General features: G+C 47.9%; 53 protein-coding genes, 1 tRNA gene and 3 CRISPR repeat arrays (1 of these 57 cut by a window edge). Of the genes, 33 read left to right on the forward strand and 21 right to left on the reverse strand.

The window, feature by feature from the left end; all coding sequences use genetic code 11:
• Positions 1–238: 238 nt before the first annotated feature.
• From cas2 (WJM45_RS13960) to WJM45_RS14070, 23 genes are all read left to right on the forward strand, one after another.
• On the forward strand, positions 239–520 hold the full coding sequence (cas2, locus tag WJM45_RS13960; RefSeq protein WP_341325698.1) for a CRISPR-associated endonuclease Cas2: 282 nt from the start codon (positions 239–241) through the stop codon (positions 518–520).
• Complete coding sequence (cas2, locus tag WJM45_RS13965; protein WP_341325699.1) at positions 520–864, forward strand: CRISPR-associated endonuclease Cas2; 345 nt, start codon at positions 520–522, stop codon at positions 862–864. The genes cas2 (WJM45_RS13960) and cas2 (WJM45_RS13965) overlap by 1 nt, the downstream gene beginning before the upstream one ends.
• Positions 861–1,853: a CRISPR-associated endonuclease Cas1 gene (gene cas1 / locus WJM45_RS13970; RefSeq protein ID WP_341325700.1), complete on the forward strand. Its 993-nt coding sequence runs from the start codon at positions 861–863 to the stop codon at positions 1,851–1,853. Before cas2 (WJM45_RS13965) ends, cas1 begins: the two co-directional genes overlap by 4 nt.
• On the forward strand, positions 1,846–2,685 hold the full coding sequence (locus tag WJM45_RS13975) for a reverse transcriptase domain-containing protein (RefSeq protein ID WP_341325701.1): 840 nt from the start codon (positions 1,846–1,848) through the stop codon (positions 2,683–2,685). The genes cas1 and WJM45_RS13975 overlap by 8 nt, the downstream gene beginning before the upstream one ends.
• 120 nt (positions 2,686–2,805) lie before the next feature.
• A CRISPR array of direct repeats spans positions 2,806–3,261; the repeat unit is 36 nt; unit sequence GTTCGACCGGTTCCCTGTTTACGAAGGGATTAAGAC.
• Between the two features lie 346 nt (positions 3,262–3,607).
• Positions 3,608–4,541: direct repeats of the CRISPR family, unit length 36 nt; unit sequence GTTCGACCGGTTCCCTGTTTACGAAGGGATTAAGAC.
• A gap of 66 nt (positions 4,542–4,607) precedes the next feature.
• Positions 4,608–4,868 carry a hypothetical protein gene (locus WJM45_RS13980; RefSeq protein ID WP_341325702.1) on the forward strand — a complete coding sequence of 87 codons (261 nt, stop codon included), beginning with the start codon at positions 4,608–4,610 and terminating at the stop codon, positions 4,866–4,868.
• A gap of 624 nt (positions 4,869–5,492) precedes the next feature.
• Positions 5,493–5,813, forward strand: coding sequence for a DUF1874 domain-containing protein (locus WJM45_RS13985; RefSeq protein WP_341325703.1), 321 nt, complete (start codon positions 5,493–5,495; stop codon positions 5,811–5,813).
• Between the two features lie 21 nt (positions 5,814–5,834).
• On the forward strand, positions 5,835–7,277 hold the full coding sequence (locus WJM45_RS13990) for a hypothetical protein (RefSeq protein ID WP_341325704.1): 1,443 nt from the start codon (positions 5,835–5,837) through the stop codon (positions 7,275–7,277).
• Positions 7,278–7,291: 14 nt separating this feature from the next.
• Entirely contained in the window at positions 7,292–7,903 is a 612-nt protein-coding gene (locus WJM45_RS13995; RefSeq protein ID WP_341325705.1) for a 4Fe-4S single cluster domain-containing protein, read from the forward strand.
• A complete protein-coding gene (locus tag WJM45_RS14000; protein ID WP_341325706.1) occupies positions 7,900–10,539 on the forward strand; it encodes an AAA family ATPase in 2,640 nt (879 codons plus the stop codon). The genes WJM45_RS13995 and WJM45_RS14000 overlap by 4 nt, the downstream gene beginning before the upstream one ends.
• Positions 10,540–11,196, forward strand: coding sequence for a hypothetical protein (locus WJM45_RS14005; protein WP_341325707.1), 657 nt, complete (start codon positions 10,540–10,542; stop codon positions 11,194–11,196).
• Positions 11,193–12,989 (forward strand): protein phosphatase 2C domain-containing protein, encoded by a 1,797-nt coding sequence (locus WJM45_RS14010; RefSeq protein WP_341325708.1) that lies wholly within the window; start codon positions 11,193–11,195, stop codon positions 12,987–12,989. Before WJM45_RS14005 ends, WJM45_RS14010 begins: the two co-directional genes overlap by 4 nt.
• On the forward strand, positions 12,982–14,307 hold the full coding sequence (locus tag WJM45_RS14015) for a VWA domain-containing protein (RefSeq protein WP_341325709.1): 1,326 nt from the start codon (positions 12,982–12,984) through the stop codon (positions 14,305–14,307). Before WJM45_RS14010 ends, WJM45_RS14015 begins: the two co-directional genes overlap by 8 nt.
• Positions 14,308–14,536: 229 nt before the next feature.
• On the forward strand, positions 14,537–15,607 hold the full coding sequence (locus tag WJM45_RS14020; protein ID WP_341325710.1) for a hypothetical protein: 1,071 nt from the start codon (positions 14,537–14,539) through the stop codon (positions 15,605–15,607).
• A gap of 4 nt (positions 15,608–15,611) precedes the next feature.
• Positions 15,612–17,111 (forward strand): hypothetical protein, encoded by a 1,500-nt coding sequence (locus WJM45_RS14025; RefSeq protein ID WP_341325711.1) that lies wholly within the window; start codon positions 15,612–15,614, stop codon positions 17,109–17,111.
• Position 17,112: 1 nt separating this feature from the next.
• On the forward strand, positions 17,113–18,507 hold the full coding sequence (locus tag WJM45_RS14030; RefSeq protein WP_341325712.1) for an ATP-binding protein: 1,395 nt from the start codon (positions 17,113–17,115) through the stop codon (positions 18,505–18,507).
• A 9-nt stretch (positions 18,508–18,516) separates the two neighbouring features.
• Complete coding sequence (locus tag WJM45_RS14035) at positions 18,517–19,533, forward strand: response regulator (RefSeq protein WP_341325713.1); 1,017 nt, start codon at positions 18,517–18,519, stop codon at positions 19,531–19,533.
• Positions 19,530–20,240: a hypothetical protein gene (locus tag WJM45_RS14040; protein ID WP_341325714.1), complete on the forward strand. Its 711-nt coding sequence runs from the start codon at positions 19,530–19,532 to the stop codon at positions 20,238–20,240. Before WJM45_RS14035 ends, WJM45_RS14040 begins: the two co-directional genes overlap by 4 nt.
• A gap of 317 nt (positions 20,241–20,557) precedes the next feature.
• Positions 20,558–21,288: a CRISPR direct-repeat array (repeat unit 36 nt; unit sequence GTTCGACCGGTTCCCTGTTTACGAAGGGATTAAGAC).
• 63 nt (positions 21,289–21,351) lie between these two features.
• Complete coding sequence (locus tag WJM45_RS14045) at positions 21,352–22,332, forward strand: hypothetical protein (protein WP_341325715.1); 981 nt, start codon at positions 21,352–21,354, stop codon at positions 22,330–22,332.
• A gap of 166 nt (positions 22,333–22,498) precedes the next feature.
• Entirely contained in the window at positions 22,499–23,614 is a 1,116-nt protein-coding gene (gene csm6, locus WJM45_RS14050; protein ID WP_341325716.1) for a CRISPR-associated ring nuclease Csm6, read from the forward strand.
• Positions 23,615–23,859: 245 nt separating this feature from the next.
• On the forward strand, positions 23,860–25,962 hold the full coding sequence (locus tag WJM45_RS14055) for a GTPase (protein WP_341325717.1): 2,103 nt from the start codon (positions 23,860–23,862) through the stop codon (positions 25,960–25,962).
• A 17-nt stretch (positions 25,963–25,979) separates the two neighbouring features.
• Complete coding sequence (locus WJM45_RS14060; protein ID WP_341325718.1) at positions 25,980–27,722, forward strand: GTPase; 1,743 nt, start codon at positions 25,980–25,982, stop codon at positions 27,720–27,722.
• Positions 27,723–27,788: 66 nt separating this feature from the next.
• On the forward strand, positions 27,789–27,989 hold the full coding sequence (locus WJM45_RS14065; RefSeq protein ID WP_341325719.1) for a hypothetical protein: 201 nt from the start codon (positions 27,789–27,791) through the stop codon (positions 27,987–27,989).
• Between the two features lie 579 nt (positions 27,990–28,568).
• Positions 28,569–29,525, forward strand: coding sequence for a TIR domain-containing protein (locus WJM45_RS14070; protein WP_341325720.1), 957 nt, complete (start codon positions 28,569–28,571; stop codon positions 29,523–29,525).
• A gap of 15 nt (positions 29,526–29,540) precedes the next feature.
• On the opposite strand, the gene WJM45_RS14075 is transcribed toward WJM45_RS14070, so the two are convergent.
• Positions 29,541–30,200, reverse strand: coding sequence for a transposase (locus WJM45_RS14075; protein ID WP_341328947.1), 660 nt, complete (start codon positions 30,198–30,200; stop codon positions 29,541–29,543).
• Positions 30,201–30,812: 612 nt separating this feature from the next.
• Between WJM45_RS14075 and WJM45_RS14080 the strand changes: the two genes are divergently transcribed.
• Positions 30,813–31,514, forward strand: coding sequence for a reverse transcriptase domain-containing protein (locus WJM45_RS14080; RefSeq protein WP_341325721.1), 702 nt, complete (start codon positions 30,813–30,815; stop codon positions 31,512–31,514).
• Here the strand turns inward: WJM45_RS14080 and istB are convergent.
• Complete coding sequence (gene istB / locus WJM45_RS14085) at positions 31,502–32,248, reverse strand: IS21-like element helper ATPase IstB (protein WP_341325722.1); 747 nt, start codon at positions 32,246–32,248, stop codon at positions 31,502–31,504. The genes WJM45_RS14080 and istB overlap by 13 nt on opposite strands.
• Positions 32,235–33,794, reverse strand: coding sequence for an IS21 family transposase (gene istA, locus WJM45_RS14090; protein WP_341328948.1), 1,560 nt, complete (start codon positions 33,792–33,794; stop codon positions 32,235–32,237). The genes istB and istA overlap by 14 nt, the downstream gene beginning before the upstream one ends.
• Positions 33,795–33,925: 131 nt before the next feature.
• Between istA and WJM45_RS14095 the strand changes: the two genes are divergently transcribed.
• Positions 33,926–34,480: a reverse transcriptase domain-containing protein gene (locus WJM45_RS14095; RefSeq protein WP_341325723.1), complete on the forward strand. Its 555-nt coding sequence runs from the start codon at positions 33,926–33,928 to the stop codon at positions 34,478–34,480.
• Between the two features lie 208 nt (positions 34,481–34,688).
• On the opposite strand, the gene WJM45_RS14100 is transcribed toward WJM45_RS14095, so the two are convergent.
• The 4 genes from WJM45_RS14100 to WJM45_RS14115 form a co-directional block, all read right to left on the reverse strand.
• A complete protein-coding gene (locus WJM45_RS14100) occupies positions 34,689–35,543 on the reverse strand; it encodes a hypothetical protein (protein ID WP_341325724.1) in 855 nt (284 codons plus the stop codon).
• Between the two features lie 310 nt (positions 35,544–35,853).
• Positions 35,854–36,321, reverse strand: a complete 468-nt coding sequence (locus tag WJM45_RS14105) for a hypothetical protein (protein WP_341325725.1) — start codon at positions 36,319–36,321, stop codon at positions 35,854–35,856.
• A gap of 20 nt (positions 36,322–36,341) precedes the next feature.
• Entirely contained in the window at positions 36,342–36,665 is a 324-nt protein-coding gene (locus WJM45_RS14110; protein WP_341325726.1) for an addiction module antidote protein, read from the reverse strand.
• On the reverse strand, positions 36,652–36,993 hold the full coding sequence (locus WJM45_RS14115; protein WP_341325727.1) for a type II toxin-antitoxin system RelE/ParE family toxin: 342 nt from the start codon (positions 36,991–36,993) through the stop codon (positions 36,652–36,654). The genes WJM45_RS14110 and WJM45_RS14115 overlap by 14 nt, the downstream gene beginning before the upstream one ends.
• Positions 36,994–37,220: 227 nt before the next feature.
• Between WJM45_RS14115 and WJM45_RS14120 the strand changes: the two genes are divergently transcribed.
• The 6 genes from WJM45_RS14120 to WJM45_RS14145 all read left to right on the forward strand — a co-directional run bounded on the left by WJM45_RS14120 (position 37,221) and on the right by WJM45_RS14145 (position 42,651).
• Positions 37,221–37,781, forward strand: coding sequence for a recombinase family protein (locus WJM45_RS14120; protein WP_341325728.1), 561 nt, complete (start codon positions 37,221–37,223; stop codon positions 37,779–37,781).
• 12 nt (positions 37,782–37,793) lie between these two features.
• The gene (locus WJM45_RS14125; protein ID WP_341325729.1) at positions 37,794–40,046 is read left to right on the forward strand and encodes a Tn3 family transposase; all 2,253 of its coding nucleotides are present in this window, start codon (positions 37,794–37,796) and stop codon (positions 40,044–40,046) included.
• Complete coding sequence (locus WJM45_RS14130; RefSeq protein WP_341325730.1) at positions 40,009–40,716, forward strand: Tn3 family transposase; 708 nt, start codon at positions 40,009–40,011, stop codon at positions 40,714–40,716. Before WJM45_RS14125 ends, WJM45_RS14130 begins: the two co-directional genes overlap by 38 nt.
• Positions 40,717–40,758: 42 nt before the next feature.
• The gene (locus tag WJM45_RS14135) at positions 40,759–40,929 is read left to right on the forward strand and encodes a hypothetical protein (RefSeq protein ID WP_341325731.1); all 171 of its coding nucleotides are present in this window, start codon (positions 40,759–40,761) and stop codon (positions 40,927–40,929) included.
• A 91-nt stretch (positions 40,930–41,020) separates the two neighbouring features.
• Complete coding sequence (locus WJM45_RS14140) at positions 41,021–41,215, forward strand: hypothetical protein (protein WP_341325732.1); 195 nt, start codon at positions 41,021–41,023, stop codon at positions 41,213–41,215.
• Between the two features lie 848 nt (positions 41,216–42,063).
• Positions 42,064–42,651 (forward strand): hypothetical protein, encoded by a 588-nt coding sequence (locus tag WJM45_RS14145; protein ID WP_341325733.1) that lies wholly within the window; start codon positions 42,064–42,066, stop codon positions 42,649–42,651.
• Positions 42,652–42,891: 240 nt separating this feature from the next.
• On the opposite strand, the gene WJM45_RS14150 is transcribed toward WJM45_RS14145, so the two are convergent.
• The 6 genes from WJM45_RS14150 to WJM45_RS14175 form a co-directional block, all read right to left on the reverse strand.
• Entirely contained in the window at positions 42,892–43,236 is a 345-nt protein-coding gene (locus WJM45_RS14150; protein WP_341325734.1) for a hypothetical protein, read from the reverse strand.
• Positions 43,237–43,569: 333 nt separating this feature from the next.
• Positions 43,570–43,905 carry a hypothetical protein gene (locus WJM45_RS14155; RefSeq protein WP_341325735.1) on the reverse strand — a complete coding sequence of 112 codons (336 nt, stop codon included), beginning with the start codon at positions 43,903–43,905 and terminating at the stop codon, positions 43,570–43,572.
• Positions 43,906–44,545: 640 nt separating this feature from the next.
• Positions 44,546–45,796, reverse strand: a complete 1,251-nt coding sequence (gene ltrA, locus WJM45_RS14160; RefSeq protein ID WP_014148637.1) for a group II intron reverse transcriptase/maturase — start codon at positions 45,794–45,796, stop codon at positions 44,546–44,548.
• A gap of 601 nt (positions 45,797–46,397) precedes the next feature.
• Positions 46,398–46,742: a hypothetical protein gene (locus tag WJM45_RS14165; protein ID WP_341325736.1), complete on the reverse strand. Its 345-nt coding sequence runs from the start codon at positions 46,740–46,742 to the stop codon at positions 46,398–46,400.
• The gene (locus tag WJM45_RS14170) at positions 46,732–47,367 is read right to left on the reverse strand and encodes a hypothetical protein (protein ID WP_341325737.1); all 636 of its coding nucleotides are present in this window, start codon (positions 47,365–47,367) and stop codon (positions 46,732–46,734) included. The genes WJM45_RS14165 and WJM45_RS14170 overlap by 11 nt, the downstream gene beginning before the upstream one ends.
• Positions 47,368–47,421: 54 nt before the next feature.
• Positions 47,422–49,104 (reverse strand): AAA family ATPase, encoded by a 1,683-nt coding sequence (locus WJM45_RS14175; RefSeq protein ID WP_341325738.1) that lies wholly within the window; start codon positions 49,102–49,104, stop codon positions 47,422–47,424.
• Between the two features lie 195 nt (positions 49,105–49,299).
• Here WJM45_RS14175 and WJM45_RS14180 point away from each other — a divergent pair, with 195 nt between their 5' ends.
• Complete coding sequence (locus tag WJM45_RS14180; RefSeq protein ID WP_341325739.1) at positions 49,300–50,100, forward strand: hypothetical protein; 801 nt, start codon at positions 49,300–49,302, stop codon at positions 50,098–50,100.
• 48 nt (positions 50,101–50,148) lie between these two features.
• Complete coding sequence (locus WJM45_RS14185) at positions 50,149–50,589, forward strand: cold shock domain-containing protein (RefSeq protein WP_341328949.1); 441 nt, start codon at positions 50,149–50,151, stop codon at positions 50,587–50,589.
• A 191-nt stretch (positions 50,590–50,780) separates the two neighbouring features.
• Here WJM45_RS14185 and WJM45_RS14190 read toward each other — a convergent pair whose 3' ends face one another.
• The 8 genes from WJM45_RS14190 to ybgF form a co-directional block, all read right to left on the reverse strand.
• Positions 50,781–51,518: an ISAs1 family transposase gene (locus WJM45_RS14190; protein WP_138767055.1), complete on the reverse strand. Its 738-nt coding sequence runs from the start codon at positions 51,516–51,518 to the stop codon at positions 50,781–50,783.
• Positions 51,509–52,594, reverse strand: a complete 1,086-nt coding sequence (locus WJM45_RS14195; protein WP_341325521.1) for a Druantia anti-phage system protein DruA — start codon at positions 52,592–52,594, stop codon at positions 51,509–51,511. The genes WJM45_RS14190 and WJM45_RS14195 overlap by 10 nt, the downstream gene beginning before the upstream one ends.
• 1,061 nt (positions 52,595–53,655) lie before the next feature.
• A complete protein-coding gene (locus WJM45_RS14200; RefSeq protein ID WP_341325740.1) occupies positions 53,656–54,606 on the reverse strand; it encodes a hypothetical protein in 951 nt (316 codons plus the stop codon).
• Positions 54,607–54,789: 183 nt separating this feature from the next.
• Positions 54,790–55,836, reverse strand: a complete 1,047-nt coding sequence (locus WJM45_RS14205; RefSeq protein ID WP_341325741.1) for a site-specific integrase — start codon at positions 55,834–55,836, stop codon at positions 54,790–54,792.
• A 121-nt stretch (positions 55,837–55,957) separates the two neighbouring features.
• Positions 55,958–56,033: transfer RNA gene (locus WJM45_RS14210), tRNA-Lys, on the reverse strand.
• A 49-nt stretch (positions 56,034–56,082) separates the two neighbouring features.
• A complete protein-coding gene (gene queC, locus WJM45_RS14215) occupies positions 56,083–56,760 on the reverse strand; it encodes a 7-cyano-7-deazaguanine synthase QueC (RefSeq protein WP_341325742.1) in 678 nt (225 codons plus the stop codon).
• Between the two features lie 5 nt (positions 56,761–56,765).
• Complete coding sequence (queE, locus tag WJM45_RS14220) at positions 56,766–57,407, reverse strand: 7-carboxy-7-deazaguanine synthase QueE (protein WP_341325743.1); 642 nt, start codon at positions 57,405–57,407, stop codon at positions 56,766–56,768.
• Between the two features lie 2 nt (positions 57,408–57,409).
• Positions 57,410–57,671, reverse strand: partial view of a tol-pal system protein YbgF gene (gene ybgF, locus WJM45_RS14225; protein WP_341325744.1) — the 3' end only. It continues 557 nt past the right edge of the window; only the last 262 of its 819 coding nucleotides appear in the window; its start codon lies beyond the right edge, outside the window — the gene reads right to left on this strand; it ends in the stop codon at positions 57,410–57,412.

The following is a 57,671-nucleotide window of genomic DNA, read 5'->3' on the forward strand; positions in this document are numbered from 1 at the left end:
ATACTGAGTTTTATCGGTATGGGTCTTGGGCTTATGAAAAGTCTCCATGTGTTTTTTAACCAAGTTATTAGTAATTTGTCGGCGTTTCATAAGGCGTCTTTTTCAGTAAGTGATTCATGTTAGGGGCTATTAAACCCCAAATGCCGACAAGTGAATAGTTCAACAAATTTGTTAAGCAAGCTTTATCGATTCGGATTTTGTTTAATACCAATCGACCCCGCCAAAAATGGAAAACACGATGCAGAACCAAGCCGTCCTCGCCTACGACATCGTCGACAACAAAACCCGCCGCAAAGCCTTTAAGCGCCTACAAGCTTGGCAAATCGGCAGTCAATATTCGGTCTTCGAATGCCGACTAAACAAGCGGCAATCGGAAGAACTACTCTTACAACTTTGCAACATCATCGACGAACAACAAGACAAATTATTGTTCGTCTGGCTTGACAGCCGGCGACCGGCCAAGGCGCTGACCAAACGGGCTCAAATACAGTTTCAGACACCGGCATGGTATATCGGCTAATGAAAAAGCAATGGTATCTGCTCTGCTACGACATCAGAGAAGAAAAACGATTAAAAAAATTTCACTATCGCTTGAGCAAGCAAGCGATGGCAATGCAAAAATCAGTATTTCTAGTAGAAGCCGGCGACAAAGAGATCCAAAAAATCATTCAACTTGTCGACGCCTACACCCACACACACGAAGACGATGTTCGTCTATACCCTATCGAACACCCTAAAGCGATCTGGAGCGCCGGCATTCAAAACCAATCGTTTCGGGGTATCGCAACCGGACAAGACGACGTGGCGCACAACACATCGCTATTGGCCCGTCTGCTCCGGCGATTATCGGGAGAACACGCATGATACTCATCATTGACCAACGCACCGTCAGCGTTAGCTACGAAAGCCAAACCCTTTGCATCCGGCGCGACCACGAACCGATGCAACGCATACCGCTCAACCTTCTGGAACAAATGATAGTCTACGGCAAACCCAACATCGATATTTCCGTATGGCGAGCCTTGTCGGCTGCCGCCATTCCAGCCTGCCTACTATCCTTACGCGGCGGGCAAGAACCGGTCGTATTGGCATCGGGATTGGCGAAGCGATTACCGTTACGACGACTGCAATACCGCTGCGCCGAAAACAAAAACCATGCGCACGCAATTGCCCGCTGGTTTCTGGCCCAAAAATTTGTCAGTTACGACCTATCGCTTAACGTTTTGAGCGAAGCACAACAAAACGCCTTTAAACAACAGCGCCATACCCTAACCGAAAACCTAAACCAAAGCCAAAACATTCAAGCGATGATGGGACTTGAAGGCGCTTTAGCCCATGCCTGGTTCGCGTCTTTAGCCGAAACATTGCCGGCCCAATGGCGATTTTCCGGACGAAACCGAAGACCGCCTCAAGACCCATTCAATGCCTTACTGTCGCTAGGATACACCTTACTCACCGGAGAAATACGGCAAATCCTAGTCAGCGAAGGACTGGATCCGGCCTTCGGTTTTTTGCATCAACCGGCGCCCGGACGAGAAGCTTTGGCTTTGGACTTTACCGAATTATTCCGAAGCGCTGTGGATTTCGCTTTGTATGCATTTATCGAAGAACTGACACCCCAAGACTTCTACTACAGTCAAGCCCACGGCTGCCGTCTGACCAAAAGCGCCCGCCCTCTATTCTACCGATTTTGGGCGGAATTTCGTGAACAGTGTCCACGTTACGCCGGCAACAGCCAAGCAGAGGAGAACGGCAAGATCGTTAGCGCGCCGCTGCCGGAACAAATACGCGGCCGAGTAGCGGTTTTACGCGAATGCATGAAATCACTGGAAGCGGAGCCGAGCGATGACTGAAAGCCCATTGGAACAAGCCATGTCCCCGGACATCATAGATCAAAGCTGGCATCGCTTAAAAACCGAACACACCCCGTGGTCGCCTCAAGTGACTCGGGAAGCGTTGCAAAGTAATTTATTGCATCACATATTAACGCTAAGAGAAGACGTTCTTAGAGGGACTTACCGCCCGAAACCTTTGCGGCAATTTCCGATGCAAAAAGCCGACGGCAAACAGCGCATCATAACGGCCCAATATTTGGCGGATAAACTCATACAGAGAGCACTATTGATCGTACTGGAACCCAAGGCCGAACGGCTATTTCACGATAATAGCTACGCCTATCGTCCCAAGCGAAGCGTCAACGACGCCATTGCCAAAGTCCGCGAACACGTTCGCTGCGGCCGCGCTTGGCTGGTAGATGCCGACATTGAAAAGTTTTTCGACAACATCCCGCACAACCGGCTCCTAAAGAGGCTCAAAGGCTTTGTCGACGATGATAAAACCTTCAAGCTTCTTGCCGTATGGCTGGAACAAGGCGCCCACCATAAAAGCTTACTCGGCAAACGTTTAGGCATTCCGCAAGGGGCAATTTTATCGCCTTTGATGTGTAATTTGTACATGCATGATTTCGACATGAGCCTCACAGAGGCTAATATCCCGTTCGTGCGTTTTGCCGATGATTTTTTATTATTTACCGACAGCGAAAAAAATGCGCGAGCGGCAATGGAATACGCCAGGTACCAATTGGATAAATTGGGTCTTAAACTACATCCGCAAAAAACCCGTGTTGTGCAAAGCGGCCCCCGCGTTGTGTTTTTAGGTCAAAAACTCCCTTGCGCAAAACGCTAATCGATGTTAAAAAAGCAGCTACCGGTCGAACGTTTCACGGCTAACTTGAAAAGTCAAAATCGGTCTCCTGAAAACCGCTTACAAGATAATGATAATAAACTATTTTTTAGGTGGGTAAGGGTTCGACCGGTTCCCTGTTTACGAAGGGATTAAGACTGTCATAAACTTCTCTGTGTACTCGGGAATCAAGGTTCGACCGGTTCCCTGTTTACGAAGGGATTAAGACATGTTGGTGCTGGATTTGCACCACCTATTATGGATTGTTCGACCGGTTCCCTGTTTACGAAGGGATTAAGACTTAATTTTAAAAAACCACTCTTCCTTGAGTTTTGGTTCGACCGGTTCCCTGTTTACGAAGGGATTAAGACCAATGACTGACCTTGACACTCGGCCAATTGGGCGTTCGACCGGTTCCCTGTTTACGAAGGGATTAAGACTTAGGGGGAGAAGCATAACTCCTAAAGATCTACGGTTCGACCGGTTCCCTGTTTACGAAGGGATTAAGACCTCCTCGACGCGACGAATCACTTCGTTACGGTAGTTCGACCGGCTCCCTGTTTACGAAGGGATTAAGACACAATCACCCCGAACCCCTTTTCTGTTACCCAAGCTCCAGCTTGGGTAACCTGTTCAGGAAGCTCTAGCTTCCCGATAATCAAGGAAGATTGAACGAGAAAGCCGGGGTTGATTGTGAATCTGCGGAGGTTATGTCGCTCACAGGAAGCTGGCGCTTGGGAAAGAGCGTGAAAACGCCCCTCGCGTTGTGTTTTTAGGTCAAAAACTCCCTTGCGCAAAACGCTAATCGATGTTAAAAAAGCAGCTACCGGTCGAACGTTTCACGGCTAACTTGAAAAGTCAAAATCGGTCTCCTGAAAACCGCTTACAAGATAATGATAATAAACTATTTTTTAGGTGGGTAAGGGTTCGACCGGTTCCCTGTTTACGAAGGGATTAAGACGTGGCCTGTGTCATGCTATGAAGATCCATAGAGGTTCGACCGGTTCCCTGTTTACGAAGGGATTAAGACTTTCCGACATACTTACTGCAGCTATCCTTGCCGTTCGACCGGTTCCCTGTTTACGAAGGGATTAAGACTTCATTTTCTTATCTCCAAAGTTAAGGGTTTTGGTTCGACCGGTTCCCTGTTTACGAAGGGATTAAGACGTTCATGTTGGTACGATAAGCTAACAGATCGTAGTTCGACCGGTTCCCTGTTTACGAAGGGATTAAGACTTTCGATTCTGGTTCGAAGATCCCTTTCAAGCCGTTCGACCGGTTCCCTGTTTACGAAGGGATTAAGACGTATAGGGACCTCCGGTCCGTACCATGCGAGAGTTCGACCGGTTCCCTGTTTACGAAGGGATTAAGACAGTGGTTCTAACCCTTTTGGGAATGCTCCGGGCGTTCGACCGGTTCCCTGTTTACGAAGGGATTAAGACTCTTTCTTTTCGGTCGTTCACGAACCACTCTCTTGTTCGACCGGTTCCCTGTTTACGAAGGGATTAAGACCAGCTAGTGACAGCATGACATTCTCCAGTTGAAAAGTTCGACCGGTTCCCTGTTTACGAAGGGATTAAGACTACGTAGAAATAACCATTTTACTTGAATCCCCGGTTCGACCGGTTCCCTGTTTACGAAGGGATTAAGACCCTCATCCATGAGTTTATTCTCTTTATACCTTTGTTCGACCGGTTCCCTGTTTACGAAGGGATTAAGACGTTGAGCAGGGGTCTCCACAGGTTGAGCTGCGATGTTCGACCGGTTCCCTGTTTACGAAGGGATTAAGACTGCCAGCGGTTTCTGCCTCACGAACGTGAGACGTTCGACCGGTTCCCTGTCTACGAAGGTATTAAAGAACAAGCCCCGGATAAGCAAAACGGATAGACTTAGTATTAATAAGCCAAGTTGTCGCGAGTCAAATCATGAAAACGTTAGTTTTGCTCATTGCACTGTCCATTTCCGGAGTCGCTTTTTCAAAACAGCCGGATCAAAGGCTTCGCGCTTACGACGGACAAGGACGGAGAGATCCGGGCCGAGACTTGGTGATAAGACACGGCAATATCTATCAATCGGATCGTCAAGGCAGAGTTTTGTATGAGAAAGGCTATATCCGGCTAAAAGACGGACAGGAGTTCGACAAGAAGGGGCGCCGGACAGGGAGACGATTAGACTTGAGCAAATAATTACACCCGCATCCAGGTAGATATCGAAACTTCTAATACGAAGGCTTTAACCTAACGTTCATGAAGGCCTAGCCATCGCCCCGGCAAATGAAAGTTCTCTGGTGGGGAGGGTACGGTCACTCGCCCGACAGGACGCCGTGAATACATCCATGTAGGCTCGACGGCGGCTGTCCCTGCCGCCGACGCCTGTCGATCGAGCAACCGCACCCTCTCCGGAACAGGCATTGCCAGAACGGAGTTTTGCATATCGAAAAATTAGATAATGAATCCAAATTTACGATCTTTCACAGTAAAAAGAGCAGTTGAGAGCCTCAAACTACCGTTCGCCCTGAGCCCTTCGGCTGCGCTCAGGAGAGCCCCGTCGAAGGGTGAACGGTAGTTTGAGGCTTCACCAAGACGGTGAAAGTGTTGTAGACCCTTCATGCTTCGACTTAGCTCGGCACGAACGGTCTACAACACATGTCAACTGCTCTTTTTAGGTTTAACAATATTGTTAAGATGCTTCCTACCGGCTATTTCTGCTAAGCTTACCTCACTTAATCTTAACCACAGCTTCGGCATGCTCGCTTGATTCCGTCAAGCGAATCAATGTCATTTGCCGAATGTTCGACTAACGTGAGACTTATGACGACTTACTTGATCAACAGCCCCATTCTAACTCAGTATGGCGACTGGCGTTTTGAAGGCCCTTTAACGCTCGAGCAAACCCTCGCAATATTGGCAGACGATTTCATTTCCGCTGTCGGACACCGCGCTACGGCACAATTTTTGACCCAATTACTGGGCATTGACGTTCCTGAAAATCGTGTTCGCATTACCATGCACTCAGGCGACCGTGCTATCGTTTTAAGACTCAATACCCGATTTGAGGAAGGCCGTATTTTATCGGCTTCGGAATTGGCAGAAACCGATTATGAATTGGGTTTATTAACACGCATCAACTAATAACTTTACGGACAAAATATTATGAGTGGAGCCAAATGCACGACAGTTTCGATGCCTTCGGAAGAGGCGCAGCGCTTACGCGAACAAGCCCGCCGCGCCGACAGCGCTGAAGCACAACGGCGAGTTTTAGAAAAACAAAATCGCCAACGCGCCCAGCGCGAAAAAGACTTGCAAGCCAAAATCGCACGCAATGAAACGCGGTACGAGCAGCATGTGCGGCGTTTGGGTAAAGACATGCAAAACTTGGAGCGAGAGTCGCGTGCCGCCCTTGATCGGCAGAAAAAAGACTTTCAACAGAAAATCAAAGAAACCGTCATACAACAGCAAAACTATACCGACCGGCGCATTTCGCAGCTCGATCAAAAGATCCAACACGATTTGGCCGAACAACGTCAGGAATACCGAACGCTTGTCCAACAACAAAAGCAACACTTCGATCAAGCCTTACAAGAACAAGGTCAATTGCTGCAAAACAATATTTTGCAATTAAAAAACAGCATCGATAGCCGGCTGCAAAGAGAAGAAGATATTGCCCAAACCTGGGCGGAAACCCTAGCCGAAGAAATTCGCTATATCGATGAAAGCTATCGTCATCGACAATTTGCCCCGGGTGAATGGAATACTTTGCAGGAGCGTGCTCAGCTGATTGAAAGCAACCGCCAGCAGCATTTGTTTCAAGCCGCGATCGCCACTGCTCAAGAAGCCTATCTACAAGCCCGTCAACTGCGCGATAGGCTGGAATTAATCGAAATGCAGTGGGATAGCGCCTGGCAACTGGCGCAAGAAAGCACGACTGCCGCCTTACTCTTGATCGACGAACATCAACTGATCGATTATTTACTCGAAAACAACGAGACCTTCCAATTAGAGGTAAATTTCTGGTCGCAAAATGCCTGGCAAGCATTAAAAGAGCGGGTTAAGTCCCTCAGCAACCAATTAAACAATGACCAGGCGAGTCTTAGCCAAACCGAACTGGAACATATTCAAGCGATGGCCGACAGCGCGCAAGAGGAGTTGCGAACATTGGTGGAAAACGCAAAAGAAGCGTTGTTATCGTCCATACATCGTCGAGACATGCAAGAAATGATTGCCGAAAAGCTTGCCGAGCTAGGCTATCGACCGATTGACAGCACCTATGAGCAAGACGATTTCAGACAAGCCTATCATTTAAAAATGGAAAACGGCAATCAAGAGCAGATCGTAACCATCGTGACCCCCGACAAACGGAATTTTGCCAATCAATTGTCGATCAATTTCTATGACAGAAGTCCCAATGAAGCGGTTCGTGGCGAACGTCTGGAAACCATACGGCAAGAGTTACAAGAACAAGGCTTGTCGGTAGGCCCCATGCAGTGTGAAAAAGGCTATGAAATCGGTAATGCGCCCGAGCAAAGAAAAGATTTCAATCAACTCAGGCAAAAGGCTACGCAACAAAGCCAACAGACCCCACAAAACAAGCCATAAGGTGGAGAGCGCTAATGACAGGAATCAATGTGGCCGCCTTATTGCCCGTTACCGCATCGCTCGGACCGGGGCGGCGCTTTGCATTGTGGGTACAAGGTTGTTGTTTCGACTGCCCGGGATGCATAGCGCCTTCATGGATTCCGAATATTCCTAATCAGATGCTCGACATTGATGAGATAGCAGGGCGTATTTTGGAGACACCGGGTCTTGAAGGCTTGACAGTCTCAGGTGGAGAACCCTTTTTACAGGCTGGAGAAATCAGCACATTGATCGATACGCTCAAATCCGTACGCCCGAATTTCACAGTCATTGTCTATACCGGGTTTCGTCTAGACTATCTAAAAGAAGAAGCCGATAGCCAGCGCCTCGCGTTGTTACAGCGGGTAGACGTATTGATTGACGGCGTCTATCGTCAAGAGCTGAATGATGGATTGGGGCTTCGCGGTTCCAGCAACCAACGCGTCCATTTTTTGACTGATGTCTATGCGGAACTATCCGATGCTTTTATCCGAGCCCCACGGCAGTTGGAGCTGCATATTGGCGACCAAAACGAAATCTTCATGGCCGGCATTCCCGCAAAAGAATTACCCGACCAATTAAGCTTCCTAAGGGAAACGGTCGCATGAAAATGACTACTTCGCCTTTCGATCAATTTCAAAAACGTTTATTTCTTTGCTTTGGTAAAACCCGGGACAATTTTGTTTTGGGTAACGGCTTGCCGATTCATTTTGACGAGTTTTTATTTCTCCACCTCAAAGCGCGCGGTTATGGCCCCATTTTGTTCTATTCGCATCACGGTTTATATTTCTACGATCAAAGCTCACGGGACTGGGTTATACCGCCTGTCGGCGGCACGCCTGCCTCTTCGCAGCCGGCACCAAAACCGCGATCACCCTTGCCGCTTGCCGCAGGTCCGGGCGGCTTGAGTTTACGCAAATCCGCCTCAGCCGCCGCATCTAAAACGGCAACACCGTCTCAATCCTCAGCTGACGACCGTTTGTGTTATCCGAATATGGCGAGATTTACCGAAATATTAGGTATTCTTCGGCGCTTGTGTCATGAATGCAAACGAGGGGCTGTAATTTTCGATGGCGACCATTTACCCGATTTTGCTCAACAGGGTGCATGCGTTGAGCAGTTTCGTGGCTTTCTGGAAAAAGATCTACGCGAATTAGGCATTGATAACCGCCTGCTAGTCATATTTGTACATGGTCTCGAAGGCCCCCGCTTACAAGAACATTTCGAGCGTAACAAACCCGTCTTGGACATTCTCTACCGTCTGGACAATCAGGGCCGGCAACTCGGCTTGGCACAGCTATTAGCACTATCGAGTCCTGAACGCGACGAAGTCGCCGCCTTGATCGATTACTATCGATTATGCCGAGGATTGCAAGTCGATTGGCAGCATTTAGCCAGACACATCACCGCCTTGACCGGCTATCTGAAAACACAAAACCAAGGCATCAAAGATCTAGAGGTTCAACTTGACCGGCTTTGCAATCAATCGCTTAAACTCGATAATAATGAAGTACAAAATATGACACAAGCGTCCCTTTCATCATTATCTGCCGCCCAGCGTTTGAAGCAAATGGTCGGCATGGACGACTTGAAAAAAACACTGGCTAAAGTCATCAAACGCTTTGAAAACACAAAACATCCCGTATCCGCACAAAATTCCGACCGCACCGATTTATCTCGCTTGTCCCAACCCCACCGCCCCGGTGCGGGCCGTAATTTACATATCGCTCTGACGGGCAATCCGGGTACCGGTAAAACGACTGTCGCCAAATTAATCGGTGAAATTTACCGTGATGCGGGCATCTTGGAAACGGGGCATACCGTTATTGTCAAACGCCAAGATCTGGTCGCGGGTTATGTTGGCCAAACCGCCCTTAAAACTGAGGAAGTGATTGCTCAAGCCCGAGGCGGCGTCCTTTTTATCGATGAGGCTTACAGCTTGACTCAGGGCGGCGAAAATGATTTCGGCCGCGAAGCCTTAACGGTACTCCTGGAAGCGATGACCGCCCTGCAAAACGAATTGGTTGTCATCATCGCCGGTTACCCGAATGAAATAAAAGAGCTTATTGACAGCAACCCCGGCTTCGACTCCCGCTTAAACACCAAAATCCACTTACCCGACATGACGCCGGAGCAATTACATGGCGTCTTTCTACAGCAATGTCGCCAGCATCAACCTGCGATTGATTTGACGCAGGCATTGTCGTATGCCCTGCCCGATTTTTTTCAAGAGCTTTACGATAGCCGCGAGTCAAACTTCGGCAATGCACGTACCGTCATTGAAGATGTTTTTCAGCCGACATTGGATAATTACTTGGGTGAAACGACAACCGCTGAACCTTTAGATATTCGGCATTTTCCTGAACGTTATCAAGCATTCTTTACAATTGGACAGCAACAAAAACAACCGGCACCTTTGGAGGAGTTGAACCAACTCATCGGTCTCGCAAGTGTCAAGCGGCAAATTCAAGATTTGATCGACCGACTCGAAAACGACAAAGCGCGTCAGGAAAGCGGCATTGCGACCGACCCGATTGCCCCGGGCCACTATTTGTTTGCCGGCAACCCGGGCACGGGAAAAACCACGGTTGCCCGACTGATGGCGCAGCAATTCAAACGCATGGGATTATTAACCACAACTAAATGTATCGAACGTAGCGCCACGGATTTAATCGGCTCCTATCTCGGCACTACCGAAAACGCTGTTCGCGAACTTCTGGACCAAGGCTTGAACGGTGTCGTTTTTATCGACGAAGCCCATCAATTGGCTAGCGAACACGGCTACGGCCAAAATGCATTAATGCCTTTTACCGCCTTCATGGAAAAGCACAAACATGAAATTTGTATCATTTTCGCCGGTTACAGCGCACCGTTAGAACGTCTGCTTTCGCTAGATCCCGGTTTTAGGCGTCGCTTTTCCCGTATCGAGTTTGAAGATTTCAACGCCGAAGAACTCACTGAAGTATTCATGATGGCCGCAGATAAAAAAGGCTACCAAGTTTCTCCGGATTTGCGGCCTTCTTTATTGACGTTGTTTGACTGGATGGTTGCCAACAAAGGCGAACAATTCGGCAATGCCGGGACAGCCGGACAATTGCTGGAACTTGCGATTGGCCGTCTGGCGCGTCGAATGCAACAGTTAAGAGCACAAGGCAGTCAACCGACCTTGGCACAGCGGAATACTTTGTTACTTAGCGATATTCCACCCCGCAACGAATGCGATTATCTTTTAGGAGGAGACTAAATGCCGCTTACCGCAACACAATTAGCGGAAGACTTGCAAAACGGCCTGCATTCGCAAGGCGTAGTGCGAGAAATTGTTTTACTTAGAGTGTTGAATAGCGTATTGGACCAATACGCCACAACCGACGACGATTGGCGAACAGTCAGTCCGACCGAATATCGGCACTGGCGAGAGCAAGTTCTTAGACTCCTAAACTATTTAGAATTCATCATCGCCAGCGCCGACAGTTACGCATCCGAGCCCACTGAATTAAATGCCACTTGTCAACAACTTCAAGCCGAACACGAACGCACGCAACAAGAACTAAACGTTTTACGCCAAAAAAAACGCGATTTGGAAGCCGATTGCGCTCATTTGGCAACAGACAAGCAGAGCTTGCTACAAGAAGTCGAACTTTTAACAACTCTACGCGAAGTTTTGCCCTGGCGCGAACAAGTCGTAGCCGAATTAAGCGAAAATCGTCTCCGCGCTTTACGAGACACCGACCTGGCAAAGCACATACAAACCCGACAACACCGGATCAATGAACTGGCTGAAACCATACGCAATCACCTGCAAGAACAAGAACGCTTGCTGGCCGATGGGTTGGAGTTGGAAGAACGAGAATGGCAAGGGTTGCGGCGAAGGGTCGATGGACTGAATAGGGAAACCTCATGAACAAACAGACTCAATCGAAAACACAAAATAACGTAACAGGTCTTATCGAAAAACATTTACAAGGTTTGCTCGAATTACAACAATACCCCGGCATCCATGTTGCGAATCCGGAGCGGATATTGGTTGAACTCAAGCAATTGTCTAACCTTTATTTTCCCAGGCCGGACTGGTCATCCCCACTGGATGAAATTTTGGTGGATCGCTTCGAACTGTTCATGAACGACCGCAGGCAATTTGAAACCCTGCAAACCGAAAGGCAAAAACTTGACTTTAATGGTCTTTATTGGGCTTCCGAATTGGATCAAGCCAAGACCGAAAGCTGGCTGTCCGTTGGCAGCGAATTTCTTCGGGATACCGGCCTAGTCGCCCAGGTTTTGACTATCCTGTCACAACAAGGTCTGTTTATCGTCCGCTTTAAGCCTGACTATTTCGCATTTTACCGAGAACGCATTGATCCTGACTGGGAATACTTAAACAAAGACGCCCTGAGCGCACAAAACATCAAGATTTCCAAAATGGAAGTCGGCTGGATGCATGGTTCCTTACGCCAATTGAGCCTTCCGGACAGCATGCAACCGAATGTCCCGGTAACCCATGCCTTCGCTTACGCATTGTTGTATTCCCTTACGCGTTTGCCGCGCGCGCAACATCAAGGCGCACTGCAAGAACAAGTCGATCGATTTAGACTCTATAACCCTTGTTTACCGGCGTATTTACGGGATTTTTGGCGGCACTATCTGCAATTACCGAGTACAAGCGAAGAAACGCCCATCAGTTGTTGGCAAAGCTTTCAACAGGAACTGCAAAGAAACACTCAAAATGTGCCGTTGTTAACCCATATTGACTACGACATCGGCGGCGATAGCGTTTATGGCCGACGTAAAAACGGCAACGACAATGAAGACGCTTTATTTTATTTGCGTGAAGGCGATGCGGTCATGTTAGGCGTTGCCGACGGCGTGTCGAGCGCTCAATTGGGCCGAGGACGAATTGCCAGCCAAACGGTCAAACGCCAAGTAGATGACCAAGAATTCCGCTATCGGCGACGCTTGCAAAATATTGCGCAGATTGCCGATACAGGGCAACGTTTGAATGAAATGGAATCGTTTTTACAAACAGTATTTTCAGACTGCCAACAAGCGGTCGTTGCGGAAATCAATCGCTGTTATGAGCAACACAAGGCGCAAAACAACGAAAACAGCCCGACGCCTATTCACGACATGCAAACCATGTCCACGACGCTGGTGCTCGCAGTCGTGATTGGACAAGACGTCAAGATAGGCCATTGGGGCGATTCCAGAGCCTATTTGATCGATTCTGAAAAGACGGTCCGTTTGACCGAAGATCATAATCTTCGTAACGAAAATCTACAAAGGTCGGACCGAAATCTATTCGAACCCCTACCCCCTCAAGCGGGCAGCGAATTAACTCGGGTTGTCGGTCAATGCCGTTATGATTCGGAACGGCAGCTTTTTATCGAAGAAAAGCCCCGTTTATCGATAGATACCTGCAATATGGCGGAAAGTAGTTTTTTACTTTTATGTTCGGACGGCTTATTGGAGATCAGCGATATGAGTCGTGAAAAAACGGCAGAAATTTGGTTGCAACAACAAATGAGCCGCCTTCGCGGCGAAAACTGCCGAGAAATTGCTCGTCAATTGGTTCGCACCGCAGACGATGAGCATGGCACCGATAACATCACAGCCTTATTATTAAGCCGGTTGCCGACAAAACAGCCGCAGACGGCAAAAGAAAATGTAGCCGATTCATCGAAAGGAGAAAGCCATGGCTGAAGAAATTCTTATCAATTATTCGCTCAATAAAGATATGTTGGCTAAACACAATGATCAGTGCGTGTTGATCCGGCTCGACATAGAACCCGGCCCCGATTTACAATCCCAAGCAGATATGGCCTGCGACATTTGCCTGGTGCTCGATGCCAGTAGCTCGATGGATGAGCCCTTTTCTGATCGAATCCCCAACATGACCAAACGCCAAGGCGTAATGCAAGCAGCCAAAGCGATCTTGCCGCAGCTAAGCCCTCAAGACAAAGTATCGATTATCTTTTACGATAGCCGCGCTCATCATATTGCCACAGGCCTGTCTGCCGACCAGCGAAATCGTATCGAACAACATATCGATGCGCTTAGCCTACACAGAGGCGGGACCAACTTCGAATCAGCGTTGAGAATGGTAAAACAGATATTACCCAACTGGCTTAACAATAATAAGCGTGTTTTATTTCTGACCGATGGCAATGCAAATGCTGGGAACCCGGCAAACGTCGCAACCTTGATTGATGAGCTGACTGGGCAAGGTGTCGTATTAGACTGCCTGGGTGTCGGTAAAGACTTTAACTTTACCTATATGAGGCGATTATCCGGGCCATCCAACGGTTTTACCGAGTTGCTCGAAACCCCCGAAAAGGCTCAAAATTTGTTTCAGAATTTGCTGCTCAACACCCAACGCACGATCGCTCAACGCGTTTTTCTCAATTTGATTTTTCCACCGGAAATTCGGGATATCGAGGTATATCAGCAATTTCCGGAAATGCGTTATTTCGAACCTAAGCCCGGACATGATCAATACAGCCGCCTTGAATTGAATATCGGGACGCTCCGCCGCGACAGACGAAACATATATTTGCTAAAAACAAACCTGGATGCCCCAAGTCAAGGCAATAACCGTCAAATAGTCGACGCACGCCTCGATTATGATATTCCTGCCTTGAATTTAGCGGCACAACGCACCGCTAGCACCGTGTTTGTAAACTTCACCGATCAAGCTCAGCCCCCGGAGCGGGATACGTCAATCGATGATTTGTATTATGAAGCGGAACTAACAAAGCTTTTCGGCCGTTTTGTCGACGTCAAGGATACTGATTGGCGCCAAGGCGCCGCCTTGTTACAAGAAATGATTCAACGCGCCAATGCCTTGGGTGATACCGAGCGCCTAACTCTATATCAACAAGCCTTGGCGAAATTGCAACAAGATAAACAATTAAGCAACGACGATTTAAACCGAATCGGTCAAAGCAGTTCTCATTCAACTCAACAGCTGAATGCCGACCTAACACCCCCTTCTTCGCAACGCGTTGTTCAGGATTACTAAGGGACCGGCATAATATAACTTCGACAAATATGGAAAGAGGGGTTCGGTTCGTGTACTTTCATTGCGACTATCACAGTAACGTTCATGAAGGCTTGGCAATCACTCCTCCGGATGATGAAAGTTCTCGGGGAGGTGAGGGTGCCGGCACTATGTTGAATATCGAAAAATTAGACAAAGAGCCTAAACCTACGAACTTTCACGGAAATCGTGGTTATGATGGAAATGTTATATGACAAACTCACTGCAAACGGAATACGACAGCGCATTACAGCGCGATATTGTCAAGTTTCATAACAATGGCGAGGATTATCGTTGCGTGGCGCAATTAAATGATCGTTATCATTTGACCGGCGTTTTGGCGGCCGGCGGCTTTGGCGTAATTTATCAAGCCGAAGACCGGCGCTTGTTCAATAAAAAGGTATTGATTAAAGCCAACCGCTACAATCGCCGATATTTACGAATTCCCAATAATAAAGCCGTGGATAAGGAAGTGGAAAAACAACGCGAACGCCTGGAGCACGAGCGGCGAATGTTGTTGCAAGCCGGTCAACGCGATATTGCCCAAGCGCCGTTGCTATTGGACGAGATTCATGACCTGGGTTTGGATTTATACGGCCCGCATCAAGCCGACGACGGTCAAACGCATTACTACGCCAAGAACGACCTTTGGCGAAAGGAACCTTTTTTGGTATTGAACTACATTAACGGCTTACCGATGGATGCCGTGCTGAATACACAAGACCGAAGCGACGACTCCTTGAAGGCGGCTTTTTTCAGAAATCAACTCTTTTTCGTAAAATCGTTCATTATTCAAACAGGGCTTATTTTGGAACGGTTTCATCAAGAACGCAAAACCCCTGCCGGCGATCGGCTGGCTTTTATTTATCAAGACTTAAAGCCCGCGAATGTCATATTCACAAGGGAAAAAAACTTTATGCTCATCGATTTCGGTAGCTTCGCGCTCCGCATCAATGGTCAGACCGATCCCGGTTTTGCCCGTACCGGAACCTTAGGCTATCAACCGCCTGAATTTTCGCCGAATTTTCCGGCAGACAAAATCGATGCCCGAGCCGATGTATTCACGCTCGGAGCAACCGTTTATCACATGTTGACCCGGCAGGCGCCGCGAGCCGATGCCCAAGATCAAAGCGTATTCGATACCGATTTGTTGAACAAACTGCCTAACGACTGGCGAAATTGGTTTTTAAAAGCAACCCATATCGATTTATCTCAGCGCTTTGTCTCGATGCAAGAGGCTGTTGGATTAGCCTATCACTTACCCGTCTCAAAGGGATCTTAATAATATGAAATTCAAAGAAGGTGATGTGCTTAACGATAACCGCCGGGAATGCCGCTGGCGGATCAAAAAGATATTGTTTGAACAGGCATACTTTAATCTATGGTGGGTGGAAGACACGGCCCCCATCATGAAAAACCGCCTATTTCACCTGTTGACGTTAAATTATGAAAAATTGCCCGATCAAGACCGTGCAATGGCTGTCGGCACATTGCGGGAATCGTTGTATAACGCAGCCCAATTGTTATGTGCGAATTACACGTTCTTACCGGAACCGATCGACATCATTAAGTTCCGTAACGATCAAGATGCGATGGAACCGTCACAGCGCGACCAGGAAGTCGCACTCATTTTTCACATCAGCCCCGGCTCAACACCCAAACTTTTCAACAATGACAATAAACAATTAAATATTTTAAAAAACCGTTTGATGATTCCTATCATCAAAACCTTAAATCAACTGCATAATCATAAAACCGTTATCCAGGCCATTCCGCTCGGCTCGGTCAACATTAACCCGGTCACAAAAACGCCATTCATGAGCGGTTTTACCACGCTGATGAAAATGGACCGGTTTGTGGGCTACAACCCCAATACGCTTATTTTGCGGCCTTCGCCGGTCTTTGCCGCCCCGGAATCTTTCGCCCCCGATGGCCGTTTGACGCCCGCGACCGATGTTTACGCGCTGGGCAAGTTTCTCTTACAGGTGATTCTGCAAACAGAATACAACCGATGGTTTACAACGGCCGACCCGTTTCCAGCCGATTTACAAAACCGGATAAACGCACTAAAACTTCCGGAACCCTGGCCTCGATTTTTGTCTCTGTGCTTACAAGTCGATCCTAAAGAGCGATTCCAAAATGCCACTGAAATGGAAATTTTTTTGAAGCCGCAAGCAGAACAAGAAAGGATTAAAAAATCGCGGCAAGAACAAGCCACCAACAGGCATGCATCGCAACAACAGAATCGAAACAAATCCAAACCCGAATCAGTTAAATCCAAAAATTATACGCAAGGCAAAACCAAGCCGGCCTATCACCAACCGCGGCGTTATCGGGAAAATCCGCAGCTGCCCAATGCTGCATTGATTATTTGGGATGAGCTTTTGACGGACAAAGATCAAAAATTAATGTTTCAAGATCTTTATCGTAAATTCTTCTATCAGTACAACTTGACGCCGCGCTTGTTTTTTCAAAAAAAGCAAAAAAATACCGATTCGGATAACCCTTTTTTCAAATTACTCCGGGATACCTTCGGTTTAAAAATTATTCTCTTTGAGCCGGCCCAAGCATTACAAAAGCTGCATCACGAACTCGATCCATATCTTAAAGAATTAAAAAACCTGATTTTGGTCGGCCATAGCGATGTCTACCCCGTGCAAACCCTGCTACAACATCCAGATATCGCTAACTGGCAAATTCAATGGCTGCGCAAAGGACAATGGAATCCGCCTAAATTGCAGTACCGACAACACGACTTAACCCAATTTATCCGCAATAAAAAATAAAATGACAGCAGACAAACGACCCTTAGCGACAAAAGATCCGCATTGGCGAACTGAAGTATTGGATTACTTTACTAAACGCAATTATCAGGAATCCTTACCCAGAGCGCTTAATTATTTGCAACAATTACCGCAGACTCAGCCGGATATTTGCCGAGAACGAGCCCCAGGAGATTTTGCGACCGTCCATTACACCATTGCGGCAAGTGCCTATGGCGTGCTAACCGACACACAGTGCTATGACGAGTCTACCTGGTCTTGTTTTTTTGAACACTTGCAAAATTATATCGACGTCATTAAGAGTAATGATAAAACAGGCCTCTATCCAAAAAATGTAGAAACCCTACTGGAAAATGCACTGGACTTATTGATTTGTTTTCGACCGGAACAATTGGCCGACCAATCGCGATGTTGGGTTAAAGGCATAATTGACGCTTGGAGCAGCGAAGAACTGGCGTTAACGGTTTTATTAAAAAAAGTTTTTGATGAAAGAATGGATTTCAAACATCGGGACGGCATGAAATATACCCAAATCCTGGCCAATTTATATTTGCAACTCAGCAAACCTTTTGGTGATAGCTACCATGCGGAGCAAGCCGCCGTCATGAACATCCTGTCCGACTTATGTTATTTCGAGGGCGGCGAAAACAGCGAGGAACAAGCCCTACAATGGATTGAGCAGTCCTTGATGCTCAATCCTAACGATGAATTCGCCAAACGGCGTAAAAAAAATATTCACAACAGCCTTGCGATTGCCGACCAAATTCGCCGCTTCAATCACGACGCTAATAATGAAATTGGCGGCCTTAAAAGCAATTTGCAAAAAATGAAATCGCTACTCAGCACCTTGCCGGGAAACGAAGCGAGTCTGCACTGTCTGCAAAAAATCAATAATGCGGTATTGCGGATAGCGGGCGTTCATCGGTTTGTGCAAAAACAAATGCCCGACTTTAAGTCGGTCGACCTGATCGGCGGCATTATCCAACCGCTACTAGCCTCTTACAACGACCGCCTGAACATCACACTCCAACCGCAAACGCCGGTTGAATGGGAAGTCGATGCCGATTATTTACGGTTGGCCTTGGATAATCTCATCAAGAATAGCCAGGAAGCCTTCGAGCGCCGGCAAATCGATCCTGCACAACGACAATTGAGTATTACGGTTCAACCCTCTCCCGACATTTTGGAAATTCAAATCCAGGACAATGCCGGCGGGATCGACCCGAAATATTACGACACCTTATTTGAGCCTTATGTCAGCAGCAAAGGCGTTCAAAAACAAACCGGCTTGGGGCTCTACAATGCCAAAACCGCAATCGAAAGCATGGAAGGCAGTTTGGAATTGGCATCCCAACAACCCGAAAACGGCACTCTTTTTATCATACGCTTACCGCAATGAGGCACCATCATGAACAATAAGCCAACCGTCCTGTTCATGGACGACGAACCCGCGAACGAAATCATCGTCAATGCACGCGAACGAATGCAAGAACATGGGTTTGAAGTCGATTTTGTCTGCACCATGAGCTCGGCTATCGAAGCTTATTATCAAAAATATTACGACGTATTCATATTGGATATCGACATGAGCCATTTGCCGGATGACCAAGAAGGCGATGGCGTCAAAGTTCTGAAGCGCTTCATCTCGTTGCACAATCAGACCAAAGTCATTATGTTTAGCGGCGCCGGCACCGTTCAGCACTGGTTTGCCGCCGCCAACGCCCATTGCTTTGCCTATATCGCCAAAGACCAGCAAGAAGGCGAAAAAGACGCCATCGACTTGCTCATCGACGCCATTCAGGCGGCTGCCGATGAAACCGGCAAACCGCCCGTAAGATCAGTGGCACAAAGTACACCGCAATGCGCTTTACTGATAGGACAAGACCCAGCATTACTGGCGCAAGCCCAAAACGTCTTGTCCGATACACTAGGAGCCTCTTGGTCAACGCAAACGACCGCCCCGGAAGCTTTAACGGAAACCTTGTCGGATGAATCGAAATTCGGGCTCATCGCCTGGATTCAGCATGAATTTTCAACCAAGGCAAAAGTCAAGGATCAACTAAAATACATGCTCGATAAAGCGCCTACGCCGCAAACGATAATCGCCTGCGATGGCAACGACAAGTACCGGCCGATTATTTTATACATGGCAAACCGGCATCCATTTCGCATGTTGGACTTACAACACCCGCAATGGCAACGAGAATTTGCCGAAGCCCTGAAAAAAGCCGCCGACTGGTATGGCAATACGGAAATAGTTAACATCGACCCCGATGCGTTGAGCCGGATTCATATCACATTACCCGAAGATATTGCTGACGTCTGGAGCGAACCGTTATCCGAAGAAGAACTGGACGATCTGTATAGCGATTATGAGGCCGATATGCACGATGACGAAGCCAATGACCCACGGAGCGAATCATGAAAATAGCCTATTTGGTCGATACCAACGTCTTGCATGATTGGCTTTTTTCGTATATTCCGCAAGTCAAACAACACGACGCTTATTTCAACCCCAAAAAAGCCGCGCGTATCAGGGATTTCATGGAAAACAATGAAAACCCGGTCTATATTCCCGACTTGGTCTGGTCGGAATTCTTAGGCGTTACCTTACACAAAGAAATGGACGTATCGGCAAGTCTAAATGAGCTAAAACTGCACTTTCGCTTACTATTGGGCGTAATTCAACAGATGGAACTGAAAATTCATGAAAATGAACATTTGACTTTGTTTACCACGCAATCCGAGAAGCTTGGCAATGCGCCGTTTACGGATGGCGCCGAGCTCGTCATGGACCCGGGATTGATCGACGAAAATTTATTCGCATGGATGAAGCGCTCGGGACAAAAAAAAGGCGGTAAAGAAAAATTGTTGGACGGCATGGACGCCGCGATTGTTTTTTATCTGGACGGCCTGGCTGCATGCCATCCTGAATACCGCATGATGCTATTTACCGGCGATTTTAGAATAGTACGCGCATTCGGCAGAATCCGTAGTCACTGGAAAAGATTCGGCTTCTCGCAAAACACGGGCGCCGTGTTTTCTTTCTCGGAGCAAGTGAGAACGCGAACAGGCAATCACCCGATAACTCTAATGCGGACAGCGCGGGTCAACAAGGTAGGATTATTTTAAGTACCGGGCATAAAATAGCTTGAACTTTCGCCCTTGCCTTTGAGGGCGAAGCGAGATTTTAAAATAGATTTGATGAAGAACAAGGCCCCTAACCCGGTAATTAACTATTTTTTCCTTACGACTATGATTGCGGCACTGGATATTAATCAGTTTTTGCGTATAATCTGACCTTAGTTTGTTTGACATAGATAGCATGACTAGCAAACTAAATGAGTCACCGGTCGAACATTTCACGGCTAACTTGAAAAGTCAAAATCGGTCTCCTGAAAACCGCTTACAAGATAATGATAATAAACTATTTTTTAGGTGGGCAAGGGGTTCGACCGGTTCCCTGTTTACGAAGGGATTAAGACTGCGTCTTGATGATCACTCTTTCAACCCCCGCAGGGTTCGACCGGTTCCCTGTTTACGAAGGGATTAAGACCGCTCAATGTTAGATGGTATGGGAATTTCTGGTCGTTCGACCGGTTCCCTGTTTACGAAGGGATTAAGACTTGATGATCACTCGCTCAATCCCAGACGGTACAGTTCGACCGGTTCCCTGTTTACGAAGGGATTAAGACTCACTGAACCATATCAATTCCCAAAATGGTCCTGGTTCGACCGGTTCCCTGTTTACGAAGGGATTAAGACGCTTTGGTATAGCACTTCTGACCCAATAAGGGGTTCGACCGGTTCCCTGTTTACGAAGGGATTAAGACCATTATCTCTTTTGTATAACTATTCATCTCTGTTCGACCGGTTCCCTGTTTACGAAGGGATTAAGACATCATAAAACTCACGACCCATCAATAACTGCTCCGTTCGACCGGTTCCCTGTTTACGAAGGGATTAAGACTGTACTTAATCCATTTAAAGTACGCCGGTAAAGAAGTTCGACCGGTTCCCTGTTTACGAAGGGATTAAGACATTATCGATTCCTCCATGATCTAAAGTCACTCTGTTCGACCGGTTCCCTGTTTACGAAGGGATTAAGACTTTGAATATACTTCCAGTATATCCGATTGCTCGCGTTCGACCGGTTCCCTGTTTACGAAGGGATTAAGACCTGATGGACGGCTTCTCCTAACGAGACTAAAATAAAGCCATTACCCCACCACTTGAGAAAGCGATGAAGTGTCGGCAATGCAACTTTGAAATGGAAAACCTGCAGGTTTGCCCTCAATGCGGGGCAACTTCAGAACAACCACCCACCCAAGCCTGGCACTGGCAAAATAATAAACCGCCTGGCCCCATAACGATTGCTGCCGGTAAAGTTTTGCAGTTTCGTTTGCCGTTAAACGGCAATACTGCCCCGCCCCGCTGTCAATGGACAGGGCTTCCGGGCAAAGCTCCCAATGATCCGGTATTTTCCGACGACTTGACCTTGGAAATCGTCATTCCGGAAGATGCGACAGGCATTCACAAAATCAACTATGCCTTGGCCGGATACGAGTCGTTGAACGGTTCTCTTCGCCTAAAGGTCATTCCCAAACAACAACTCGCCGCCAATCCGGAAACCGGTGTGTCTAAAAAACCGGATTCGGCAGAAACATCCACCCCACAGCCTTCCGAAATTCCTGAAAAAAAGCCAGATCTCGTTACGAAAAACTCAACATCGCCGACTCCCCCGGAAACTGAAGCACAGAAACCCGCGCAGACCGTGCCTTCAGATAATGTCAAGCCGGCGGAAACGTCCAAACCTGAAACGAACACTCCAAACCCCGCGCTGCCCGCCATCGATCCCCATTCCGGTCTCGTTTATGTACAGGTTTATCGCGGCAATATGCCGATTTCCCAACTGAAAACAAAACTGGATTATCATCAAAGCCTGCTTGTAGGAAAACGCTCGGAATCGAAAAACATCTTTCCGCAGATAGACCTTAAATCCCATTTTCCGGACAGCCGAAGCGCAAGTTTTTGCTCTCGCCAGCAAGCTAAAATCTATTGGAGTCAAGGCCATGTCTTTATTCGAAACCTGGGCGCCTCACCCTTGCGCGTAAACAACAATAGAGTGATCGATAAGGACGAAGATTATAACTGGCCGTTAAACGAAACCGTCGAACTGCCGGGCGGCTTGGTGCTAAGACTTACCTTTGAGGCCGCCGGGTAAGCCAAAAAAACACAAGCATTCGCCCTCCTAACGCTTCGAGTACATAATCATTTATTTAACGACTAAAATGACAGGCAAAAACACTGCTCGTAAAAGCAAGCTCTAGCACTACAAAAATTCCGGAGAAACCGGTTGATGCAGTGATATATTGATGGGCTAATTGATCATGAAAAAACCTTTTGAATTCGACAGACGGATCCTACTTGCAGTTAGCGGAATGTCTCCTCAAATTCTGACCGAAACGTTGTATGCTTTGACTGTCGCTAATGGCAGTTCGCCTTTTGTTCCGAATGAGATACATTTGATTTCGACCCGAGAAGGAAAACGTAGAGCTGTTTTGGAACTATTACATCCGAAAACGGGAATGTTTCATCTGTTTTGTCGCGACTATGGATTGGACGGTATTACGTTTAACGAAAACAATATACATGTGATAGCCGATGCTTCCGGCTCTTTGCTGGATGATATTGTTACTCCCGAGCAAAATGAAGCGGCCGCCGATTTCATAACGGATATCGTTAATCGTATGACGCGGGACGAAAACTCGGCCATTCATGTCTCCATTGCAGGCGGAAGAAAAACTATGGGATATTATTTGGGCTACGCTTTGAGCCTTTACGGACGGCAACAAGACCGAATGTCTCATGTTTTGGTTACCGAGCGCTATGAAGGTTTGCATGATTTTTTTTATCCTACGACCGAAAGTCATGTGATTTACGACCGAAATAAAGAACCCTTGGATACTCGAAACGCGCAAGTCATGCTGGCGGAAATTCCGTTTGTGCTAATGCGCGCCGGAATTCCTGAGCATTTATTGGACGGTAAAGCGGGGTTTAGTGAAAGCATCAAGTTCACTCGTCTTTTTGAGTCAGAACCCAAGCTTGAAATTAGTGTTAAAAAACTCAGTATTCACGCTAACGGCATCAATATTCCTTTCACGCTCATTAATTTCGTCTTTTATTTATGGATGATTGACCAAACAGTAAAACAAGAGAATCTAATCCATCGTCCTTTAGAACCCAATCGAGGCTATGCCGAGTCTTTTATTAGCATCTATCAATCCCTTCGCCCTGCCCTTTCCGATGACGATAAAACTTTGAAAGCCTTGACACAGGGAATGGAAGCGCAATGGCTTTCTGAACGCATCAATGCCGTTAAAAAATCGTTTGAAAAAACGTTGGGTATTCACGCGGCAAGTCGATATATCATTCAGAGCCAAGGGGTAAATAACAACAAAACATATGCGTTGCCTTTGCTGAACCGCCAGATATTTTTTCGTTAGGAAATATGCACAAAATAACTTCTACAAGTAGTCGGCTTTGCGACATAATTACCCCCTCCCTATCGTTCCCACGCTCCGGCGTGGGAACGATAATTGCCGGGGGACTCAATAGTTACCTTGAGGCTTAATATTATCGTAAATCAAGCGTCGGTTCTTTTCTCCGCGTTAGCGGCTTCATTTAACATCTGGGGTCGGTGCCACAAACCAGGAAGAGTACCGTTGTAAGGGATACAATCACAAATCATATGACTGAACAGAAACGCCCGCAGCCAGAATTTGATCTTGAATCTGCTCTAAAGCAATGCCGTAAAGCAGCCCGCGATGGATACGCCATAGCCAAAAAAAACCTTCAGGAAACGGCCAAAGCCATTCAGAATGTTTCTGATTCGCTATCCAAATGTCTGATTTCACTTGAAAATGGATCGGTGCGTACTCCTGGAATTGTTAGTCAGCTCAGAGCACAACTATCTGGTGTAGTTACAGAACTTGAGGGCTTGCAAAAAACGTCTGATTTGGAGCTGAAAGAACGCCGCAAACATCTTGATAGCTTTTCTATTACACTTTTCGGTCGCACTATGGCTGGTAAGTCAACATTGATGGAGATTCTCACGCTTGGTGACGGTAAATCCATCGGTACTGGCTCACAAAGAACAACGCGGGATGTCCGAGGCTATTTGTGGAATGGGCTTAAAGTAACAGATGTACCGGGTGTCGCTGCGTTTGAGGGTGCAGAAGATGAGGAGCTTGCATTTAAAGCTGCCGCCCAAGCCGACCTGGTTCTTTTTCTGATTACAGATGACGCCCCTCAGCCGGTTGAAGCGGAATGCTTGGCGCAAGTACGCCGCTTGGGAAAACCCGTCCTGGGAATATGCAACGTCAAGGCCGCCGTAGACGATGAAGATGACCTACTACTATTCCTAAGAGCCCCTCACCGCCCCTTTGATCGAACGCGCATAGATCAACTGCTTCAACAATTTCATCTCCTTGCCGACCAGCACATACCAGGAAAGCGGATACCTTTCGTGGTGACTCATCTCCGCTCACGTTTTCTCGCATATCAGCCTGGACTTGAAAAGCATCGAGGTAAATTACTCAAGGCAAGTCGTTTCGATGGCGTTGAATCCCGTATTGTTAACGAAGTCGTCGGTCGAGGTACTTTTTTAAGAGTGAAAAGTTTCGTCGATGGATCTGTTACCCCCATGATGGATCTCACCGACCTGCTATTAGAGTTTAGTTCTCTAAACTCCAGCAGCGGACGAGTTCTAATAGATAAAAGACGACAGTTCAGAGATTGGGCACAAGACTTTAGGTCTTCTGGTCAAGAGCGTATCAATACTATGATTTCAAAAGCTATGGATTCACTCCGTGATGAAATTCCCTCTTTCGCGGAAGACCATTATGAAGACAGGTCTGCTGGAGAAAGCTGGAAACGGCTTGTTGAATCAAACGGCGTGATCCGTAAGGTTGAAAAACTTCAAAAAGAACTTCTCGATGAATGCAAAAAAGCCCTTAGTGAAGTCGCTCGGGAATTGAAATCTGAGCTTTCGCTTGTTGCAAGCCTTTCCAGTGACCGCCACATCAAGATGGATAATATCTTCAATGTGAAGCGTGTATGGAATTGGGGAACCAATATCCTCGCTGGCGGCCTTGGAATTGCCGCTCTTGTCCTAGGTAGTGGACCGCTAGGTTGGGCGGCGGGAGTGGTTGGTGTTGTGGGATGGCTTGTCTCTTTGTTTTTCGATGATCGAGAGGAAAAAGCCCGGAGAGCAAGAGAAAAATTAAGCAGGCGGCTTGTCGATAATATCAACAAAATGGAACGCGACCTTAGAAGGAACTTAGGTGACTGGTTCCATCAAGAGCTCTTGGGGAAGCAGATATATGTTCTCTTGGACGATTTAGGGGCGGTTACATCAGGATTGTTTGAGCTTGCCGATGCTCAACGCACACTGGCTTGGACGTTAAATGACAGACAAAAAAATCTTGGCCGTACTCTTGTAAAGGAAGCATTGAGCCAACTGGATGCAGTAGGTCTGCTTGACTCGATATCGGATGTGGCCAGGGTTCCGGGTCTTGCCACAATGTTTTTGATCAAGCCCAACGTAACATTTCCTGGACAAATTCGCAGCGAACTTGAAAAGCTACTGGGTGAGCAAATCTGGTTCGTTATCGATACGAAAAACACCTTTTCGATTCTTTCACAGGCCATTGGGCGAAATTGTGAAAAAAACAAAATCAGCATCGAAGAAAAAATACGTGTTGCGCATGTCCCTCTTGATGACCTTGATGCGGTAACTAAATCGCGAGTAAGGCTTGCCCAGCAACTTACAGGCCTCCATGTAATGAGATAAACGACGAAGGAGATTGTATGGCCACCGAAAAATTCGAATTATATCAATGGACAACCATCGGCAATGATCTGCTTTTTCGCTCAAGGCAGTGTTTAACGACCGCACCCAGTGAAAAAATGCAGATGCTTGCCGGGTGGGTTCCTGCGGAAATTTTGTCGTCTGACAAGAGCGTGAATCTTGTTTTTGCAGGTCAATACAGCGCAGGAAAGTCCAGCATTATGAGTGTATTGACGGGGCGTGAGGACATTGCAATTGGCGCAGGGATTACGACCGAAAAAACACATACCTACGATTGGGGCGGAATCACTGTTGTTGACACGCCTGGCGTCCATACGCAATTAAGGCCAGATCATGATGAAATTACATACAGGGCAATTGCAGATGCCGACCTCCTTGTCTTTGTTGTGACAAATGAGCTGTTTGACTCTCACCTCGCAAAACATTTTCGCAACCTTGCCATAGAACGTGACAAAGCACATGAAATGATGCTTGTAGTCAACAAAATGAGAAGGTGCGCCAAAGGAAACAGCCAGGATGCGCAGAATGTTATTCGTGAGGATCTTCGCAAGGTCCTCGCCCCTTTCACCCCTGAAGACCTTTGCACTACATTTATCGATGCTGAGGCCGCGCTCGAGAGCAAAACAGAGGCAGATGGCGAAATAGCAAAAATTTTATTTAAGAAAAGCGGCGTCGATGGATTTACACAAGAGCTGAACAGGTTTGTCAGAGAAAAAGGATTGTCTTCTCGATACACAACCGCGCTTTATAGTCTTGAGCAGATTCTACAAGAGGCGCTTGCCAGTGAAACCACTGGTGATAAGGACATAGATGCACTCGAAGAACTTTTGTTGCAGCGTCGTCGAGCACTCTTGGATACACAGGATCGCATACCGCGAGCTGTGGAAGGAGAAATTCAAAACGCGAGTTCCCAAATCCGTCAGGAAGGTCGAAAAGTCGCTGACATGATCAATGGTTCTGCTGACCAGAAGGCTGTTGATCGGGAGCTTCAAGCCGCCCAAGATCGGGTTCAAAACCTTGCTGAGCAGCTTGAAAAATCTGTTCAAGTTGTCATTGGCAAGCACATGAAAGCATTAGATGATCGCGTTGGCGATATTGCCAACAGTGAGCTTGCTAAAGAATTACTTCCGCGCCTCGTTCATCGAATTGAGCAGGCATCTATTTCGCCTGAAGCAATGAAAAACCTCAAAAAGACATCGGATATCTCTTCCAAGCTGGGTGAATTTTTGGTCAGGAATTCCTTTACACCAAAAACGGGAACCCTCGGAGGCCTTTTCAAACTCAACCAATATTCAGGTACGGCAACACACGGTGCCGTGAAAGCTGTTGGTAAGTTTTTCGGGAAATCCTTCAAGCCATGGGAGGCGGTCAAATGGACACGTACTGTGGCAAACGTTGGGCGGGTTTTCGCGGTGGCTGGAACGGTTCTTACATTTGTATTACAAATCAAAGAAGACGCAGATGCCGCTCAGCTTGAAATTGATCTTAGAGAAAGTCGTTCAGCGGTGAGGTCCGGATTTAACGATGCCGCGCATGTAATTGAAATGCACTTTGATAAGGCAACACAATCATTTGTCTCAAGTGCCGTCTCTTCCGAGATAGAGAATGTTGATTCACAGTTGGATGAGCTCCGAAATTTGCAGCAAACCCGGAGCGACTTGTTTCAAAATCTTCTCGGCCTACTTGAAGAGACCAGAGATCTTATCAAGAATGTTCATTCAACAAAGGAAGAAGCCATTTAACAACCGGAACACATTAAGAGCCTTAAACTTTTCCACTTTATTCTCTTTATTGGAGAACTAAACATCATGCCGATCAAGCCAAAACCGTTCGTTTATGTTTGCCCGTCCTGCGGGTGGAGAAAATCTGTTTTTCCGCGTAGCGATGTTTTACTGCCTGGGGAATATTATGATTGCTGCCCGAAATGCGGAGCATCCAATTTAATTAAAGAAAAACTCAGTGGGCTCAATGAATGGGCAAGCAAAGTATTTGGCAAATTCTATTATTAACTGATCACTAAGATTGCCCCTTATAAAACACAATACTGCCGGTAAATTCACAGATCATCTATTTGAAACCGCGGCATAACATTCAGACGCCCTTAATCGGGCGAGGCAGCGGTTATCTGCACAACCTAGATCTTGATTAGTCCACAAAGCACACTTTACCTCTTAAAGATATACCCATCGTAGATCAAAATTCGGCACCGGGGTGTCCGTCAAAGGACGCCGTGAATACGTCCATGTAGGCTCTCTATGCCAGCTCCATGCTGGCAAAGCCTTTGTCGGATGCCTCCTCGGGCACTGCCGAAATTTGAAGTGCGAAAGGTATATGCGTCCAGATTTCATCCACGAAATTTTGAATAAAGTTTTGGCCGTAGATTCCAGAGGGTAATGGAATAAACGTAGGCTTGGGCGTTAACATAAGATTATCGTCTTTTGTTTCAGTAAACTTTGTTTCCCTTCGCAGCTAAACTTGGACATTGTGAATGACAGCTTTCCTACTAAGCCGACCATCCAGTTGTGGCCCAGGTTTCGTGGTAGATATATTGTTAACAGGTTAACAACTTGTAGGCTCTGAAAAAAACTATGCCCCACGTTTTCATTTGCTACCTTCGGCAGAACTCTGATAAGGTCAATCGCCTTGTGCAGGATCTTGAGTGCAACTCCGTGAGCGTCTGGCTCGATCGCAAAAAGATTCACCCAGGTACCCGTTTGAAGGACGCGATTCGTACGGCCATACAGAACGGCGCTCTCTTTCTTCCATGTTTCTCACGCGAATATGAGGCGCGAAAGCGCAGCTATATGAACGAGGAGTTGACGCTGGCAATTGACGAATTGCGTCTTCGTCCAACAGATCGGTCGTGGTTCATTCCAGTCGTTTTGGATGGAGGTACAATTCCAAACCGCGACATTGGCGGTGGTGAGACTCTCCACAATCTTCAATGGGTCGATCTTTCGCTCGACTGGACCGACGGGGTGCGCCGCATTGTTGATACATTTCGGCAGGATTTCTTTCATGCAGTTGATGCTGTCCTCGCAGGATTGGTCAAAGTTGATAACAACACTCTTGCCGTTCGAAGCGCCTATTGGGACACATGGAACCAACGGGTAGCGGGCCTTTCAGATCAGCAGCGTCTGGATATCCTAAAGAAAAATACGCGATACTACCTCGATTCTTGGTCGCTGACGGTAACACAGCTGAAACAACAACTTCATGAACTTGGATGTTACGATGGTCCGATTGACGGTGATCTTTCGGATACGCTTGTCGAAGCAATTGAACGATTCCAGAGAAACTACAACTTGCGACACGTCGATGGTGTGTTTGGCGAACTAACTTATTTGGAGATGGAACGGGTTGCTGCCGTACGCAATCGGGTCCAACCTTATTCGTTAGGCATAAAAATGAGGTTTGCGAGTACAACACGGGGTTTGACGTCCAGTGGTACGGAAACGTACGTTAGAGACTATGTTAAGGCGCAATTAACAGCCGGTGGTTTTTTATTTTCAACTCATTCGAGTGGATGCTTTGTATTTAGATAAACCTACCGTAACTTCTCAATAACTCATGGAAGCACGCGCCGCCGCATGTTGACGGATCAGTTCCGATAGCGGCGGAATCGTATTCGTTCCCTTAGTCCGGTCCAATAGATATTGCCAAAACGAAATGCCCAGTTTTCGGCAGGTCTTTTTGAGGCTCAAGAACGTGTCCCGACACTGTCGGCCCAAATCGCTTCGGGTGCCGCCACTGATTTTCTTCCGAATGACTTTTTCACGAATATCCCGTTCGCTGCCGTTGGTATGGAGCGGCGTCTGCGGATAATCGAGCACTTGCAGCAGTTCGGCTTTGTTTCGATAGAGACGCTTGAGTAGGCTATTTAACGTGGCAAAGTCCGTTTTCTGCGTAAAAATCGCGTCAAACCGGGCGTCCAATGTGCTTTTTTGCGCCGCGTCCGGCGCCATGGCATACTGTTTGAGGTCGCGGTAGAGTTCCCACAGTTGGCCGCGCACCAAGGTTTGGGCTTGGCGGTGCGGCTCGTTAAGCAGAATTAATTTGTGGATCAAGCGCTCGCTATGCACCCAGCATAAGGCATGCAGGAGTCCGGGCACATGTGTGAGTCGCAGGTACCAACGGCTCAGTCTTAAACGGTGCGACCTATCGTGACAGGAACGTTGCGATGTGTCTAATCCTACCTGTGCGAATCCGTATTTGTACAGAAATGCTTGCTCGAACTCGTCTTAGACGGGGTACGCAGTTAGGGTCACTCAGGTAACTGGTGGCGTTGAAGGAGCCAGGCAAGCATAGTCAGGGAGGTGGCAGGTTTCAGCCTCGAATCAGGTGTCAGGGTCTATGTCCGCCTGAAACACTGGGGAGTTTTTTTTTTCTTCTCTCACTGGGATTTATACGGTTATTCTCAGTGGCTATTCGGGGTGCTTGCTGTTGTCGCCCAGACATAATGGTTATTGGTACTGACCGATGAAAGTCCTACGGCGTCTCTTGATTTTAACCCCTTCAAGAGTAATGCCCGCCTATTGTTTATGGCGAAATGGCGGGTTTATGCGCTGGTGTGTGAGGTTCCCCAAACTGAGCACTTTAAGGATGGCAGCGTCTTCGGTGTAGCCACGCAATTGCGCGGTGATAGAAGACTCCGTTGTTAGAAATACGTTGTCATGGTTGTTCCATGAAGAAAGTTAGTCCGTCGGCTACGACCCCAAAATGGTCTGTCCTTCCTCTTTTGGAAAACCCGACGGTCGCTAAGAAACGCCTTCCACGGCACGACCGTTGGCAAGGTATTGGTTAGTGTATGAGGGGTAAATCAGGTTGTCTTTATGTTAGTGAAACCGCTTAAGATTAAACATCATTCCTTAACAGGCAGAATGACCCTTGACCTGGTGCGCAAGGCATTTCTTAATGTCAAACGTAACCGGGGCGCTGCCGGCGTTGATAAGCAAAGCATTGTGATGTTCGAGGCGAATCTTGAACAGAATTTGCAAGCATTGTTGAGCGATTTAAAAACGCGGGGGACATTTTCTCCGCATCCGCTCAAACGTGTGCGTATCGACAAAGGCAATGGGAAATTTCGCCCGTTGGGCATTCCCGTGGTCCGTGACAGGATTGCGCAGGATGTCTTGCGGCAACTGCTGGAACCGTTGTTCGAGCCTTTGTTCCATCCAAACTCGTGTGGGTTTCGGCCAAATAGGAACTGTCATCAGGCCATTGAACGGGTGCTGGACATCTGGCGCGAGGGCAATCGCTATGTGCTGGATGCGGATATATCGGGATTTTTCGATAACATCCCGCACCATGTCATCATGACGGGGCTATCCAATGTGGTCGCTGATGGGAATATTCTGGGTATTATTGAACGGTTTCTTAGGTCTGGCGTCATGGAAGACGGCGTTTTTAAACCAACGACGATCGGCACGCCGCAAGGCGGTGTCATTTCGCCTTTGTTGGTGTCAATGGCCAACAGAATTGAGCCAGTTTTGGCCATTAAAATTGAGCCACTTTTCCAGGGTTACGATGCTTGATTTAGCTTTGATTTGAGTCGATAACTTTCCCCTCCCAGCATAAAAATGTGTGAATGATGGATGATGCGGTCGACGATGGGTACGGCGACGTTGTCATCGATAAAAAACTCGCCCCAGTTGTTGAATTCCTTGTTGGTGGTCAGGATCACCGAGCGGTATTCGTACAGCGCATTGATGAGCTGAAACAGGTTGTGCATGCCTTGTTTGTTCATCGGCAGGTATCCTAGTTCGTCGATGATGAGCACATCGAATTTGAGCAGTTGGTTGATTTTCTTTTTCAACTCGCCTTTGAGTTCGGCCAGTTCCAAGGTCTCCATCAAGCCTAGTGCGGTGTTGAAGCTGACCTTATAACCGGCATCGATGGCTTTCAGGCCGATGCCGATGGCCAGGTGTGTCTTGCCGACCCCGGGCGGTCCGATGAAGACCACGTTGTCCCGATTGTCGATAAAGCCGAAGTCGAGCAGACTGTTGACTTCCCGTTTACGGATGGTGGTCTGAAAGCGATAATCGAACTCTTCCAGGCTTTTGAGCAAAGGAAAGCCGGCGCGTTTGCGGTTTTGCTCAATGCGCTTGGCGTTGCGCTGACGCTGTTCATGTTCAACCAAGCTTTCGGCAAACTGCAGGTAGGAACTTTCATGGGTCTCGGCTTGGCTAAGCAAGGTCGGCAAGTGCTCGGCAATGGCCGTCAGGCACAAGCTGCGGTATTGTCGTGCAATCTGATCAATGGATGGCATGGCGCTCTCCTTGGCCAGCCGAGTGGCCATTCAGGGCACGATAACGGGCCAGCGGACAGGCTTGCTTGATGGCGGCAGTGGGCTGCGCTGATGGCTGACTCGACAGGGCATCGCTGTCGTTCGAACGTCCCGCAGACTGCCGCCAAGCCTCCAGTCGTTCTTTCAGGCCGCTGGCCGTTAACCGAGGCGTGTCGATCAGTCGCGTCAGCACCGCTTCGGGAATCGCACCCTGCCGGTTGATCTGATCGGTCAGCACTTGCTTGGCGCCAACCAGTTGGTCTTTGTAGATTTTCGGCGAGGTGGTTTTCAACAGGGCGCACAGCTGAGTCACGACCGCCGGAGACGGCAGCAGTTCATGCAAGTCCTTTTCCAGCGTTTCGATGCGTAGCGACATATCCCGGTAATGATGCCGGTTCTTGATGATTTGCCCCTTTTCTAGACACACAGGATGTTCGGCGATCACTTTGTGAGTGCCGAGATCGCTGATCTGGATGACGCCGTTAGCTTCATGCACGGCGACACGGGCGCATTGATACGCCATCGGTACCGAGTATTTATTGGATTGCCAGGCGATCAAGCCGGTTTTATCCGCCTTGCGGGTCATGCGGGCCTGGCTGGCGGTCGCGTCAACACAAGACGGCGTCAGGTAAGGCCGCATATGGCCTTGTTCGTTGGCCGCGTAATGTGTCGCCGGCTGTTGGCCGGTGGTGCCGTGTCGCCGTTGATTGGCTATTCCGTCGAGCCAGTCGGTCATATGGGCCTGTAAAGCATCCCAGTCGGTAAAAGTCTCGCCATACAAGGCATTTTGTTTGACGTATTTGACCCCGGCCTCGACCTTACCTTTGCTTTCCGGATCATAGCCTTCACAAGCCCGAATCGTGAAGCCCGCTGCCGTGGCGTACTGGTGGAAGCGCTGGTTCAAGCGCAACTCGCGAAACACTTCGTTGATGACCACCAGCTTGGTTTGATCGTACACGCATTCGGCCGGCATGCCGCCGAAATTGCGAAATGCCGCATCATGCTGACGAATCAGCGTCTCGGTATCAATCGGCTTGGCGCAGACCGAAACATGCATCAGGCGCGAATACGACAGCACAAACACCATGAAATATACCGTCGTCGCCACGCCGCCAATCATTACATCGCGCAGTTCGCCGCCATCGACCTGGCATTGCTCGCCCGGCACCATGTCCAATACCGGCTCATAATAACGCGCCTGCTTAAAGCTAATCTCTTGCTTGAGAGCCTGTATATAACGCCGTACCGAACGGTCGGAAACGGCCAAATCGTCCACTTTGGCCTTCAGTTTGCGCAGCACTTTGACCGCTGACAAGCCCGGATAGGTTTGCAGCAACTGAATAATGTAGTCGCGGTAATCGTCCAGCTTCTTACCACGGGCTATCTCTTCCTGCAGGGCACTAATGTCCGCAGCCGACAGCTTCAGGTATTTGCTCACGGTGTTACGGGAAATACCCAATTGACTGGCAATCTGACGCTCGGATAAGCCGTTGCCATCGTTGTATAACGCTTTAATCTGATGGATCACAATCCACTCCTTCATGACGCTCCCTGGAAAAAATTCAGGGACTCTGTCAGATTTATTGGTATAAATAAAGTCTGAAAAAGTGGCTCAAAATTGTTGGCCATTTCTGGCTCAGTTTAATTGACCATTAACAGTTGGCAAATATTGCGCTGAACTATCTGGATTGGCATCTGCATGAGCATGGCTTGAACTTTGTGCGTTATGCGGATGACTTTGTCGTTCTATGCCCATCCGAGGAACAGGCAAAAGAGGCATTGGTTCTTGTCGGGGCGTTTTTAAACACGCATCTTGAGTTGAAACTCTGCCCTGAGAAATCGCAGGTCACCACATTTAGTGAGGGTTTTGCATTCTTGGGGTTTGATATTAGCTCAAGGGCGGTCACGATGCGCCCAAAGTCCATAGAGAAATTCAAAGATAAAATCCGGGAGTTGACCTGTCGCTCCTATAACTTGGATAGTTACCGCATCATGCGGGTTAATCAGGTGATACGAGGGACGGCAAATTATTTTGCAACGCCGTTCTCTCATAATCGTTATCTGTTTACGGAATTGGACAAGTGGATTCGAGTTCGCTTACGGTGCATGAAGTTTAACAGGAAATGGAAGACCGATAACAGGCGTCTACGTCTGAAGCACTTTAAGAATAAAGGGTTGTTGAGTCTCAGGGCGTTCTATCATGAACCTGCATAGCAAATACAATGACTCCCTTTCGAGGGCAATCTAGGCGGAGCCGCCCATTGTCTGAAAGAGACACGATGGTAAATAGAGGGAATTAACCTTCTTGCGGCAACGGGGGGCTGGTGGTTATCCTCCAGCCTACCCACTGGGTCTTCCTCTCCATGCTTGAAATCATGGATGCTTACTCTCAAGAAGAATTGGATAGTTTGAAAGCAACCGCTCAGCAATTTTTAGGAAAAGATGTGTAGATACTTATGGTTGTAGGCTGAAAGGATACCTGAGAAGAATCAATCGTACCGTTAAGGAGGAATCTTTCGCTATCAGAAAATGGAGAAAGAACGGTGCCATTATCGTCAGTTACCTGGATGTCGCCAAAAAGTGCAAACTTACCACTATCAAACATTGTCTCCAACAAACTACCATCACCAGGGAAGTCTCCGTCTAGACCCGCAGCCGTATTATCTACCAAATGAAAGCGAAACAAGTCCTGAAAAAATGAGAGCCTCCCCGGCGTATTCGCTCCTTCTCTTGAAGCTATTTCTATATTTTGATTAGTGACGGTTGCTTTGTAGTCAGTATCGAATATATATAGCTCATCAACAATACTGCTGCCATTATCGTCATTATTTTTGAACGGGGAAACCGCAAATGAAGAAATTCCGTATGTGTTGTTACCTAGAATTGAGCCGCGAATAGATAAGTTACCGAGATTCATTGAGTACCAATAATCATGCCCTCTCGCCAGAATACTACTACCTAAAAACTCTTCAGATCTCTTCACAGTTAAAGACAGGCTAACTGGTACAGGTGAGTCAGGAGTCAGATTCAGGGCGCCATAGAATTCTTCAAGGCTAAATGGCAACGTCTGTGATGATGCGACTGTGAGGTCGCTTAGATAGCCATTATAAGAATAATTCCGAGTTTCAGTATTAACACCACATGGAACTGCACAGAGTGTTATTGCACCTGCATTGCTTGTAGCCATGAGGAGCCAAGCAGTTATAGCTGCGACTTTAAATTGCTTCCGGTTTATGCATAAATTTATTTCAATGCACTCTGTTTTCCATAATTTCATTATATTTTACCTTTGCCAAGTAGATTCATTTATCCATACCAGTACAAAATCTACCAGATAACTATGACAAGCCTGTTAAACAGACAAATGGAGAATAACGCCGGAAGTCGTTAACTTTATCCCAGGTATCATATCAAAGGGGGTATCAAGGTTATTGGCCGAACGTCTGCTAAGGGTCGATACCTGAACCGGCCTATTCGAAATCAATTTCCAGCGGCCACTTTAGAGAAGTTTTGCATAGCCGGATTTTGTTGAAACCGAAGTTTCTGTTCAAATGCCCCTTCGCCAGTTCACCAAGGCCTGACAATGGTTATTTCGGATCATCAAGTTCTTTCTGGAATTTACTCCACCACTGTTCGGCATTAAATACAAAATTATGGCGTTTCAATAGCTCTTCATCGGAAAGCTCCGATTTCTTAATCGACGATTGCATCTTTTTCTCGACAAAAGGGGCCACGTCTTCATAAGCTGCGCGGGCTTTTTGCGCTACGCCGGAAATCAATCTTTCTTTCTGAAAAACGCTTGTCTGAAGCCCAGCTAACGTGCGTTGCACATAAACAAAATTATGCGCAACTTCGTTATACCCAACACTGGAAGCCCTTTCAAACTCCCGTTCGTCCAAATGGGCTTCCAATAGATCCAAAGCTTCCCGTAATTTGTCCAGAGCCATTGCAACAGCAACATGCTCCATCATGATGTCGTTGTCCACCTCTTCGATGAGGGCGGATTGCTCTTCGACAATGGCAATGATCTCCTGTTCGTTTGGTTTTTCATCCATGATATTGGCCTCTATAGAAATTAGGAAACCCGTGGAGCATCATGAATTTTCTGAGGCGTAAGGCGATAGCCCATCGCATGTAAAATGGCATTCACGCTACCAAATTGAGGATTGCCGTTTTCAGAAAGGGCCTTTTGTAAGCCCTTCCGGCTAAGTCCCGATGTTTCAGCAATTCGGCTGACTCCTTTTACGCGACTGACCACACGCAAGGACGATAAAAGCGCGGCAGTGTCGCCGGTTTCGGCATATTCATCAAACAGAATACTGATGTAATCATCCACTTCTTCCGGATGATCGCGCAGGTATTGCTCCTCGACTTCACCGATTGTTCTATAGCTGCTCATGGCTTAGATACTCCTTCCAATAATCTTTGGCTTGTTCAATATCTTTGCTTTGACTGCCTTTATCGCCTCCGCAAAGCAGGACAACGATATGATTATCTCGTTCTCCAAAATAAACCCTATAGCCAGAACCGAAAAACATCCTCAGCTCACTAACGCCTTCTCCAACCGGCTCGCAATCCCCATAATTGCCTTGTTGTAACCGAGAGACCCGGGCCAGAATACGTTTTCTATCCATGACATCCCGCAGCCCATAGAGCCACTCGGTAAAAGGCTCTTTCCCGTTTTCTCTGGCATATACGATGACCTGTTTTTCTATAGCACCGGTCACAATTTCATTCCTTGTATTAATATCTTATGACATGCGTACTATAGTACGCAATAAATTTAGATACAAGTCCTTTTTACATTCCAAAAAACGAACGTTTTTGGCACAGTTTTGACCACTATCGATTTTTCTGTGAAATCGACAATTTTTGTGTTCCAATACTCATCTCAAAAACAAAGTGTCAATATTATCCTATCAGAATGGATTATGGCACATTTCAGGAGCGATTCGTGTTAGTTGGCTATGCCCGCGTTTCAACCCCATCTCAAAGCCTGGACTTGCAAATCAAGGCACTCAAAAAATCTGGTTGCGACAAAATTTTCACGGATATCGCCAGTGGTGTCAAAGCAGCACGGCCAGGTCTCAAAGACGCGGAAATGGTTCTGCGTGAAGGGGATGCCTTGGTCGTTTGGAAGCTGGATCGCCTGGGTCGCTCCATCCAGCACCTGATTGAGTCCATTAACGCACTCAAGGAAAAAGGCATTGGCTTTCGCAGCCTTCAGGAAGCCATCGACACGCAAACCAGCGGCGGGAAACTGGTGTTTCATATTTTCAGTGCTTTGGCTGAATTTGAGCGTGATTTGATCCGGGAACGAACGAATGCCGGGTTGGAAGCGGCACGCGCCCGTGGCAAGAAAGGTGGCCGCCCTAAGTCATTGGATCAACCAAAAAACGTTAAGCTACTAAAGCAGATGCACGCCGATCCAAACTACTCAATAAACGATATTTGCAAGACGCTGAACATTTCCCGCTCCACCTTTTATCGCTATTTAAAGTCCAATAATAATTGAGAGTGATAACCAATGAAGCGAATTTGGGATGTCGATGAATTGGCGGAGCATTGGAATTTAAAGTTCGAAGAAATCCAGTTGCTCAAAACCAAACCGGCAAGGAATCACCTGGCGTTTGTTGCACAACTTAAGTACTACCAGAACACAGGGCGTTTTCCTCTCGCAACCAACGACATTCCCGAAACGCCACTTCATTACTTAGCTGACCAGTTGGAAATCACCGTGGCTCATATTCATGAGTACGACTGGCTGGGACGTTCCGGTACACGGCACCGGAGAGAAATTCTTGAATTTCTGGGTATTCGGCGGGTGTCTGCTGCTGACAAGAGCAACTTTTCAGACTGGTTGATTGACAGTTTGTATCCGCATGGAGCGGATATAACGGATGCCATCGAATCCGCGTTCGAGTGGTTTCAAAAACACCTGGTGGAATGCCCGGCAGGCAAAGAGCTTGATCGCCTGGTGCGCTCGGCCTACCAGCAGTTTGAACTTAACCTGTATGAGCACTTCGCCAGTTGTCTACCCCCAGCAAGCAAGGTGTTAATGGTTCAATCTCTTGATGGCATTGAAGGCGTGGTGAGCTTCAGTGATATCAAAGCCGATCCGGGGCGCATAGGATTGGACAGCGTGTTGAAGGAAGTCGAAAAGCTTGCCTTCATTCGCTCGCTGAACCTGCCCATTGAAACATTCACTTCTTTCAACGCGAAAGTGCTACAACGGTACAGACAGCGCGTCAACAGCGAGAGTGCCTGGGAAGTGAAGCAGCACCCCGAGACCATCCGCTACGGACTCTACACAATCTTCCTGTATTGGCGTCAGCGGGAAATCATTGACGGCTTGATTGAGCTGTTTATTCAAATCGTCCACCGGCTATCTGTTCGCGCCGAGCGCAAACTGGTAAAAACTCTGCTCAGTGATTTTCAAAAGGTACACGGTAAAACGGCGCTGTTATTTCGTATAGCGGAAGCGGCACTGGACAATCCCAATGGCCTGGTGAAAGATGTGGTGTATCCCGTTGCCGGGGAAGATACGCTGAAAAGCTTGCTCAAAGAATATAAATCATCTGGCCCTGCCTACCAGCAGCAAGTGCATAAGATCCTCCGCGCATCTTACAGCAACCATTATCGGCGCATGTTACCCAAGATCCTGGAGGCGCTGACCTTTTGTTCCAACAATACTCAGCATCGCCCGGTACTAAATGCCCTGGATTGGCTGAAACACAATCAAACCAACAACCAGCGATATATCAAGCTCGATGACACAATTCCGGTGGACGGAGTGATCCAGCCCAAATGGCGAGATATTGTCATCGAGGACGATCAGGGTGAAAAGCGTATCAACCGCATCAACTACGAAATCTGTGTCTTACAAGCGTTGAGGAAACGCTTGCGCTGCAAGGAAATCTGGGTGGTGGATGCCGACCGTTACCGTAACCCTGACGACGATCTGCCGCTGGACTTCGACGCCAACCGCGAAAACTATTATCAGGACCTCGGCCAGACTACCAACGCAACATCTTTTGTTGAACAACTGCGTAACGAAATGAGTTCAGCACTGGAATTACTCAATCGGGAGATGCCGAAAAATCGCAAGGTTCGGATCTTGTCCCAGGGTAAAAACCGGATTTCCATTACACCACTCACCCCGCAACAGGAGCCGATGAACCTGGCCTACCTAAAACGCGAGATCACCGGTCGATGGCCCATGACCAGCCTGCTCGATGTACTGAAGGAAACCGACTTGCGAATCGGGTTCAGCAACCATTTTAAGACCGTTGCCGACCGGGAAAACCTCGACCGTCAAAGCTTACAGCAACGGTTATTGCTGTGCCTTTACGGTATGGGTACCAATACGGGATTAAAACGGGTCAGCGGAAGCCGCCATGGGATCAGCCACAAAGAATTGCTCAATGTGCGTCGCCGTTTTATTCACAAAACCGCTTTGCGCAATGCCATTGGGCAAGTTGCCAATTCGATTTTTACCGCTCGCAACCCATCAATATGGGGCGAAGGCACAACATCCTGTGCATCGGATTCCAAGAAATTTGGTTCCTGGGATCAAAACCTGATGACCGAATGGCACATTCGTTACGGTGGTCGTGGCGTCATGATTTACTGGCATGTGGAAAAGAAATCGACCTGCATATATTCACAACTCAAACGCTGTTCCTCATCGGAAGTCGCCGCGATGATTGAAGGTGTTTTACGTCACTGCACGGACATGGAGATTGACCGGCAATATGTCGATAGTCCACGGCCAAAGTGAGGTTGCTTTTGCCTTCTCTCACTTGCTTGGATTCGATTTGTTGCCACGACTCAAGGCCATTGCCAGCCAAAAATTCTATTGGCCCGGTAACGACAAACACAGCGATTACCCAAATTTGGAGCCTATACTGACACGTCCCATCAACTGGGAGCTGATCATCCAACAGTACGACGAGATGATCAAATATGCTACTGCACTCAAGCAGGGCACCGCCGACCCAGAGGCTATATTGCGTCGATTCACGCGAAACAATGTCCAACACCCCACATACAAAGCACTCGCCGAGTTGGGCAAAGTGGTCAAAACTATTTTTCTGTGCCGATATATTGGATCTGAAGATCTTCGTCAGGAGATCCACGAAGGACTGAATGTTGTCGAGAACTGGAACAGTGCAAATTCATTCATCTTTTACGGCAAAGGCGGTGAAGTCGCGACCAACCAGTTGGAGGATCAGGAATTGTCGGTTCTGGCGCTGCATTTGTTGCAAATCTCCCTGGTATATGTGAATACCTTGATGATCCAGCAGGTGCTTAACGAGCCAAACTGGTCATCACGGATGAAACTGGAGGACTTCAGAGCGTTGACACCGCTGATTTATTCCCACGTGAACCCCCATGGAATATTTGAGTTGGATATGAACACGAGATTGCCCATTGAAGTGGCCGCTTAAAAGTTGGCGACTATCGCAGCTACCCGGTCACTACGCCTACTTGTGCTGACTAATAACCAACATCTGAATATTAAGGAAGCATTGCTAATCGCTCGGTTTTCTGAATCCAGTGTTACGAATAACGCTTTATCGCGAATTGAACTCAGAATCACAGATGATCTCGGTAAAGAATGGATTGGCTTCCATGAAGAACAACAATTGGGTTCGATATGAATTGCAGTTATCCACAAAATCTGTGGATAACCTTGTCATTAACTCGTCATATTTTCTTCGTAAGCCTTGATTGATAAGGGGGTGAAGTGTTTTGACAAAAAATTGGACAACGCTTTTAGATCATGGCTTTGACCCTCCTGTGGCAGTCGGAGATGCTGTCGATCGGCTCATGGAAATACTGAGTGGCGAGGAAAAGCTGATGATTGCGTTGATGCCGGAAGATGATCTGATTGATTTGCGCTTAGGCCTTGGCTTGGCGGGTCCGAAATGCGTTTGGCCTGCATGAGCCTGGGCGAGCGTTACAAAATTAGGAACCTACCAAAAAAGGTGGAGGAAACCTGAAATACCTTCTGTTCCCCGCAGCACTGATGCTTGCCGCGCTTTGGTACGGCGGAGATTTTTTTTGAAATATTAATCTTCTGGGAAGATTCCATCCATTTCACCTGGTTTTGCCTCGCCTTCACCATCCGTTCCAGTCGTAGCGGCAAGGCCTCATAACATCAATCCCATTTCCGATGGTATCGTCCTGAAAACCGATAGGTATGGGCATTTCAGGGGGCAGAGCTTTGATTAATGGTGTTCCGATGCCATTTCTGATCGACAGGGATTGTTTCTGGCTTCGAGCAGGGGTTCGAACAGCAGACCTTACCTTATGAATCCTGCCGCCCGAGCTTCGGGTTCACTCGAAAATTCGACAATGTTTTCCTCTTTCATCGCGTCATAACTCGGACCGGCCATCAAATGATAGATTTTGCTATTGCGATTACCTCGAATGACGCTCTACTTTGATAAGTCCTTATTTGTCGTCGGGCACAAATTCAACTAATTCACCAATTTGACAATCAAAAAACTTACATAACGCATCCAGGTTATTGGTAGTGGTGTTATGGCCTAATGGGTTGTTCATTTTAGATAACGTTGCTCGGTTTACGCCTGTCAATTTCGCCACCTCCTCTAATGTGATTTTTCGTCCTTCCCGGAAGGATTTTTCTGCAAGCAGTTCTTTTAATTTGAATCGAAGCATAAAGGTAGGTTTAATCCGATTATGTTCTTGACAAGAACATTAAATTTATTAAAATGTTCTCCGTAGGATATTTTTTTCTTATAAAGAATTTTATTATTTGGAGACTTCTCATGATTCCCGAAACACTGACCATCTCATGCAAATATTGCGGAAAATCTCACACGTATGTTCGCACTCGCTCATACAGAAAATACTGCTCTCATAAATGTGCAGTCAGTTACAACGCACAGTTGGATCACAATAAGCTCATCAAATCCCAAAAAATAGCTGAATATTATAGCCAATTCCCACATAAAAAATTTTTGGCCTCGACGAAAGCGTCTGCCAAAAAAAGAAATCTAGTTTTTGACATTTCTGAGGCGTGGTTCAAAGCGCGATTAGAAAAAGGCGTTTGTGAAATTTCCGGGCTACCGATAAAAACTAAGGCCTATGAATCTGGGGCCGTGGGCGAACGCTCTTTTTACTCACCCTCCATCGATCGAATCGACAATGCCATCGGCTATGTCGAATCAAATTGCCGAATCGTTTGCTGGGGTCTCAACCTCGCGAAATCCAGATTTACAGACCGCGACATTAATGCGCTCTCCCTGTCGTTAGTTTTGAGTCATTTGCCGACACGAATTCAACACGAAGTCATGGAATTCCTCCCGAAGAACCTGCTCGCAAGTCTGCCTTCCGGAAATCCCTATTATCAATAATGAATATAGATATTAGCACTTAAAACATTACTGACATCGTTTTGACGGTGTCAGTAAATCATCTAATGAGTGTTTTCGCTCTTAACTACGCCAATAATATTCTATACCATTGATCTGTTATTATAATTCATTCCACTTTAACTATGGCGCTGCCACAGGGGTTAATTGCATTGTGTTCTGCTCACGATTTGTTATAGCTGTGTTTGGTCGGTTTACTACACCTCTATCAATCGCTCCTCATCAAAGCCGGCCCGGTGATCTTGGATAGCCACGCGGATTCGACACGATCCGAACGCCGGCGATTTCATAATCCACCGATTTATGGATATGGCCGTGGCACCATAGGTCAATGCGGTGCGATCGGTCGGCGATAAATTCATCCAGCGCAGAGGCATAGGCGTAATCGACGATTTCCATGGAACGTAGAGAAGGGCCATGATGGGTTACCAACACCGTTTTTCCGTCATACGCTTCGGCTAATTGATGTTCCAGCCAACGCAGAGAATCCTGATGCAGACAATAGGCGACGGCCGGGGAAAAATAACGCGGCTCAAATCCGAACAAAGAATCGGTGGTCCGCCTCATCAGCTCGGTCGCGCGATCGTAGTGGCCGGGATTTTGCCACCATGTTTTGCAGGTGATATAGCAAGCGCGCCAAGATTTTTCGCGAAAGCTGAAATGGGGTCCGTCCGATTTCAGCAGCGAAAAATGACTTGGCGATTATTGCCTTCGGCGGCCCCGATTCGCCCTGCGTCCGTGCCACTACGCCACATCATCGTAAACTCGATGCGGCTCCGTAGCACTCCCACAAATGGCTTTACGCCGTGTCGCGATGCCTTGTATTTTGCCTTCGCCTACGCTATTCGCGCAGACTCCGGCAAAACACCCGGCGCTACGGCTATCGGGGACTAAAAATCTTCACTTCGCTATCGCTCCGTTTCCAAGATTTTCAGCGCGATAGTCGGTCATGGTCGACTGCGCATCGTAAACCGCTGCTGGCGAATAGCGGTTAAAGTCGGTCCACAATGTGCAGCCCAAGAACCTCACCCCGTCAATGACGATGCCGTCATTGTCCAGAAAATGGATGCCCAGCGTCTTAGCGGTAGCGCGCAATTCATCGATGATGCTCAGGTCGTTATCATAAAATTCGTGATTGCCGGCGACATAAATGATTTCACGGTTGGCAAAACGCCTCCGGCTCCATTCCAGGCCGTTGCACCCCATAAGCGCCAACTTAAGGAAGGAACGCGTCATTCCGCCAGGGATTGGCGGAATCCAGGGCCACGGATGGCAATGCGTAGCACCACTTCCATACAACATGGGTATCGACAACCCATACCGATATGACGAATAAAGCCATAAACGCACCATAGAATAGGCACTAAGTTGGCGCTTATGCCGTTGCACCCTTCGCCAATATCGCCGGCCAGAATCACGACATCCTCGGCATCGGGATAATCGAAACGCAGGCACCGGTAATCAACGGACAGGTCGAACCGCCGGTGCGCGAATTCAGTATGGATGCAAGCGCGCCAAGATTTTTCGCGAAAGCTGAAATGGGGTCCGTCCGATTTCAGCAGCGAAAAATGACTTGGCGATTATTGCCTTCGGCGGCCCCGATTCGCCCTGCGTCCGTGCCACTACGCCACATCCTCGTATACTCGATGCGGCTCCGTAGCACTCCCACAAATGGCTTTACGCCGTGTCGCGATGCCTTGTATTTTGCCTCCGCCTGCGCTATTCGCGCAGACTCCGGCAAAACACCCGGCGCTACGGCTATCGGGGACTAAAAATCTTCACTTCGCTAACGCTCCGTTGTTGAGTAGACCGCAGGCACTTCCCCCACAGACTCTCGCAGAACGGTACGTGAACCTCTCGATTCATACCGCTCCCATCAGGCAAACGCACCTATCATTCCCGCCCGCCAATGGGCAAACAAGTTTGGATGTTGATCTGCAATCTTCTCCAGAAACAGCATTGCCTTTATTTTATGCTGGCGTAGCGGCTTGAACTTTCGTCTTACCCACCTCACCAGAGTCATGTTGACGTGACGACACATACCATATAACGCAGATCGGGTATAACAACCATAATAGCCTATCCATCCCCTAATGATGGGATTCAACCATTGTGCTATTTGCCCTAAGCTCAACTCGGTACGCGTTCTGACTCGTAACTTTCTGACCTTTCCTCGCATTGACTTCAGCGCCGCTTTACTCACCGCCGGCGTAAAGTTTACAAACACACTGTTTCTTTTGCGATTCCTACACAGTCGCCGTCTGAACGTATACCCCAGAAAATCAAAGGAGGTATGCTTATAGCGCCCTTTGCGACTTCCATCTTTACAGTAAACAATCTTGGTTTTCACCGGATGAAGTTCAAGCCCACAGGACTGAAAGCGTTGTTTCAGTGCTTCCAGCATGTGTTTGGCTTCTGCCTCACTCCGGCAGTGCACCAGACCATCATCGGCATAACGACACCAGGGTGTATCCGAGTAGTGCTTTTGCAACCATTTGTCGAAGACATAGTGCAGAAACAGATTACTGAGCACCGGACTGACAACTCCACCTTGTGGCGTGCCTTTTCCCCGGCTACTCAATTCCCCATTGGGCATCTGCATCGGCACCGTCAACCAGCGCTCGATATACAATCTCACCCAAGCCGTATCGGTATGCTTATAGACCGCTTTAAGCAATAGATCATGCGGTATATTGTCGAATAATCCCTTAATATCAAACTCAAGTACCCAGTCATAGCGCCAACAACGTTCTCGCGTGACACCCACCGCATCGAGTGCTGACTTATTCGGCCTGTAGCCATACGAGTCAGGCAAAAAGTGCGGCTCAACCTGGGGTTCAAATTCCAGTTTGACGACCATCTGAGCAATACGATCACTCACGGTGGGTATACCCAAAATCCGTTCGCCACCTGCTTTCTTCGGTATGGCTACCGCTTTGACAGGCGGCGGGAAGTAACTGCCGGACGACAGCCGATTCCATAACTTGTAAAGATTGTCTTTCAGATTTCTTTCAAAATCTGCCAACGATTGCCTATCAACACCTGCAGCACCCGCATTGGCTTTCACCAATTCAAATGCACGCATCACTTGCCATTTCGAAATGACAAATGGCTTTGCCTCGCTCATATCATCCTCCTGCCTTTCAACAGTTGTGATAGCAATAAAGGCTGCCTGATGTTGCCCCTTCGCTCCTCGTTCATTACAAACGCTTCAACACTACTACGAGCAACTCCGCCCCAGTATCACGCATCGGTACTCTCATACTTATCAATTTTGTGATTTGCATTTCTCCCTTAACATCATGATGACTGGTTCCCACAGTTCCCATTGAAAGCCCGGTACAGAGTCACGCCCACTATACGCCGGACACCATCTGCACAGACTTCGGATCCGCTTGCAGACTCATCCCTGAAGTCTTGGACGCCCCAGGTTTTGATGTCGAGTCTCTGAATAACGACGCGTCAACATAGGTTCGGTTTAACTCGTCTCTCTGTACCCTACCTGCTAATTATGAATTAGCTTTTCCTCAACGCTCACTACCTGCACTCTTAATACAAGCAGCTTGAGGTGGTTTAAAGCCGGTTTCCGACAACAGACTTTGATGGACCTACCATCATCTTCCAATGAGCTTATACACATCTGATCGCTATTTCCGTATAGCGTCAGTTTGTGTGCCTGTGGCACACTCCAAGATTTTCAGCGTCGGAGATTAAAAAAATTTTCATGCTCAAGCGATCCCTGACCCGTAGTCGGCCGTCACGTCATGCTCGTGGGCGGCTTGGTTTACGACTTTCCAATATTGCCACACATACTCGGCAAAGACATGGAGCCCCGGTTGTCCCACCAAATGGTAATGCCGCCCGGAGCGCGTACTGAGGGTCATCGTCGCGGGATCGAACGCCTCGATCGCGGTGCTGACCCGCCCTCTGCCGGTTGCCCTATTGAGGCCCACCACATGGTGAGTGACCTCTTCCATGAGGTTTTCAGGCAACCGGCAAACGACGGCCCGGATCGTCCAGTCGCAGACTTCGGCGTACTCGCCGTCCTGCGGCGGCTCGACTTTATAAATCATCCAAAACCCTGCCCGTGTGCTGGTCGATGCGGCCGGCATAGCGGTTGATCAGGTCGACGCGGCCGGCCGTTTCCTCGTTCCCGCCTGAATATGACACCTTGAGCTTGCCGTTTTTGACGGCCACGAGGAAACGGGCCGGCGGGCGGCCGTCGATTTTGGCATAATCGGACTCGGCTTTTTCTAAAATCAATATCAGGCGCGACCATCCCGGCCCCAGACCATAAACCGGGGTAACCTCGATTTCATAATCCGTCTCGATGTTGTCTAAGTTTCGATCTTTCGCATGCTCGGCGCACTTGGTGGAGACCCAGCCGCCATTGTTGTAAACCGAGCCCGGCGCGCCGCACGCCTCGCAAATCGAATACGACAACTCCTCGGCCAGCCGTGCCGCACCATAGCAATAGGCGTCGCCGCCGCCGTAATAGAACCGCAGGCCGCCGAATTTTTCTTTTACCTGCCTGGCGTGAGCGTCCGGACAGCGCCGGGTGATGATATCCGATACCGCATCGATCAGTTCGTACCAGCCGTCGTGAGTCTCGAAACCGAATCGCATCAATGTATCCTCGGGCCGCGAATACAATGCGGGATACTTTTGAAACAGTTTTTCTTGTAACATTCTTTTCATGGTTTTCTCCTCCGGTTGTCTGTTGTCGGGCGCAAACAGCCGCGCCTCAATGCCTTAGCGCACAAACCCTATTGTGTGCCGCTTGTTCTTTTCGCTGTCCCGGATGTCTTCGGGCAGCAAATAGTTGCGGGCTTCCCTCGCCGCAAACCCGAAGGCTCCCTCTACGAGTTTCCGGACTTTCCGGGGTGGGTGCGCGCACAATAACGCCATCGTGTCCGGCCGGATCTCGCTATCGAAATAAGCGCCGGAGGGGTGTTCGGCCAAAAAGCGCCGGTAAATATTATTCACGACCGCCGTCATCTGCGCAGGCGTCGGCTTTTCGACCCCGAACACCGTAAACCGATCGACAATGGGCTTCTCGATCATATCCAGGTCGTTCGCAGACGCCACCCAAAGGATATGGGACGCGTCGAATTTGATCTCCGGCACCGACAGGTCGTAGAAATTACGGGCCTGCCTCGGCTCCAACAATTGGTGCAGGGCGGACAAAGGCTTATATTTGTCGTACTGGCCGCCGGCCTTGTCGATCTCATCGAGCATGATGATCGGATTCGCGACCGTCCCGAAAACCAGCGCGTCGAACAACCTGCCCTGGTGGCTATTGCTCCAATATCGCTCGGAGCCCGCCAGCGTCGAGTTGGTTTGAGAGTTGCCGATATTGATCGCTATGAATTCGCCGGCAACAGCCTCCGCGAGTTGGTGCAGGTACTCCGTTTTACCGATTCCCGGCTCGCCGACCAATAAAACCGGCGCCGACCGGATGACTCGGTCGCCGATATCCGACAGCGCAAATTGCGAACGCAGAAACTCGGTGACGTCTTTGAAATTCGGGAATCTGGCGTCCAAATCATCGCAAACCGAGCGCCAGTCATCAGGAATTGGCGTCAACGGTTTGTCCGGCTCGGTTTCGCGTAAACTAGAGATCAAAGCCTTAGCCCGGCTTGACTGGTCCCGAGTCGCAGTTGAGCACGTCTTTTCCAGTAGATCGATATCGGCGGCCTTGAAAATCGCGGCCTTAACCGCTTGCTCCACGGCGCTGTTTTGCACTTCATCCGGCGGCGCATCGTCGTTGATGGCATCGGCGCAATCCTCGCCCGACTCATTTTCTTCCGCCGGACAAGCCGCGTCCCACGGCTCATCGCCATCGGTTGCCTCGTCGCAATCCTCATCCTCCTCCTGTGACGCGTCCACTCCGCTTTCCTCCACGAACCCGAACGGGTGGCTGGCTTCCCATTCCAACTGCAGGCACGGCAGGCAAATCTCAATGGTTCGGCTCCGGAACGGCCCCGACCTGGTCTTCAGGAACGCGATCAGTTCCGGCGTCATTTCGCAGGTGTCCTCGTCAAACGGGTTTACCGTCATTAGCTTATCGCCGCAGCGCGGGCAAAGCCGTTCCGCCCATTTGCCCGTCATGTGTATCGCGTGCCTGATCGCCTGGGATTTCGCCGCGCTACATTGACGCAACTCAATGAATACATGGATTTTGCGCCGCGTGGGCCCTTGTTCTTCCTCCTGCTCGATGATGCGTAAAAAATCGAGCGGCGGGTTTTTACCCAAGATGTCCTCGATATTCTGCAGCAGTTGGCTAACCAGCCCGGTATAGCCGCTGGAAACGTGGATCCGCCAAGACAATGTCCATGGGAATCGGACCAAAAGCGTATTGCGCGCGCAGTCCGGTTCGAATGGCTCATCTACCCAGACCGCACCGGGCTTAGGTGATTGTGTTGTTGAGTGCATGCCTGATCTCCTTCGTGAGTTGCGAAATAAAATATACACGCGTAACAACAAATAAACAAGTTCACATTTCAAACAAATGGTCATATTTTTTCACAGCAATCAACCCACCGTAATGATCACATTGAGGCCTTATAAAAAAACAAGATCACATGATAAAATTCCTGTCCCACCGCATTCTTTGCAGGCTTTTCCCCAATGCATCAATTCATATTCGATCTCATCACCGCCCGAGGCTGGTCCATAAGGCATCTCGGTGAAATGACCAATCTCAGTTATTCGGGCATCCGCGATCACCTGAAGGGCCTTCCGCACAGGCTTTCCGATGATCGGTTAAATCGAGTCCATCAATTGCTGAATCTTGATCACAGAGGCCTTTTACAACAGAAAGGAATTTATACCTGGACCGTTGAGGCAAGCCCTGTGCCCTTGGCGGCATTGAACCGGGTTTTTAGAGTGACCACCGAATTGGTGACTAACACAACGAATGCCCGGCCAACGCCAGGCGCCGACCCCTATAAATTCACGGCAACCCCGATCCTGGGCGGCGGCGTCGAAGGCCTGCCCGCGACATTCTGGGTGTTCAATTGGCAAGAGATCTATGTTGTCGTCAAATGGAAGCTACCCAAAAGCAAGGTACTGAAAAAGACCCCCAATTATTACGTTCCGAAGGACTCGGGCCGTCAGTCGCTGGAAATAAACCCCAATATCGAAGAGATGTCTTTCGTCACCTGGGCACCCGGCATGGAATTAAGTCCTAAAAGAATAAGCGGCATCCACTTGACGCCGGCAGAGCTGAATTGGCTATCCGACTTCGATACAGAGGATCCAGATTCGCTAGGCAAACTCAAAGAACTGCTGCAAAAGAAACCTACCGAAGATCGGTTATGGGCCGCGAAAAGTTCGAAGCGCGTCGAGTGGACCTGGGATTTGTTGCTGCTGGCTTTGCGCGACCGGTATGAAACACCTGAAGAGGCGGCTAGAAAGCTTAAGCTATAGGGCGATTGTTTTGGAGAAGACTGCAGGAATACGACTAACAAAGGAACGCTGGTTCGATGGCTTGATGACAAGGGGTACGGTTTTATAAAGCAAGATAATGGCGAGCCGGATATTTTCATCCACATTTCGGCATTGAAGGGTATGAGCCGTAAACCGGTCATTGGCGATGTCATTCATTACCGGATCGGCTTTGACAAAAGCGGCAAGACCCGCGCGATCAATGCCAAAATCGAAGGCGTCAGCCAGGCTTTGACCTTGGCCGCATTTGAAGAACGTAAGGTTTCCAAGCCTTCCCCGGCCAGAGCAAAGCCGCACAGAGCTCCGGTGAACTTTAGCAAGCCGCAAAAGCGCTTCAACCCATTCCCTATTCTTATTGTCATTGGGATTGCTGCCGTTGCCAACAAAGAGGCTTCAAAGCGTCATGACGTCTCAGTGCCGGCAGAACCTCTTCCAATTGAATATGGAACCATGGTGTCAACGCCGACATAAACCCGCAACTATTTGCCGCAGTATAAAAACAAAAAATACGGCGGACGGCGCATTTTAAAAAGCATTAAAAACTACCTGCTAAAACGGGATCTCATCATTAAAATCGCTATCCTCATATCCTGACTGTTGTTCATCAGGTATTGTTTTGTACTTGTCCAGGATGTCCTCTCCATAACCACGGCGAAACCGTTCTAAACTTCTTGACTTTGGTATCGCAATATAACCTTTCTCGAATTCTCTGTCATGCGTAGGTAATCGAATACCCGTCGTACATTACGCGCCAGCTTTTCGGTAGTGGCTGCCACACTGTCTTTACTCATGGACTTAATCAACCCTGCGGCAAATCTGCGCAGACAGGTTATGTTTTCAGGTCCATGGCCTTTGCTTATCCTGCAACGATCTTCATTCCAATTCCAATCCAGTAGGTAATGATGACTCTCAACGCCCCAATGATCTCTATTGAACTTGAGCACTTGTTCAGCGTTGGCGCTCATCGGCGAATGACTGGTCAGGCCGTAAGCCATCTCAAAGGTTTCTTGGCCGCTTTTTTTGTCGATGGTGTGGCGTTGTATGGCAAATATTTGCCCGACGAAAGGGAAATCAAGGTAGTTGTTCAGGAGCGTAGACGTCCAAATAGAGCGTGACTCAATACGACCATGCGTTAAGGTGTAGGGCTCGCTATAGTCAGGCGCTTGGCGATTTTCAAAGGCTAGGCGAATATCCTGGGCGACTGTGGGTTGGTTGTCTTTGGCGGTAAATACATAATGGGCCTGCCGGTCTTCGACCAGATAGTGCGCCAGTTTACGCTGTGTTAAAAGAGCGTCGCCGGTGATCGTTTTATCTGCAATATTTGCCAGGGCATCCATAACCGGGATGAACATCCCGATTTCGTTGGTCTGTTTAAGTTCATCGCTTCCCTCTACAGGCAAAGCACCGACTTTTTTTGAGTGTGGCAGCGTCCCGTCTGATGCCCGACGACGCCCAGGATGTGTGTTTGACGACCGTCTTCATCAATCGCGTTACGCAGGGTTTTACCGTCGACGGCCAAGCCTTCGTCGGCTTCGGCGAATTGTTCGTTCCAGCCTTGCAGCGCAAGATCGAGTTGTGCGGGATCGACGCTAATTAAGGTTTCTCTAAAGGTGGTGCGACTGGGTACCTGATAACGCCCATTGCGTTTGCGACAGCCAAAACGGGCTCGCGCTTTTTGGCCTAAGTCATCCGCCCAGCTGCCAATCGCTTTATAGCCTTCCATTCCACAGAGCACGGCAGCTGTGGCAAGAGCCAGAATACACGGCAGAGAATGACGCTGTCCCTGCTTACGCCGCGGGTCAGGAATATCAAGAAAGAACTCTGGTAAAGTGCGCATTTGATCGGCGGTTAGCATGATTTTTGGTGCTCCATAGCCATAACAGGGGCTAAGCATAGGTTGCGACAAGTGAGTTTGAGCGCGCTTTTCCAAGGGTCTAACAAAAACCTGCTTGGGCTGTTGAGCTCTAGGGCTATAGCCTTGGCGAATCCGACGGTAACCACGGGTATCGCCGACATGCACCCAGTTAGAAGCACGATAAATCGTGCCATGAAACAACTGAGGATCAACGAAAGTTTCTAGCAATAATAAGGGGTAACCGAAGCGTTGCTGCCAATCCTGAGAAATTCGCCGTTCACATAAGGAAAGAACCCGGGACGCAAGGTTAGGATAATGGTGCTCGGGGAGAATCAAAAAGCGACTATTGTTAGCAATCAGGTGAAGGCGATCATATTGAACCCGATAGCTCCAACCAATCCACTGATCACGCGCAGCACATTTCCAGGCTGCGGCGGAAAAGCTGATGAGTGCCAGCCATTGATTATGATAGCTGGCGACATACCACAAGGTATGTCCGATCTTTGGTAAAGCGCCCAGATAGTGGTGTGCCTTCATTAATGACTGAAAACGTTCCTGCTCTTTCGACTGAACTGGCTGTACGATGATCTCTTGAAGGTTCAAAGCCTGTATCCCAAACATAGAATGTCAGGATGCTTTATATCTGAAAAATGTAAGTTTGTCCAGGATTAGTTATATTTCATTGATTTATCATGTAAAGTTATAGAGAACTGTTCCGCCGTGCCTTGACAGGTTCATAAAACTAAGGCGCGCGGGGCACCTGAGAACCGCCAGCTTTTTAGCCAACGCGGCCTTTGCTGTTTAGGTGGGTGATGAACACCATTTTTCGCGTTTGCCGAATTTAGGTAATAGAAATAAAAAAGCCGCTAATTGAACAACTAAGCGGCTTTTTCAATCTTCGGCTAATTACAGAAAATGATCGTTCGATACAGATGCGATAAATCCAACGGACAGGATTCGATTGTAGTGCAATGCGCGGCGATAAACTTGATCGAACGCATGCAACAACTTTCAGCGATTAGAGAAAATGCAGGCAGAAATACCGCTAAACCAAGCAAATGGATTTATTTGAATTATACTCAGATAGTCACTGAGGAATGTGCACAAAATAATTTCTTAAAGCAGTACGCTTTGTGGTGATTCCGTGACTCGCTTGGCAGGACGCCGCGCATACGCCCTTGGCTTGGCGGCGGAATCTGATTGCCAGCAGGTATGGTATGAATGCAGATTTTGCATAACGGCAAGGATCAAGCGCGCCAAGATTTTTCGCGAAAGCTGAAATGGGGTCCGTCCGATTTCAGCAGCGAAAAATGACTTGGCGATTATTGCCTTCGGCGGCCCCGATTCGCCCTGCGTCCGTGCCACTACGCCACATCCTCGTATACTCGATGCGGCTCCGTAGCACTCCCACAAATGGCTTTACGCCGTGTCGCGATGCCTTGTATTTTGCCTCCGCCTGCGCTATTCGCGCAGACTCCGGCAAAACACCCGGCGCTACGGCTATCGGGGACTAAAAATCTTCACTTCGCTAACGCTCCGTTTCCAAGATTTTCAGCGGGCGTGTAGTGGAGCAATGCAGGACCAATTGCTGTGGAGCAAAAATCTGCCCTGCTGCCGTCACCTGTCAATCGAGCCACCTCCCCTCCTTCCAACATTTGTCGAAGTTAATTCATGCTCATTCCTTAATATTTTTTTCTCATGCCACTTTTTTTCAGCCAATTATTAATGTTCCGTTTAATCTTCGATACCTCGGTAGGTATGTTATTAATAATAATGCCATGCTGTTCATACCTTACATCGTATCCTCTTGGTGGTTTATTGATCATCCGACATAAAACCTCTTCTGATGTCGATGGGTAATACCCATTGATGGCATGAAACTCCTTAATCGCAATTTTGATGCACTCATTGAATTCATTAGATCGTTGAATAGAGATATCTGCATCAGTGCTTTGGGCACTTTCAACATGTGGAGTCCTGTTTTGTTTTACAAATTGAGACAGACATTCACGGCGAATCCCTAATTTAGCGTGAACTGGCAATTGTGTGGGAACAAAACAACCATCCAATTTTTGACCTGAATCCGTTCGAGTGAGCACCGCAGGAGGGACAAAATTTATAATATTTGAATTTTTTTGAGTATCACTGGATAACCTCTCAAAATTCGTAATTATTTGAAAAATTTTGGTTTTGTCAATTGGATCAACGACGAAAGCACCGAGTAACGATTCACTCGCCAGCACGACACCGCGCCTGGGGTCAATCATTTCGTCAATTAATTTCCTCTCCATTCCAATCATCGGTAAATCGTAAGCTCCTTTTATCGAATAAGCCTCATCCGTGAAGTTAATAAATTTTTGCTCGCTGACCGGAGTACTGGTCATATAACGGCCGGACATGGGATCTGGCATGTCCTCCCATTCCACCCCATCGGAATCAACTAATTTTCCAGGCCTTATTAGTATTCCATTCTCAAACATGACGGATAGGATAAGGCGGCCATCCACGCAAAGTCTCAAAAGCTCTTTCTCATCAAAATCCTCGCCGAATGTTTCGCTGATCTCGCGCGCAGCATCAAACAGGCTCAACCATTCCTGATTCGCCCTCATTTGAGTTTTTATTGATTTTTTCAATTAAATCTCACGTCCGAATAAGCAGAAGAATTGATCCAATACGCTATCAACCGAATTGATCATTTAGCCTAAAACATGTTTACTATCATGAATATGCGCCATTCTAATTGCCTAATTGTGCATGCGATCAGAATGGCGGCATACAACCATTTTTCAACAGTTTAATTGAAATACTCAGAAAAATCAGATGATTTGAGAAATTGCTTTACTCATCGTTTCGTTCAGAACTTGAGATTTATGTGCTGTCGACAGATGCGCATAGCGATCCGTGCTAACCAAAGATTTGTGCCCTAAAATTTCGGCAATTTCCTTTAATGTTTTGCCGTCACGCGCCAAAGTGCTGGCGACATCATGTCGCATGTCGTGCCACCGAAAATTCTTAATATTGGCCGCTTTCAAGCAATTGGCCCATTGTTTTTTATAGTCAAATGGCTTGTTGGGATTGGTACTTGAAGGAAACAATAAACCGTTCCCGATTTCCCGATACTTTTTTAGTTCGTCCATAGTCACGCTCGGAATGGGCGTGTGTCGTGGCACTCCGTTTTTGGTATCGGACAAGAGAGCCAAGCCATTATCAAAGTCGATATCTTTCCAGCGCAATCCCTCCAGTTCGCCCTTTCGCATGCCAGTGGTTAAGGCCATCAGGACCTTCAGATAAAACTTGCCGCCAATGTTTTTTGCCGCTTTGAGTAAGCGAGGCTTTTCCTCATCGGATAAATATCTGACAATTTTATTATCGACCTTTAATGAACGGACACGTTTGCAGGGGTTTTCCTCGATGTATTGCTCAAAGACACTGTCATCCTCCTGTTGCAATGTCGCATAGTCCAGAATCGCTGAAAGAACGGCGAGGTGTTTATTGTACGTTGCCGGAGCTAATGATTTTTTTGCCTTGAGAGCGCCCCGAATAAGTTCCGGTGTGATATCTGAAAGCAGGATTTTGCTTAAGCTTTGCTCCCACCATAAAACAAGACGTGCACGATCATGATCCTTGCCTGTCCACCATTGCATATATTCATCGGCTAATCGACTGAAAGTCACTGCACAGGGCGTAATGCCTTTAGCTTCGTTTTCCTGATGATCTAAGATAGTTCTGGTTCCCCATGTCTTAGCATCGGCTTTACGTCTAAAGGTTTTGGATTTGATATCATTACCAGATTTGGTAATGATTGCGCGATAACGTGTATCGCCATTTTTAAGAATGATTTTGCGGATGTGGAAATTTAGCATCTGTGCTTCCTCTTTAAAGAGAAAAAACAAGACTACTGTAGTTATTACTGTAGTCGCCTGTTTAGTACACAGTTACTAAAGTTTAATATCCTTTTAAACCTTTGATTCCTGAAAGGAAATTTGGTGGGTCGTGTGCGATTCGAACGCACGACCATCGCATTAAAAGTGCGGTGCTCTACCGGCTGAGCTAACGACCCGAGAAAGACTGTCTATTATAAGGATATTCCAGATTAATGCAAGCGTTTTTTATCGATTTTGATATCGAGTGGGGTCTTGAATTCCTGCCGCTTCAAAACCTGATTTGCGAAGCCTGCAGGCGTCGCAAACACCACATGCATTGCCGAACTTATCTGCGGAGTAGCACGATACCGTTTGACTGTAATCGATGCCTAACTCCGAACCGGTGCGTATGATATCCGCTTTACTCATTTCGATCAATGGGGAATGTATCAAAAAATGCCCGCCTTCAACACCAGCCTTGGTTGCCAATTCGGCAAGCGATTGAAAAGCTTTGATGAACTCGGGCCGACAATCGGGATAACCGGAATAATCGATTGCATTCACGCCAATAAAAATATCTCTGGAATTCAGGACTTCCGCCCATCCCAACGCAAACGATAAAAAAATCGTATTTCTGGCCGGCACATAAGTAACAGGTATGCCTGGCTGCAACGAACTGGGTACGGCGATGTGCTCATCGGTCAAGGCAGAACCGCCAATATCATTTAACCCGATATGAATAATTTTATGATCGATAGCGCCGTATTTTGACGCTATGCGTTTGGCCGCTTGCAATTCCGCATTATGTCTTTGGCCGTAATCGAAACTCAGCGCGTAACAGGCGTAACCTTGTTTTTTGGCAAGCGCCAATATAGTAATCGAGTCCAATCCGCCGGATAATAAAACGACCGCTTTTTTTTGCATGCTTCTTAACGCCCTTGCGCGTCATTCCACAACAGTTTATGTAACTGAATCTGGAATCTGACTGGTAAATTATCGTTCAGTATTTTTTCGGCTAGTTCTGTTGGGTCCTGCTGCCCCATCGTTGGTGAAAACAATAATTCACAGCGCCGGTCCAAACCATATTGATTGATGATGGTCTTCGACCATTGGTAATCATGGTCATCGCCGATCACAAACTTCACCTGATCGTTGGCTTTCAGATACGCAATATTATCGAAAAGATTTCTGTGAAGCTCGCCTGAGCTTGGCGTTTTCAAGTCCATGACTTTAACTATGCGATCGTCGACACCTGACACATCGATCGCTCCGCTGGTTTCAATCGAGACCTGATAACCCAAATCGGCCAAACGGCTCATTAACTCGAGACAACCGGGCTGAGCCAAAGGCTCGCCACCGGTCACAGTAACGTATTTCGCGCGATATCGGCCGACGCGATCGATGACTTCATCGATCGACATCCTTTCGCCGCCGCTAAAGGCATAGGCGGTATCGCAATAGACGCACCTCAACGGACATCCGGTCAAGCGAACAAAAACCGTCGGCAAGCCAACTGTATTGGACTCGCCTTGCAACGAGTAAAATATCTCAGTGATTTTTAACGAGGACACGGTTACTGATTATTATTTAGCTGCTGTAATTTTTTGGCCGCTAAATGAGCGGCTGTCGTGCCCGGATAGGTTGCGGTAATACGAGTAAAATATTCACGCGCCTTGGCAAGGTTATTTTGCTCTAATTCGATATAGCCGAGCTTCAACAAGCCGTCTCTCACCTTCGGGCTATTCGGATAATTCGTAATGAGCTTATTGAACGCTTCGCGCGACAAACTGACTTCGCGATTCACCTTATAAGCCTCGCCTAACCAATATTGCGCA

It is taken from the genome of Methylotuvimicrobium sp. KM2, from assembly GCF_038051925.1.
Classification (GTDB): Bacteria; Pseudomonadota; Gammaproteobacteria; order Methylococcales; family Methylomonadaceae; genus Methylotuvimicrobium.

What these genes read in the sequence shown, in the direction of transcription:
- cas2 (WP_341325698.1), top strand. Translation starts at nt 239, where the DNA reads ATGCAGAACCAAGCCGTCCTCGCCTACGACATCGTCGACAACAAAACC.
- cas2 (WP_341325699.1), top strand. Translation starts at nt 520, where the DNA reads ATGAAAAAGCAATGGTATCTGCTCTGCTACGACATCAGAGAAGAAAAA.
- cas1 (WP_341325700.1), top strand. Translation starts at nt 861, where the DNA reads ATGATACTCATCATTGACCAACGCACCGTCAGCGTTAGCTACGAAAGC.
- WJM45_RS13975 (WP_341325701.1), top strand. Translation starts at nt 1,846, where the DNA reads ATGACTGAAAGCCCATTGGAACAAGCCATGTCCCCGGACATCATAGAT.
- WJM45_RS13980 (WP_341325702.1), top strand. Translation starts at nt 4,608, where the DNA reads ATGAAAACGTTAGTTTTGCTCATTGCACTGTCCATTTCCGGAGTCGCT.
- WJM45_RS13985 (WP_341325703.1), top strand. Translation starts at nt 5,493, where the DNA reads ATGACGACTTACTTGATCAACAGCCCCATTCTAACTCAGTATGGCGAC.
- WJM45_RS13990 (WP_341325704.1), top strand. Translation starts at nt 5,835, where the DNA reads ATGAGTGGAGCCAAATGCACGACAGTTTCGATGCCTTCGGAAGAGGCG.
- WJM45_RS13995 (WP_341325705.1), top strand. Translation starts at nt 7,292, where the DNA reads ATGACAGGAATCAATGTGGCCGCCTTATTGCCCGTTACCGCATCGCTC.
- WJM45_RS14000 (WP_341325706.1), top strand. Translation starts at nt 7,900, where the DNA reads ATGAAAATGACTACTTCGCCTTTCGATCAATTTCAAAAACGTTTATTT.
- WJM45_RS14005 (WP_341325707.1), top strand. Translation starts at nt 10,540, where the DNA reads ATGCCGCTTACCGCAACACAATTAGCGGAAGACTTGCAAAACGGCCTG.
- WJM45_RS14010 (WP_341325708.1), top strand. Translation starts at nt 11,193, where the DNA reads ATGAACAAACAGACTCAATCGAAAACACAAAATAACGTAACAGGTCTT.
- WJM45_RS14015 (WP_341325709.1), top strand. Translation starts at nt 12,982, where the DNA reads ATGGCTGAAGAAATTCTTATCAATTATTCGCTCAATAAAGATATGTTG.
- WJM45_RS14020 (WP_341325710.1), top strand. Translation starts at nt 14,537, where the DNA reads ATGACAAACTCACTGCAAACGGAATACGACAGCGCATTACAGCGCGAT.
- WJM45_RS14025 (WP_341325711.1), top strand. Translation starts at nt 15,612, where the DNA reads ATGAAATTCAAAGAAGGTGATGTGCTTAACGATAACCGCCGGGAATGC.
- WJM45_RS14030 (WP_341325712.1), top strand. Translation starts at nt 17,113, where the DNA reads ATGACAGCAGACAAACGACCCTTAGCGACAAAAGATCCGCATTGGCGA.
- WJM45_RS14035 (WP_341325713.1), top strand. Translation starts at nt 18,517, where the DNA reads ATGAACAATAAGCCAACCGTCCTGTTCATGGACGACGAACCCGCGAAC.
- WJM45_RS14040 (WP_341325714.1), top strand. Translation starts at nt 19,530, where the DNA reads ATGAAAATAGCCTATTTGGTCGATACCAACGTCTTGCATGATTGGCTT.
- WJM45_RS14045 (WP_341325715.1), top strand. Translation starts at nt 21,352, where the DNA reads ATGAAGTGTCGGCAATGCAACTTTGAAATGGAAAACCTGCAGGTTTGC.
- csm6 (WP_341325716.1), top strand. Translation starts at nt 22,499, where the DNA reads ATGAAAAAACCTTTTGAATTCGACAGACGGATCCTACTTGCAGTTAGC.
- WJM45_RS14055 (WP_341325717.1), top strand. Translation starts at nt 23,860, where the DNA reads ATGACTGAACAGAAACGCCCGCAGCCAGAATTTGATCTTGAATCTGCT.
- WJM45_RS14060 (WP_341325718.1), top strand. Translation starts at nt 25,980, where the DNA reads ATGGCCACCGAAAAATTCGAATTATATCAATGGACAACCATCGGCAAT.
- WJM45_RS14065 (WP_341325719.1), top strand. Translation starts at nt 27,789, where the DNA reads ATGCCGATCAAGCCAAAACCGTTCGTTTATGTTTGCCCGTCCTGCGGG.
- WJM45_RS14070 (WP_341325720.1), top strand. Translation starts at nt 28,569, where the DNA reads ATGCCCCACGTTTTCATTTGCTACCTTCGGCAGAACTCTGATAAGGTC.
- WJM45_RS14080 (WP_341325721.1), top strand. Translation starts at nt 30,813, where the DNA reads ATGTTAGTGAAACCGCTTAAGATTAAACATCATTCCTTAACAGGCAGA.
- istB (WP_341325722.1), bottom strand. Translation starts at nt 32,248, where the DNA reads ATGCCATCCATTGATCAGATTGCACGACAATACCGCAGCTTGTGCCTG.
- WJM45_RS14100 (WP_341325724.1), bottom strand. Translation starts at nt 35,543, where the DNA reads ATGAAATTATGGAAAACAGAGTGCATTGAAATAAATTTATGCATAAAC.
- WJM45_RS14105 (WP_341325725.1), bottom strand. Translation starts at nt 36,321, where the DNA reads ATGGATGAAAAACCAAACGAACAGGAGATCATTGCCATTGTCGAAGAG.
- WJM45_RS14110 (WP_341325726.1), bottom strand. Translation starts at nt 36,665, where the DNA reads ATGAGCAGCTATAGAACAATCGGTGAAGTCGAGGAGCAATACCTGCGC.
- WJM45_RS14125 (WP_341325729.1), top strand. Translation starts at nt 37,794, where the DNA reads ATGAAGCGAATTTGGGATGTCGATGAATTGGCGGAGCATTGGAATTTA.
- WJM45_RS14145 (WP_341325733.1), top strand. Translation starts at nt 42,064, where the DNA reads ATGATTCCCGAAACACTGACCATCTCATGCAAATATTGCGGAAAATCT.
- WJM45_RS14150 (WP_341325734.1), bottom strand. Translation starts at nt 43,236, where the DNA reads ATGAGGCGGACCACCGATTCTTTGTTCGGATTTGAGCCGCGTTATTTT.
- WJM45_RS14155 (WP_341325735.1), bottom strand. Translation starts at nt 43,905, where the DNA reads ATGACGCGTTCCTTCCTTAAGTTGGCGCTTATGGGGTGCAACGGCCTG.
- ltrA (WP_014148637.1), bottom strand. Translation starts at nt 45,796, where the DNA reads ATGAGCGAGGCAAAGCCATTTGTCATTTCGAAATGGCAAGTGATGCGT.
- WJM45_RS14165 (WP_341325736.1), bottom strand. Translation starts at nt 46,742, where the DNA reads ATGATTTATAAAGTCGAGCCGCCGCAGGACGGCGAGTACGCCGAAGTC.
- WJM45_RS14170 (WP_341325737.1), bottom strand. Translation starts at nt 47,367, where the DNA reads ATGAAAAGAATGTTACAAGAAAAACTGTTTCAAAAGTATCCCGCATTG.
- WJM45_RS14175 (WP_341325738.1), bottom strand. Translation starts at nt 49,104, where the DNA reads ATGCACTCAACAACACAATCACCTAAGCCCGGTGCGGTCTGGGTAGAT.
- WJM45_RS14180 (WP_341325739.1), top strand. Translation starts at nt 49,300, where the DNA reads ATGCATCAATTCATATTCGATCTCATCACCGCCCGAGGCTGGTCCATA.
- WJM45_RS14195 (WP_341325521.1), bottom strand. Translation starts at nt 52,594, where the DNA reads ATGTTTGGGATACAGGCTTTGAACCTTCAAGAGATCATCGTACAGCCA.
- WJM45_RS14205 (WP_341325741.1), bottom strand. Translation starts at nt 55,836, where the DNA reads ATGCTAAATTTCCACATCCGCAAAATCATTCTTAAAAATGGCGATACA.
- queC (WP_341325742.1), bottom strand. Translation starts at nt 56,760, where the DNA reads ATGCAAAAAAAAGCGGTCGTTTTATTATCCGGCGGATTGGACTCGATT.